Raw genomic sequence first — 57,671 nt, forward strand, 5'->3', positions numbered from 1 at the left:
GTATGATCCGCCGCCCGAGGACCGTCCGCAACGCCCCGACGGCCCGGTCGTTCCGTACGCCGAACTCCACTGTCATTCCAACTTCAGCTTCCTCGACGGTGCGAGCCATCCCGAGGAACTCGTCGAGACCGCCGTCGCGCTGGGCCTCCAGGCGCTCGCACTCACCGACCACGACGGTCTTTACGGTGTCGTACGCATGGCCGAGGCCGCCGAGCTCGCAGGCTACGACCTCGCCACCGTCTTCGGCGCCGAGCTCTCCCTCGAGCTTTCCCAACCGCAGAACGGCATTGCAGACCCGGAGGGCAGCCACCTCCTGGTGCTGGCGCGCGGCGAGGAGGGTTATCACCGGTTGGCCGGCGCCATCACCGAGGCGCAGCTGCGCGGTGGAGAGAAGGGACGCCCCACCTACGACCTCGAGGACCTCGCGGCGCGCGCGGACGGCGAGTGGGTGATCCTCACCGGCTGCCGCAAGGGCCTGGTCCCACGCGCCCTCGAGCACGGCCCCGCCTCCCTCAGCAACACCCGCACCCTCAGCAACACCGGCACCCTCGGCACCCTCAGCGTCCATGCCGGCAGAAGCCGAGGCCACGCCGACGGCATGACCGCCGCCGACCGCGAACTCGACCGGCTCATCACGTTGTTCGGCCGCGACAACGTAGTCGTCGAACTCATCGACCACGGCTATCCGCTCGACACCGACCGCAACGACGCCTTGACGGAGCTGGCGAAGGCCCGGCGGCTTCCCGTCATCGCCACCAACAACGTGCACTTCGCCACTCCCGACCGGCGTCCACTCGCGACCGCCCTCGCCGCCGTACGCGCCCGCCGCAGCCTCGACGAGATCGACGGCTGGCTGCCCGCCGCCGGCACCGCGTTCCTGCGGTCGGGTGCGGAGATGGCCGAGCGGTTCGCCCGCTATCCCGGCGCGGTTGCCCGCACGGTCGACTACGCCAACCAGCTGGCATTCCCACTGCGCAGGGCGAAACCGAGACTCCCCAAACAGAACGTCCCTGACGGCCACACACCGATGAGCTGGCTCCGCAAGCTCGTCTTCGACGGCGCCGACGAAATGTATGGTTCGTACGTCGGTAAAGCCCGCGACGACGCCTACGCCCGGTTGGAAAAAGAGCTCCAGGTCATCGCCGAGAAGGATTTCCCCGGCTACTTTCTCATCGTCCACGACATCGTGACCTTCGCCCGAGAGCGCGGAATTCTCTGCCAGGGCAGGGGATCCGCCGCCAACTCCGCCGTGTGTTACGTGCTCGGCATCACCGCGGTCGACGCGATCTTCTACAACCTTCCGTTCGAACGGTTCCTCTCCGCCACCCGCGAGGAAGAGCCTGACATCGACGTCGACTTCGACTCCGACCGGCGCGAGGAGGTCATCCAACACGTCTACGAAAAGTACGGCAGGCGCAACGCGGCACAGGTCGCCAACGTCATCACCTACCGGCCGAAGATGGCGGTCCGCGACATGGCCAAGGCGTTGGGCCACAGCACCGGACAGCAGGACGCCTGGTCCAAACAGGTCGACGCCTGGGGCAGCGGTGTGGCGACGGTCGAGACCGACGTACCGCCCGCCGTGGTGCAACTCGCCGAACCCCTGCTGAGATTTCCGCGACACCTCGGCATCCACTCCGGCGGCATGGTGCTCACCGAACGCCCGGTCGGCGAAGTCTGCCCGATCGAGCACGGACGCATGAAGGATCGCACGGTTCTGCAATGGGACAAGGACGACTGCGCATGGATGGGCCTTGTCAAGTTCGACCTGCTCGGCCTCGGCATGCTCGCCGTCCTGAAATACACGATGGACGACATCGAGGCACACCTGGGCGAACACTGGGAGCTCGCGACGATTCCCAAGGAGGAGCCGAGCGTCTACGACATGCTGTGCCGCGCCGATTCGGTCGGGGTGTTCCAGGTGGAGAGCCGGGCGCAGATGGCCACCCTGCCCCGGCTACGGCCGCGACGGTTCTACGACCTCGTCATCGAGATCGCGCTGATCCGGCCCGGGCCGATCCAGGGCGGCGCGGTCCATCCGTACATCCGGCGCAAGCTCGGTCAGGAGCCACCCACCCCACCCCATCCGAGCCTGGCGCCGGCGCTCGAACGTACCCTCGGCGTTCCGCTCTTCCAGGAGCAACTCATGCAGATCGCCATGGAAGTGGGCGGCTGCAGCGGCGACGACGCCGACCTGTTGCGCCGGGCGATGGGATCCAAACGTGGGTTGGAAAAGATCTCCTCACTCAAGGAGAAGCTCTACAACGGGATGGCCGTGCGGGGAATCACCGGCGAAACCGCCGACATGCTGTACGAAAAGATCGAGGCGTTCGCGAACTTCGGATTCGCTGAAAGTCATTCGATCAGTTTCGCGTTGCTCGTCTATGCGAGTGCGTGGTTCAAGCTGCATTATCCGGCGATCTTCCTGGCGGCGTTGTTGCGGGCGCAGCCGATGGGTTTCTATTCGCCGCAGAGCCTCGTGACCGATGCCCGCCGGCACGGTGTGGAGGTGCGCCACCCCGATCTGCACGCCTCCGGCGTCCATCCCGTGATGGAGCGGCTCGGCGAGCGAGTGAGCAGAATGGTCCGCGAGGAACGAGCGGCCCACGGAGCGAACGAGGAGCCGAACGCGACCATAAGCATGGAGCGGCTCGGCGAGCGCATCGCGACCGGTGACCCGGCATGTCTGTCCGACCACCAGCCGCCCACCGGGCCCTTCGATCCTGACGCTCCCGCCGACGACGCCAAGCATCGCCGCGACGGGAGGTTCGCCGTACGCCTGGGTCTCGCGGGGGTGAAATCGATCGGCGAGGATCTCGCCACGCGCATCGTCACCGAACGCGACGCCCACGGGCCCTACGCCGACCAGGCCGACCTCGCTCGCCGGGTGGGGCTCACCTCCGCCCAGATGGAGGCGTTGTCCACCGCGGGGGCGTTCGGATGCTTCCAGCTCAGCCGCCGGCAGGCGCTGTGGATCGCGGGCAGTGCCGCGCAGGAACGCCCCGACCATCTGGCTGCCGACTCCGCGTCGATCCCGGAGCAGGTGCCGCTCCTGCCGGACATGAATCCCGCCGAACGCGTGATGGCCGACCTGTGGGCGACCGGGATCTCCCCCGACGACTACCCGACCCGGCATGTACGCGACAAGCTGGAGGCGCTGGGAGTCGTCCCCGCTGACCGGCTCGCCACCTACGACAACGGGCGCCGGATCCTGGTCGGTGGCGTCGTCATCCACCGACAACGTCCTGCCACAGCCGGGGGCGTGACGTTCCTCAACCTCGAGGACGAGACCGGGATGGTCAACGTCATCTGCCCCAAGGTGGTGTGGGACCGCTTCCGCCGGATCGCCCGCGACTCACCCGCCCTGCTCATCAGGGGCCGACTCGAACGCGCCCAGGGCGTCACCAACATCGTTGCCGAGAAGTTCGCCCCGCTACCGCTCACGATTCGTACCATGTCCCGCGACTTCCACTGAGGGGCGCCTTGTGGGTTTGTTCCGGTCGGCGTCGCCGACCTCCCCCGGTGTACCGGTACGCCGACCCCGGCGAGGTGGACGAGACCGTGCAGCGCAGCGTCGACCATGGCCTACTGAGCCGGGCCCCGGCCGGCGAGATCACCGCGACCGAGCGGGGACAGGCGTTTCTGCGCGACCTGTTCGCCCTGCACGCACGGGTGCTGACCGAGCGGTGGGGGCAGGAGCAGAACGGTCCGGTCGAACGGCTCAACACCCTGGTGGCCCGAATCCTCGCCCAGGCGACTGCGACCAGCGGCGACGCCTGGGCGGTGCACGCGCCGCCCTTCGAACCGAGGGACACGCCGTCACCCGTGCTGCTGCTCAACCGGCTGTCGATGTTGCGGATCCACCGCGCCGACGCACACGCAGCCGCCTGGCAGCGATCAGGGCTCTCGGCCGCGGAGATGGTCGCGATGCCGTGGGGCAGCACGTGGAGCCCGCAGCGACAGGCGGTTGAGGACGAGACCAACCGGCGCGCCGCATCGCCGTACGCCGTCCTCACCCCGGACGAACGCCTGACCATGCTGGCGGACCTGGCCATGCTCCCGTGACGCGGGCAATCTCAGTCACCGCTACCACTGCTGGCCCGGGCACCCAACGCGCCGGCCACGGCGTCGCGGATCGCCGCGTCGGACGGCATCGGGACCCCCGTGCGCTCGGCCAGGCGCCGCAGCGACGTCATCGTCACGTCCTGCAGCCCACACACCGTGAACTGGTCGAACACCCGCATGTCCGGGTCGACGTTCAGCGCGAATCCATGGCTCGTGACGCCGCCCCGGATCCGCATGCCGATCGACGCGACCTTGTGGTGTTCTGGCGTCCAGACGCCGACGAGGCTCGCTGCCCCGGGCGGGGTGTCGCGCCGCATCGTCGCGAACCCGAGCTCGCCGAGCGCCGCCACGAGTCCGTTCTCCAGCCAGCGGACGATGTCGACCGGGCCGCGTTCTCGCAGGTTCACCACCACGTAGCCGATCAGCTGGCCGGGCCCGTGGTAGGTCGCGTACCCACCCCGGTCCACCTGCACCGTCGGCACGCCGGCCGCAGCGGGCGGCAGGTCCTCGAGTGGCGTCCGCGGACCGTACGTGATCACCGGCGGATGGCTCAGCAGAAAGAGTCGGTCACCGACCACGCCGCGCTGGCGTTCGTCGACCCAGCCGGCCATCTGGCGGACGGCCTCCGGATAAGGAACCTCGCCCAGGTCGACCCGTTGCAGCAGCGACATCCTTCATCCTTCGCGCGTGAGAGGCTCCTTCGCACGAGGGACGGGCTCGAGCGGACCTTCTCGGTAAACACGTGTCGCCGTGAGGCTACCCGTCGAGAGACGCGCCTCTCCCCAGGTCAGCCCTCCAGGATTTCCGGGCCATCCAGGGTCAGCGACGGTGGTGAGCCAGGGTTGAGCCGCACACGTACGCGTCGCAACACGTCGGCGAGCCGGCGGACCTCCAGTTCCCGGGGCGGTCCGCCGGCCGCGGCGCCTGCCGTGACTCGCTCGGTCGAGGTGAACGCCATCAACAGCGAGCGTCCCTCGGAATCGGTCACGATCGGGATCTGGCCACGGGCTCCGCGAAGGGCGGGGATCACGAGGGTGGCCTGGCGTAGGGCAACCAGCAGGTCGGACGTCGGCCCGTACTCGGCGACGGCCAACTCGAGAGCGCGTTCGACCTGGTTGACCGGCACCGGAAAGCCACGCCGGCGAGGCCCGGGTCGGTACTTGCCGTTCGGACGGTATCCGTCGCGGAGAATCTGACCCGCTCGGTTGGTGGGAAACGCACCCTCGATGCCCCACGCCGGTACAGCGCCGTCTGGGTCGAAATCCGGGTCGATCACGTACACCCACTGGCCCGGGTTCGCCCACGCAACCTCGCGCATGCCCTCGGTGATCCGCGGGACTTCCCTGCGAGCGTCGTCCATCGCTTGTTTCTCCAGACGGCCAATGAGCCTGGTCCTCCGTGCGGGCCTTCACAGTGCCTGCGGCCCGGGACGCATCCCCTACGGCTCAATCCTCGGCGCGATCTGACGGGCGTTCGGTCGAGGTCGAAATCCTCACGGCCTTCCTCACATCGCTTGAGCATTGCCGACATAACGGACATGCGATATCGACGCAGAACACTACCTTCCACCGGGTCGACCTTCCACACCGTCGTCCATCGAGGGCGAGCCGCTCGCGCGCCCACAGCGGCCGACTTCCCACTCGCCGCGGGCCGCTCGGCACGTTCGCACGCCGACCTCCTCTGCACCGGTGGGGCCGGCACTCGCACGACGGGACCTGGCAGGATCGGCGCCATGCCTTCGGTCCCGTTCGACGCGGTGCTGTGCGATCTCGACGGTGTGGTCCGGCTTTGGGACCCCGATGCGATGAACCGGATCGACCGTACGCACGGACTACCGCCGGGCACCCTCGCCGCCACCGCCTTCGCGCCCGCACGCCTGCAACCAGCGGTGACCGGTCAGGTGACCGACACCGAGTGGCGGGCCGCGATCGTCGCCGACCTCGCTTCGGCGTACGGGTCACCGCAAGAGGCGCAGGCCATGGTGGACGCCTGGTCCGCGCTCATCGGCGCTGTCGACCGGGACATGCTCGAACTCCTGGCCACGGTCCGCCAGCACGTGCCGGTGGTCCTGGTGTCCAACGCGACGACCCGCCTGGAGGACGACCTTGACCGGCTCGGCATCGCCGACGCCGTCGATGCGGTCGTCAACACCTCACGCATCGGCGTCGCCAAGCCCGCCGCCGAGGTCTACCGCCACGCCGCCGGCCTGGTGGGCGCCGATATGTCGCGCTGCCTGTTCGTCGACGACACGCCAGGCCACGTGGACGGTGCCCGAGCGGCAGGAATGGTGGGCGTCCACTTCGACGGCCTCGACGCCCTCCGAAGTGTCCTCTCGCCACTGTGGTCCGCCGCGGCCTCCGGCTAGTCCGGCGCACTCCGACGTGGTTGCCGGCGTACGCGGACCACATGGGCGTCGAGGTCGACGTCGAACGGCGGGTCGCCACTCGGGCGTACGACCTTGCGCACGGTCTCCTGCTCCATCTCCCGCTTCACCAACCGGGCGGTCGGATCGAACAGCTGGGAGATCTCGAGGCTCATCCCCCCGCTGCTCTTCGTCCGGCGGTAGTAGATCCATCGCCGGCGTTCCATCCAGAGCAGGCCACGATCGAGGACGAACAGCGCAACGGCAACCGCCCCGGCGATGAGGGCGACCTTCACACCAGCGCTTCCCACGACCTCCCCAACGAACGGTGGACGAGCCTGGTTTCGCAACCCCAGCGGCTGCCGGTCAACCGGCGTGGCGTGGCGTGGCGCGCGCCGAACAGGCCCGGCGGCTGCTTGGCTCCTACCCCGCGAGCGCCGCGAGCAGATCGGCGGGAGCGGTGAGAGCCGGAAAGCCCTGCGTACGCGCGACCGCCTGCCGGCGTACCTCCGTCGGCCAACGGTTGACGTGCCATCGCGCCGCGAACGCCCGCATGCCGACCGCCGCAGCGCCCGCCAGCTCGTCGCTCCCACCGTCACCGACGAAGACGCACGCTTCCGCGGGTACGCCGAGACGCTTGCACGCCACCAGGTAGATGGCAGGGTCGGGTTTCGCCACGCCCACGTCGTAGGAGAACACGACGGAGTCGATGCGGCGGGCGAGCGGACTCGACGGCCAGCCCTCGACCTCTTCCACCGAGCAGTTGCTGACCAGTCCGAGCCGAAAGCCGGCCCTCGCGAGCTGGTCGAGGGTGTGCAGCACTGCCGGATCGACGCGACGGAGGACCGAGGTTTTCGCGGCTGTGCGTTCGGCGGCGAGCTCCTCGATCCGCGCCCGCACCTCGGCGTCGGGCCGACACCCGCTGCGTACGCATGCCTCCGCGAGCACGTCCTCGAACGCGAGGCGCCGGGTCATCCGCTCGTGCTTGCGTGCCCGCCACAGGGAGTCGAACAGGCCCCGATCGATGCCGAGCCGGTCCGCGGGCAAGCGACCGGACGCCGTTCCACCGACGACGAGATCGACCTCCGTGACCAGCGTTTCGTACAGGTCGAAGACCACCGCCGCGCCGTGGACCCGGCGAGCGTTCATGGGCGCAGAGACGCGAGTTCGGCGAACGTCGACGCGCACGTGTGTGTGCCCGGCTCGACCTCGGTGTAGCCGGCGTCGGTGACCAGCGCCGCCTCGACCTCTCCCCCGACGACGCCGCGCCACGTCTCTCGTGACGCCTCGACGATCCGCAGCGGGAAGCCGGCGTCGACCCAGCCGAACACCCGCTCCGCGCCGAGCTCGAGTAGGCCGAGCTGCGCCGCATGTCCCACCTGCGCGCACGCCTTGCCGGTCGACATCGCCAGCCGGGGCGCCAACACGATCGTCAACGTCGGACCGCCGGCCGCCTCCGCCTCCGCCCCTACGTCCTCGAGCGGGAAGCGGCCGGGAGACCGGTCAGGATCGACGTCCAGGTCGAGCCCCTCCACCTGGAGTTTTCCCACCGGCGGCGGGACCTCCGACACCGGATGCGGCAGCAGCGCGCGGACCTCGGCGTCGTCCACCGTCGCCGTGACGCCCGGCAGCGCGGCGACGTCGAGCCATCGCGAACCCCGCGCGCGGCGTACGACCTTGCGGATCCGGCCGTCCGCCCAGCGTTCGAGTGGCTCGTGCCACGGGCAGTCCGGCGCGGCGGCGGGATCGGCCAGGAGCCGGACGACCGCCAGTGCAGAGGCGTACATCGCCTGCTGGTGCGAGGGCGTCCGGTCCCGCTCGACCCGGACGACAATCGGCAGCGACCACGGCTCGGCGTCGTCGCGCGCGGCTCGCGCGCGCCACGCCTGCGTCCGCCAGTGGGTACGCCAGAACCGGACGGCGGCCCGCTGCTCCTCGGTCATGGCGTACCTCTTCGGTGAGGGGACCCTCATTCACTAGGTTCATGCGATGGGAGCCCTCCGAGGGCAGTCCCGACAGGTGCTAGCCAACCACGTGTGCCGACCACCGCCCCCACCGAGAGGGAACGCAGATGAACGACCGACCGGGCGAGCTCGTTCCGCTTCCGGACGACTGGCAGCGCTGCCTCGCGATCGTCGCCCACCCCGACGACCTCGAGTACGGGACGGCCAGCGCCATCGCCGGCTGGACCGCCGCCGGCCGCGATGTTGCGTACGTCCTGGTCACCAGAGGTGAGGCCGGGATCGACGGGCTCCCACCGCAGCAGGCCGCCGCGCTCCGCGAACGCGAGCAGCGCGCCAGCGCGGCCGCCGTCGGAGTCTCGGAGGTGGAGTTCCTCGACCACCAAGACGGCGTCATCACCGAGGGCCTCAGGCTGCGTCGCGACCTGACGAGGGCGATCCGCCGGCACAAGCCCGAGCTGGTCGTGACGCTCAACCACCGCGACACGTGGGCACCCGGCGCATGGAACACCCCCGACCACCGTGCGGTCGGCCGGTCGGTCCTCGACGCCACCGGTGACGCCGGCAACCGCTGGATCTTTCCCGAGCTGGTCGAGGAGGGGTACGAACCATGGGGCGGGGTGCGCTGGGTGGCGGTGTTCGCCTCGCCCGAGCCCTCCCACGCCGTCGACGTGACGGACACACTCGAGGCCGGGGTGCGTTCCCTGGCCGAACACCGTGCCTACATCGAGGCGCTCACGTCCCAGGACCCGACGGACTACGCCCGGGAGATGCTGACCAGGAACGCCCGTGCGGCGGGCGAGCGGTTCAGTGGGCGGTTGGCGGCGGCGTTCGAGCTGTTTCCACGCTGACACTGCGCAGGGCGGCGACGGCGGCAGCCAGCCGTGCGTCCCGCGTCGGGCTGCCCGGGCGCGCTTCGGCGACGAACTCGACCAGGTGCCGGCGCGGCCCCGAGTCGAGGTCCGCCGGATCGAGCCCCGCCGCCAGCAACGCACGGGTGAGGTCGGCCGGCATGGACCGGCCGCGGGTACTCGCGGGAAGGACGAGGGTTCCACGCCAGTGATCGGGAAGCTCCGGCTGGCCGGGCAGCGGGTTCACGATGGTGACGTCGTCGAGGGTCAGGACGCGGACCTGCACCGACACCCGGCTCCGGGCGTACTCGACACCCGGCTCCCATGCCCCGGCCAGCACCAGCTTGGCGGCCCGGTAGCTGTCGTACCCGCTGATCCGCTCGTCGAGGACGTAGCTGCGGAGGCCGTCGTGGTCCTCCCGATGTCCTCGGACCGCCATCGTCCTCGGCGTACGCGCAGCCACCCGCGTCATCGGCTCGGCCCCGTGAGCGGCAGCCCGGCGTACGTCGTGTACCAGAGCGGCCGGTAGCAGCGCCACCGCTCCGGTACGAGTCCGCGGACGCTGCAGCGGTCCTCGACTTCCCGCCGGATCCGGAGGTAGTACGACAGGTCCGTCGCGTCCGGCGACCGCAGGACGTCCATCAGCGGGGTGTGCGACTGGTAGACCTGGATCGATGGGAAGACGGTCACCTGTGGGAGCAGCAGTAGCAGGAATTCGCGCATCTCGACGTACGGATCAAGTCCCACCACGTAGGTGAACGACGTGTCGAGCCCGGCGGCGCGCGCCCTCGCGAGCAGCGCCGGCATCTCCTCCGGGCGAAGGCTGGCCTTGCTCTCCTTGAGCAGGATGTCGCGCCGGGAGGTGCACTCCGCGGTGAGGTAGAGCAGGAACGGCCCCACCTCGCGGGCGATCGCGTCGAACGCCTCCTGGCTGCGCAGCACCGAGCTGAGCAGCCCGATCCGGGGCTGGATGCCGTGGTCGGAGAGAACCCGCCGGACGGTACGCAGATGATCGAGCGCGGCGGCCTCGGTGTGGAAGCAACCGGTGGAGATCGTGACCTCGGTCAGGTCCGCGAGCGACCCGCCGGGCGGCAGTTCGGCCGCGAGACCGGCGAGGAGGGCCGCGATCTCGTCGTCGAGCCGCAGGCGCGGGTCAACCGCGTCCTCGAGCGTCGTCGGGCAGAACGCGCATCCGGTGCAGCGGCTGCGGGAGTTGGGGTTCAGGGTCGCGGCCCGCCACCGTTCACCGTCCCAACAGCGTAGGTAGCCGGGCACCGCGTCGTCGGCGACCACCCGTTCGGCGGCGGCCACCGTCCGCCCCTCGACCACGAGCGCGTCGCCGACGAGCTCGAAGGGGGATTCCGGGCGCCCGGACGGTACGACGATGAGACGCGGTTCCGGCTCGGTCGGCAGGCGAAGGTCAATCCGGACGCGGGAGCCCGCGGGTGTGCGGATCCCGTGCACGTTGAGGGCGATGAGCAGCAGGTCGGTCCAGGCGACGTCGTAGTCCGAGGCGAGAGATTCCCAGCGGGCGAGTGCGGTGGAGTCCACCGTGGCGGTCATCGCTCCTGCTCCCTTTCCGGCCGAGTCAACGGCTCTCTAGGTCAATCGCGCGTTTCCCGCATCCCGATGCCCGCCCCGAGGAACGCTGTTGTCCAAACAGTCCCATAGACGTCGCCAAGCATCCATTTCGTTCCATAGATGACGGAAATCCAGACATTCCCACCATGCGACGAAAGGCGTGGCAGGGTGGGTGGTTTTCTGTCGTACGCAGTGCGGTGGTGCGCTGGCCCGCGGATGGACCGGATCACGCGTCCGAGGGGCCCGTTCGCCGGGACGCTCGGAGCCCGCCGGGGGGGCCGTCCCTGGGGGGAAGTGCGCAGGCCGGCGTACCGCCCGGCAGTCGGTACCGGTTCACGGCGATGACGCGGTAGACCAGCTGGGCGAGCCAGCGGAACGGCGGAATCCGGATCACGGCACCGGGTACCAGCCACATGCCACCCGCATCGAGCAGGAGACTGGCGATCGCCTGGGCGCCCCCGTCGATCCGGCCGTCAGGACCGATCCACACCACTTCGTGCTCGGTCTGCGTACGCGTGACGCCCAGAGCGGCGAGGTCGACGCGCTGCCAGGGCACGACGTCGGCATTGGTGGGGATCCACCGCTCGATCAGCTGCGCGCTGCGGGTGCAGAACCCGCAGTCACCGTCGAAGAGAAAGGTCGGCAACGGGTCGGCACCGCGATCGCGAGGTCCCACGTCTCCATGCTCCCTGATCGCCACAAATCTGGCACACCCGGAGCGACAGGCGGGACGGCAACGACGCGTCAGCGCACCACTCGCGTCACCGCGCGCGTGCCTCTGCGGTGTCGAGGGAGAGAACCGCGAAGACGGTGGTCGTGTCCGGCTCTCGGCGTACGCCCCAGTTCTCGGCCAGTTGGTCGACGATGGCAAGGCCCCGGCCGCCGAGGGCCGAGGCGGGAAGGTCCAGGTTGCGCGGGTACGTCGCACCACCTCCGTCGGTGACGGCCACCTCCAGTTCAGCTGACCGCCGCGTCCAGCGGACCCGTAGCGTCCCCGCGGGCAGCGGGCGGGCATGCCGAAGGGCATTGCCGACGAGTTCGCTCAGGACGATGAGTGCGTCATGGGCATCCTCGGGGGAGACGCCAGCGAGCCTCAGGTCTGCACCAAGCCTGCGCCGGGCCCTCCGCGCACTCGCCACCTCGAAGGGCAGCATCAACGCCGTGGAAGTCGCCGAACTCTCGACGGGAGCCACAGTCACGCCTTCTCCTTCGACCTCCGCTCGCGACACCCTGACAACGCACGAACCTGCGCAGGCATGACGCTTTGCTTCCCTTCCTGGCGCGTTGGGAAACACTTCGACCATGGCCGGGGCCGTCCAGCGCCCGACAGGGCCCGAGGTCCCCTTGTCGGTCCCACCATGTCGAACCTTCGCCCGCCGACCTGGTTTCCCGCGCGGCCGGAACTGGACGCTTCACCACTGGCTACCGCCGATCCGGCGCATCCACCCAATCCGGGTACTCTCGCCCACTGTGAGGTGCGCGAGAAAGCAATCGACCCGAGCGGCCGGCTTCCTCCTGGCGCTTGTAGCCGTCGCCGCGCTGCCCGCCGCTCCCGCCCTGGCAGGGCCCGCCCAGGCCACCTCAACGGTGGCGCGGGCGCCGGGCGCCCTCGAGGCCGGCGCCGGATTGCCCCGTGCCCCCATCCGCCGCGGTCAGCTCGCCGAACTCTGTCAACAGCAGCCGCGCCCGAGCAACTCGATCGCGGAGACGCCCTGGGCGCAGGCGCGGCTGCAGTTCGACCGCGTGCACACCTTCGCGACCGGTCGCGAGGTCACCGTCGCCGTGGTCGACACCGGCGTGTGGGCGTCCCATCCCCAACTCAACGGCCCTGAGCTCGACGGTGGCGTGGTCGACCAGGACAACGGAGGGAGCCTTGTCGGGGACGGCGTGTCGGCCACGGTGGACTGCGACGGACACGGCACCCTCATCGCCGGCATCATCGCGGCCCGCCCAGCCGACGACACGAACTTTCAGGGCATCGCACCCTTCGCCAAGATCCTGCCGGTCCGGGTGACGAACTCGCTCGACGAGGGATCGGCGGGCACGCTGGCCGACGGGATCAACTACGCCGTCGACCAGGGTGTCGACATCATCAACGTCTCCGTCCTCGCCGACAACGAGTTCCCCGCGTTGGTCGATGCCATCAAGCGGGCCCTGGACAACAACATCGTCGTGGTCACGGCGGCCGGCAACACCGGCGCCGAAGACAACGCCAAGAGGTGGCCCGCCGAGCTCGCCCGCAAGCCGGGCTTCGAAGGCCTCATCGTCGTGGGTGCGACGAACCAGGACGGCACGCTGGCACCGTTCACCACCACCTCGGTCCCGGCGTTTGTGGCCGCGCCGGGCGTGGGGGTCACGGGACCCGCTCCGATCCAGGGTCATACCCGCAACGACAACGACGGGACCAGCTTCGCCGCACCGTTCGTGTCAGGGACGGCGGCGCTGGTGCTGGAGGCGTACGACAAGCAGCTCACGCCGCTCCAGGTGAAGCGCCGGCTGCAACTCACGGCCGACCACCCCGGAGCCGACCTGCCGGCCGAAGGCCTCGGATATGGCGTCGTCAACCCCTACGAAGCCGTCACCGCCATCCTGCCGGAGTCGAGCTCGGCCCCCGCGACGCCTGAGGCCGGGATCAAGCCGCTCGCCGCAGACACGGGTCCGGACACCACGGCCCGCGACGTCGCCCTCATCGTGAGCGGAACCGCCGTCGGCCTTGCCCTCATCACGCTCGGCGCGGTCGCGACCTACCGGCGCGGCCGCGACCGCAGCTGGCAGCCGAGCCAGGAACGACCGCAGACCCAGACCTGACGCGAAACCGCACCCGCCGAGCCCGAGCCCCCGACCGACACCCCGCGTGAAAGCCGTGGCGGGGCGGCGACAGGCGACGCCGCTCCAGCCGACGCGCACGCCCTCCGTGGTCCGCCCCGGGGCGCGCTCAGCGCTCCTTCGCGATGTAGGCCGTCTGGATCAGCTTGGTGCCGAAGCGGCGGCTGACCAGCGTGCCTCGTCCGGGCGGGAGCGGTGCGCCCCGGACACCGCCCCACAGCTGACCTTCCTCCCGGTTACCGGACATGATCAGGCCCGGGTTGCCCATGTCGCGGATCCGCTGCACGACCGGGTCGTACATCGACCGGCCGGCACCGCCGAACCCACGCGCGATGATCACATGCAGACCGATGTCGCTCGCCTGGCTCACGAGGTCGGCGATCGGGGCGAGCGGGTTGCCGGACGACGTGGCGACCAGTTCGTAGTCGTCGACGATGATGTAGAGGTCCGCGCCCGTCCACCACGACCGGTTACGCAGCTGGTCGGGCGTCACGTCCGGCCCGGGCAGCCGCTTGCGCAGGGCCGTACCGACATCCTTCAGCAGAGAGGTCGCCGCATCGGACGACGCGGCGTACCCGATCAGGTGGTCACCGCTCACCGAGTCCAGCAACGAACGCCGGTAGTCGACGATGATGAGCCGCGCCTGCTGGGGGGTGTTCCGCGCCACGACACCACGGGCGATGACATCGAGCAGGTTGGACTTGCCGCACTCCGTCGCGCCGAACACGACGAGGTTCGGCTCGTCGGCCGGGTCGAGATAGACGGGAGCGAGCTCGTCCTCGTCGATGCCGATGGGTACGCCGGGACGCACGTCGGCACCCACCGTCGGCAACGTCTCGAACGGCAGCTCCTCGGGCAGCAGCCGGACCGGAGGTGCAGGCGGACCCTGCCACGCCTGGGAAACCGCGTCACACATCGCCTTGACCCCGTCGGCAAGGAGCTCCGGGTTGGCCTCACCGTCGATCCGTGGCAGTGCGGACAGGAAGTGCAGCTTCTCCGGCGACAACCCGCGCCCCGGCCGGTTGGCTGGGACGTTGACGGCCGCCTTGCGGTCGATCTCGGAGTCGTACGGGTCACCGACCTTGAGCTCCAGCCGGGTCTGGATGAGGTCCTTGATCGCCATCCGGAACTCCGACCACTTGTTCGCCGTGGCGATGAGGTGGATGCCGAAACCGAGACCACGCGCGGCGATCTGGGTCAACGTCGCCTCGATCGCCTCGTGCTCACCTCGCACCGTGCCCCAGCCGTCGACGACGAGGAAGACGTCGGAGGCGAACCGGTCCGGTGCGATCCGACCCTCGCGGCGCAACCGCCGGTAGGTGGCGATGGAGTCGACACCAGCGTCGGTGAACGCCCGCTCACGCTGCTCCAGCAGCGTCGTCATCTCGCCGACCGTACGCCGGATGGCATCGGCGTCGAGCCGGGTCGCGACGCCACCCATGTGCGGCAGGCCCAGCATCGACGGCAGCGTGCCACCACCGAAGTCGAGGCAGTAGAACTGCACCTCGTCGGGCCGGTGGGTCAGGGCGTACGACGCGATCAGGCTCCGCAGCAGCGTGCTCTTGCCGCTCTGCGGACCTCCCGCGATGCCGACGTGCCCGCCCGCGCCCGACAGGTCCAGCCACATCGGGTCACGCCGCTGGTAGTAGGGCTTGTCGACCAGCGCCACCGGCGCGGCCATCGTGCCGCGCCCCTCCCACTTCACGGTGAGGCCGTGCTCCTCGGTGACCTCGAGCGGCCCGGGAAGAAGCTGGTCGAGCGTCGCGGACTCGTTGAGCGGTGGGAGCCACACCTGGTGGGCGGAGCGACCCATGCGTTGGAGCTGTTCGACCACGAGGTCGACGAGGACCTTCGGCTCGTGCATCACCTGCGTCTGGGCGATGATCTGGGTCTGCGTCTCGTCGAGCTCGGGTTCGGCCGGGACCTCGACGATGTTGGGCTCGACGTAGTCGGTGGTGTAGGCCGTGATCTGCGGCATCCAGCGCCGCTCGCCCGGCTTGGCCGGCTTCTTCTGGGCGGCCGCTGCCAGGCTGGGAGGTTGGTAGATGCCACCGACGTAACAGGCCTTGAACCGGACGAGCCCCTCCGTACCGACCTTGAGGTAGCCGCCACCGGGCTCACGCGGAAGTTCGTACGCGTCGGGCACACCCAGCACGACCCGGCTCTCACCGGCGGAGAAGGTCCGCAGACCGACCCGGTAGGACAGGTGGGTGTCGAGGCCGCGCAGCTTGCCCTCCTCCAGTCGCTGCGAGGCCAGCAGCAGGTGGACGCCGAGGCTTCGACCCAGCCGGCCGATCATCACGAACAGCTCGATGAACTCCGGCTTCGCCGAGAGCAGCTCGCTGAACTCGTCGACCACGATCCACAGCGTCGGCATCGGGTCCAGCGGCTTGCCCTTGGCGCGGTCCTCTTCGTAGTCGCGCAGCGAACCGTAGTTACCGGCGTCGCGGAGCAGTTCCTGCCGGCGGTTCATCTCACCGGCGAGGGCGTCCTGCATCCGGTCGACCAGGATGAGCTCGTCCTCGAGGTTGGTGATGACCGCCGACACGTGGGGCAGGCTGTCGAGTCCGAGGAACGTCGCACCACCCTTGAAGTCGACCAGCACGAGGTTGAGGTAGTCGGGCGAGTGGGTGACCGCGAGACCGAGGACGAAGGTACGCAGCACCTCGGACTTCCCGGATCCGGTGGCGCCGATGACCAGGCCGTGTGGGCCCATACCGCCCTGTGCCGACTCCTTGATGTCGAGCTCGACGGGCTGGCCTTCTGGGGTGAGGCCGAACGGCACCCGCAGCCGCTCGTGCCGGGGGCGCGGCTTCCACACGACCTCGGGATCGAGCTGGTACGCGTCGGGGATGTTCAGCAGGCTCATCAGCTCGAGCTCGTGCTGGGCCTGCTCCTCCTCGACCTCTTCCTCCTCCTCGACCGCCACCGAGCCGCCGGCCTGGACCGACCTGAGGGGTGCCAGCTGCCGCGCGAAGGACTCGGTTTGCGCGATCGTGAACTCGTCCGGACGCCCGAGCTGACTCTCGTGCTGCGTACCGTCGGGGTCGGTGGTGACGTGGAAGAGCTCGTCGGCGGTCACGCGCAGCTGCATGACGCCGTCGCCGAACCGGCGTACGGCGTTGCCGGAGACGTCGATCACGGTCACGCCCTGCAGCGGGGCACTGAGGAACTTCGAGTCATGGCTGGCGTGTCCGCCGTCGATCACCACGATGATGTGCGGCTGGTCGGCCAGCGGCTTGGCGTTGGCGGAGAAGAGCGGGCGGTTGCCGATCTGGTCGAACAGCAGGCGTTCGAGCTCGGACAGCGAGGCCGCGACGAACCGGACCTGTCCGGCCCCGTCGGTGTTCTCCGGGTGGAGGGCGTGCGGGAGCCACTTCACCCAGTCCCACTCGGCGCGGCGGTCCGGCGCGAGGCACGTACCGATGACCATTTCGTGGGGCGCGTGCAGGCCCGCCAGGTGCACCAGCATGGCCCGGGTCAGGCCGCGGACAGGCTCGGGCTCACCGTCGATGCGGAGATGGGCGAACGCACGAAGGTTGACGGCGACGGGCACGTCCGGAACGGTGCGGTAGGTCTGGATGAACCGGCGAAGCGCCCCCGCCGCGACAGGTTCGAGGTCCTCGACCGGCTTGGTCTCCGGGCTGATGAGTCGCAGGACGAACCGCTGGGCGCCCCGTGCGACGCGGACGTGGGCGAAGTCGTTGTCGGTCGCCCTGCGCTCCCACAGCCGACGGTTGAGGGGAAGGGTCCACAGGCTGTCAGGGTCGGGGTACCGCCACTCCAGCGCCTCCCGCTGCCGGTTGGCGGCGGTACGGACCCGGCGGCGGAGCTGGGTGAGATAGCGAAGGTAGTCGCGGCGGCTCCCGTTGATCTGGTGCTTGCGTTCGGCACCCTTGCCACCGCCGCCGAGCTGGCCGATGTACATGCCGACCATGGAGACGGCCATGACGCCGCTCATCATGATCCGCATGCTGTTGCCGCCGCCACCGACGTTGCTGGTCATCATGAACGCCATGACGGCGCCGCCGCCGAGCATCGGCAGGATGCCGAACATCTTCTGCATGGCGCCGCCGGGCGTGACCTCCGGCAGCTCTGGCGGTGACTCGAAGAGCACCTCGCCCTTGGGCATCGCCGGCGGCGGCTTGCGCCCGGTGCGGCGGTGGAGCACTGTGCTCATTGCGCGACCTCGCTTCGGCCCTGTCGGTGATCCGACGTGCCGGTGCGCTCGGCCGAGGTGAGTCCGGCCGGCTACCGGCGATACGGCTTGCCATCTGTCGGGTTGTCAGGCACGCCCTGACGTACCTGTGAGTTCGCGCGGGAGGGGCGGTCGCCCGGCCAGACCGACCGGCGTCCCCGCTCCGCACCGTCTCTTGGAGAATGCTAACGATGCACCAGACGCGCCCGCTTCACCCCGATGTGGGTAATCTCGCGGATCGTCTGTTCCAGAGTGCTCGACACGGGTGAGGAGATCAACAGTGGAGGCGAACAGCGGCGTCGAACTCTGCCGGGTCACCGTCGTCGCACCGCGAACGCGGATGGACCTCGCACTGCCGACCGACACCCCGCTCTCGGATCTGCTGCCGACCCTGCTGAAGTACGCCGGCGAGAACCCGGACGATCCGGCGTTCCTGCGCGGCGGATGGGTGCTGCAGCGGCTCGGTGAGTCGGCGTTCGATCCGTCGCTACGGCTGTCCGGCCTCGGTGTGCGCGACGGTGACGTGCTGCACCTGCGGCACCGCGAGATGGCCATCCCCGAGTTCGCCTTCGACGATGTGGCCGACGCCATCGCCGTGGCCACCCGCGAGCGGCGGGCGGCGTGGCAGCCGTCCGACGCCCGGTCCTCCGCGCTCGCGGTGGCCGCCGCGTTCTTCCTCCTCGGCGCCGTCGTGGTGCTGCAGAGCGGCCCACCCTGGATCCTGCCCAGCATCGTCACCCTCGTCGCTTCGGTGATCATGGTGGGCACCGGCGCGGCAATGTCCCGGGCGTTCGGACAGGCCACCGTCGGCGCACTGGTCGGTGCGTTCGGCGTCGGCTACGCCGGTGTCGGCGGCTTCGTCGCACTCGGCGGACAGGTCGGCATCGATGCGTTCGGCGCGGCGCAGATGCTGCTCGCCTCGGGACTCGTCCTGCTCATGTCCACCATCGCCGGGATCGGCATCGTCGCCAGCTGGGACGGTTTCTTCGGGGCCGCCACCGTGGCCCTCGTCGGCGTACTCACCAGTGCGGCGGTCCTCATCTCCGACGCCGCGGCGGTCCCCGCCGCGGGCATCGCCGTGACGTTCGCGCTTGGCGCAGTCCCCTTCCTGCCCACCCTGTGTGCGCGGCTGGCCCAGCTGCCGCTGCCCCAGCTCCCGACGAGCGCGGAGGAGCTCCGGCGGCAGACCGATGTCCTTCCCGGACCGACCGTCCTCCAGCAGGCCATCACCGCCGACAAGCTGGTCGCCGCCATGGTGGCGGCGTCCACGTTCATCTGCGTCGCGGGCGGTGTCTTCCTCAGCCAGGCCGAAGGGGTGTTCGGTCCCGCCCTCACCGGAGTGGCCGGCCTCGCGATGTTCCTGAGGTCGCGACACTTCCGCGGCCGTACGCACCGCCGGTGGCTCCTGGCCGGCGGCGTCCTGTGTGCGGCGCTGGTGGCCTTCCGGCTGGCGTCCGACGGCGACGCCCTGCTGGTGCTTCTCGCCGGCGGACTGCCCGGCCTGCTGCTCGCGGGCGGGCTCGGTGCGTGGGCGGTGAGCGTCCCGGGCCGGCGGCTGTCGCCGTACTGGGCGCGGGCCGCCGACCTGTTCGAGGTCGTCGTCTTGTTGACGGTCGTTCCGCTGGCGATGGGCGCGGTCGGGGTCTACTCCGGCATTCTCAGCCTCTTCGGCTGAGCCTCGCCCGGATCTCGGCCTGTCTGGCTCAGGAGACGAAGAGTCGCTGCTCCATGGTGCTGAGGCTCAACTGGCCGAAGGACAGCTGGCCCGCCGCGGCCACGGCCACCACACCTGGTGGCATCTGGGTGAGCCAGCTCGCCCGGTCCTTGGCGAGGCCGAATCCTCGCCTGGCCAGCTCGGCCGCGGCGGGTTCGAGTCGCTGGCTGATGAGCAGGTCGTAGGACCGCAACCGGGCCTCGTCAGAGACCTCGAGATTGGCCTGGACCGACACGAACGTCTGCCAGTCGCCCTGCTCCCATCGCGGCAACGCCTGATGGTCGCGGGTCGCGTCGACGACGAGCGACGGCCGGGCGAGACTTCCCGACGCCGTCACCCGGGCACCGGTGGGCAGGACCGTCAGCCAGGACGGTCCGCGCGGCACGGCCGACACGAGGCGTCCCCAGGCCGCCACCGCGTCGGTGACGACGGTGACGTGTGCCCCGACGGCGAGGGCGCGGTAGGCGATCAGCTGGGCCAGCTGGCCGACCGAGACGACGCAGATGCGGACAGGGTCGCTACGGAACAGGCGGACGACGAGGGACCCGGCGTTGCCGGACCCGAGCACCAGACCTGCCGGGGGAAGCGTGAGGGTGAGGTCACCGAGCGCGTCGATACTCGTCTCGTGCGCCTGCACCGAAGGCGTGAGGGTCACCGGGCACCGCCTCCCATCGGGATGGTCGCGAGAAGTCCGGGCACTTGTTCGCCGTCGAGGCGTGTGACGGAGATCTTCGACTGCCCTGCCGACCTCGACAGCTGCCGGAACGCCGTCCGCGCGGCCTTGGCGTCGGTGGAACACACCCGGACGAACGAAGAGCACCGGACGCTGTGGTCCGACGGCCACGTGAAGGACAACGAAGCGGTGGCCGACAGGACGGGAAGCCCGGCCATGGCGGCCAGGACGCTCGCGAGCGTAGGCGGCCCGGACCGCGGCCAGTGGCGCAGCCAGCCCGTCACGTGGGATACACCATCACAGGTCCAGCCGCGCCAGGTCTCCTTCGTACGCCGGTCGCGGCGTGCGCTCGGCACATGGTGCGGGTCGACGCTCATCGAGAGCGTCAGCACCTCCCGCACCTCGCTCTCCTCCAGCGGCCGGCACGGCAGACCGGACGACGACAGCACCTTGGTCGCCCAGCCGACGCTGGCGCGGAGAGCCCGGCGAACAGCGTCGTGGTCGGTGCCGTCCAGGGTCGCCGACGTGCCGCCGGTGGCGGGTTCCAGCCGCAGCGCCACCCACCACGACATCACCGACGGGGTGTCGCCGGGGCTGATCTCGGCGTACGAGGCGCCCAGCTGGGCGCCGTAGGGCCCGAGTGTCGGGGCCGGCGCCGGCAGCGTACGGATGACGAGCTGCGCCGAGGCCAACCGGATCCCCTCCGCCTCGCCGAGGTTGGCGAGCGCGCGGAGCGGGATGTTGACGGGGTCGGCGGACGCGATGAGGTCCTCGCGGTCCGGCCCGAGCAGCACGACATAGCCCGAACCGTCATGGGCCACGCCAACGGAACGACCACCGCGCCGGCCAGCGACAGAGGCGAGTTCGAACCTGGGCAGCCACTCGCGCAGCGGTGCCATCGCGGGGTCGCTCGGCGGACCGGCTTCGGCCCGGAAGTTCCTGCGGCGGTACGCGGCCCAGACACGGATCCACCGCCACAGCGGCCTGCCGTTCCACCACACGACGGTGAACACGGCGACCACGAGGACGGCGATCGCACCGGCGAGGATCCAGGGCCCGCCCGCGGCGAACGCGGTCAGCCCGACGCCGATGGCGACCTGCCAGGCAATGACGGGGGCGAGCGGCAGAGGGCCGATGTGGCGGCCGGGGTAGGTCCGGTTCATGTGGACGACGGAACGCCGCGGTGGGCGCTCGGGGGGACGTGGACGCGCGGGGGCCGAGTTTCTCGGCCCGGTTGTTGGCTGCTCACGCACGGCGGACACGTGGCCCTCCTCCCGTCGACGTCCCGCGGTTCCGAATCGTGCCCCGCGGCGGCGCGGCACACCCAGGCGGGTGTCGTGGTCATCGTCCCCGACAGCCGGCGGCGCTCGCTGCACCCGGCACCGGCTCGCCGGCATATCGTAGTGTCGCTCTCGCACGCCACGGAAACGCTCCCGGTCGCTGCGGCACCTCGCACCGGGGTTTCGTTGGGTGCACGGCAGTCCGGCACTCACCGGCACCGGCAGTAGTCGTCGCGTACGTGCCGGTGACGGCATCATCGCTTCCAGATCGCGATCACGAGGGACCACGATGCAGACCCGACGGGACCAGCTGCAGGCGTATCGCTACCTTCTTCGGCGGGTTCTGGCCGCCATGCTCGGCAGCGAGCCAGAAGCCCTCGAGCAGCCCATGCGGCGGGTCTCGACATCAACGTTCGCGGGCATCATGATCGGCGTCCTCGCCTGTGCCGGTGTCGCTCTTTACGGCTGGATCGCCGACACCCGCACCGACCAGTGGAAGCAGGAGGCCGCCGACACCCTCATCGTGGACAAGGACACCAACAGCATCTACCTCTACCTCCACAAGGACGCGCTCGCCTCCGGCGGCCAGCAAACGGGACAGCAGGGTGGTGAACAGCAGGCGCCGGATCCGGCCAACCCGACCGGCGAGATCGACGAGAAGGACATGGTGCTCGTGGAGGTGCTCAACCACACGTCCGCGCGGCTGATCCTGGGCAAGGAACCCAAAGTGGTCCGAGTGGCGAGCGCATCGCTCGACGACGTCCCCCGCGGACCCCGGATCGGGATCCCGCTGGCGCCCAACTCCGTTCCCCGCAAGGACAATGTCACCTCGAAGCCACTCACGACCTGTTCCACCGCGCGGACGGTGAACGACGCGCAACAGCTCGAGGTCGACATGCTGATCGGCGCGACCGAGAGCGACCTCGGCGCCCGGCCCATCGGTGACCAGGCTCTGGTGGTGCGATCGCCTGACGGATCGCTCTTCCTCATCTACCGCGGCAAGCGACTCGCCACCGACGACGACGCCCTGCGGAGCCTGGACCTGAACCAGGGCACCCCCCTCACCGTCGGTGCGGCCTGGCTCGACGCCCTCGAGGAGGGCCAGCCACTCGCGGCCCCGGTCGTACCCGGTCGCCGCGAGCAGAGCACCGTTCTCGTCAATGGTGAGACCACCTGGATCGGCCAGGTCTTCCACTCGGACAGCCCCGACACCTACTACGTGATGCTCGCGGACGGCCTGACCGAGATCACCGCGGTGCAGGCCGACCTGTTGTTCGGGGAAGGCGCGGCGGAGATCAACGGCGTGGACCAGGACGAGGCCACCGATGTCACCATCAGTGAGGTCAACAACGCCGCCTCAGAGACACCGAGCATCGCGGTGCCCGACCTTCCGGCAACGACACCACGACTCGCCGAGGTCGGCACGGCCACGGACGAACCGGTGTGCCTGTGGTACGGCGGTTCGCGGGAAGGCGTTCACATCACCATGGGAGGCGAACTGCCTGCCGCACCGGTCGAAGGTGAGGGCGAGGGCTCGCAGGGCAACTCCATCGACCGGGTTGTCGTACCGCCCGGCCGCGTGGCGATCGTCGGCCTTCAGCCAGGACCTGACGTCGAGCCGGAGAGCTTCTTCCTCATCACCGACGAGGGCGTGAAGTTCCCGGTGCCAGACCAGGCTTCGCTGGACGCGCTCGGCTTCGACGGGATCGAACCCGAGAAGGTGCCGTCGTCGCTGCTCCGACTGGTCCCGGAGGGGCCCGCGCTCTCGCAGCAGGCCGCATTCCGGGTGGCGTCGTTCGACCCGTCAGCCAACCAGAACGACGCCGGAACCGCGGGTGGCGCAGGCGGGTGAAGGACCAAGCCGTGAGCTGGTCCGAGTGGGTGAGCCAGCGCTGGTTGGTGAGCCCGCGGGCGTGGCGACAGTGGCTCGGTGGGCGCAGCTCGCGATGCTTCCCGGAGCCCCTGGACGATCTTCACGAGAGTTATCCACAACCTCGGAGGTACCTGCTGACGCAAAGACCCCATTTCGCGTTAGCGTTGTCCAGCGTTGGGTGCCAAACCCGCACAACGACCTCCAACCGTGGTTCCGCACGGGGGGATCCGGGTCGGCGGAACCCCGGCACCCTCAGCAGCGATGCGAGTGCTCCGCGCTCGACGACAGCGCCCGGCACCGTCGGGCTAACCGGAGGAGGTAGGTGTGGGAGGTCAGCAAGACAGAGCCGAGATGGCCGAAGCCGCCCAGCGTGTGGGCGATTCGTTCGACGTCATCATCGGCATCAAGGGCAAGCTGCAGGAGTACAAGGCGGAGGCAGCCGGCACGTGGGAGGGCAACGCCTCGAGGGCGTTCGGCCGCGTGATGGACACCTTCGACCAGAAGCTCCAAGTCGTCGGCGACGCACTCAACGACCTGCGCGAGAAGATGGGCGCCGCGCGGATGAGCTACGAGGCGACGGAAGAGCAGCAGCAGGAAGGCGTCAACAAGATCGAAGAGCTGCTCGGCGGCACCACCTGACCCCTTGAGCACGTGTCCTGCACACCCAAACTTGCACGGAAGGTTTCACCCTCATGAGTGACTTCACCAGATTCGATCCAGCGGCGCTGGACCAGCTGCAGGCCAACCTGCGCCTGGCCTACCGCGGGATCCAGGACGAGACCAACGACCTCGAGAAGGCGCTGGAAGCCAAGCTGGCCAACTGGCACGGCGGCGCCAGGGACGCATACACCGACGCCAAGGCCCAGTGGGAAAAGGCGATCAGCGAACTCAACGATGTGCTTGGTCAGCTCGGCGCCGCCGTCGAGAACATCAAGGTGAACTACAGCGAGACCGAGCGGTCCAACCAGACCATCTTCCAGTAGGCCGATCTACGACAGGTCACGTGCCTCGGTCGAGCTACAGCATCACCAGAGATCCCGGTTACCTCGGTGGCCGGGATCTCTTGCTGTCCGGGTTGGCGGTGCGGGCGGTCACGTCGCCTCGGTGGAGCGGGTGGGCGACTTCGCGGACTTCGCCGAAGGAAGGTCCAGGCCCCACCACTGGCCGACGAGATCCTTGCCGAAACTGTGGTGGGCCTCAGCCTTCTCCAGCCGGAACCCGACCCGCTCATAGATCCGCCGCGCCTGGGTGAGCACGTCGTTGGTCCACAACACCAACCGTCGATAGCCGACCCGTCCCGCGAAACCCACGCACTCCTCGACCAGCCGTCCGCCGACTCCGAGTCCCCTGGCCGCCGGCTCGACCAGCAGCAGCCGGAGCTGTGCGGTCTCGTCGTCCTTGCGTACGCAGAACACCGCTCCGACCGGGTTGCCGTCCATCTCCGCGATCCATCCGGTCTCGCGGGCCGGATCGTGATGGTCGATGTAGTCGGCGACGATGCGGGCGACCAAGGCCTCGTAGGTGGCGTCCCATCCGTACTCCTCGGCGTAGAGCACCGCGTTGCGATGCACCACCCATCCGAGGTCACCGGGACGCAGCGAACGAAGGACGTACGCCGGCGGCCGTGGCGCATGACCGAGCACCTCCCGGATGACGCCCATGGCCGTGGCCAGTCGCGCCTGGTCACCTTCGGCGAGGCCGGACAGCAGCCGTTGTACGTCGTCGGCGGCGCGGGCGTCGAGTGACGCGAACTCGGCCCGTCCCTTGGCTGTGAGTGCGACGACCTGGCGTCTGGCGTCGGCTTCGGAGCGGTCGCGGCGCACCAGGCCGTCGGCTTCGAACCTCGCCAGGATCCGGCTGAGGTAGCTCGCGTCCAGGTCGAGGTCGCGCCGAAGGGTGAGCACGTCAGTGGTGCCGGCGGCGTCAGTGGTGCCGGCGGCGTCAGTGGTGCCAGCGGCGTCAGTGGTGCCAGCTGCGTCAGGGGTGCCAGCTGCGTCAGGGGTGCCAGCTGCGTCAGGGGTCGCGGTACCGGCGGTGGTGGTGAGACCGCCACGGGCGAGTTCGTAGAGGATCCGGACCTCGGTCAGCGAGTACGGCGAATGAAGGTGGCGTCCCCCGAGCGCACCGATCAGACCGGTGTAGAAGCGGTTGAACGCCCGGACAGCATTGGTCCGTTCGGTAGGGACTGCCGCTGCCTGGGTCGTTGACTGCGGTTCCGTGGACGTGGAGGAAGCGGACACCTGAGGCCTCCGTAGCCCCGAGTTGTTGGACTGAGTCCAACATATTCGCACGCGAGATCTCGCCACGCCAGCACCCATGGGATGGGGCGCCTCACACCAGCCACCCATGGGATGGGGAAACCGTTCATCCAACAAAGCTGTGTAGGTGTGGCGGCAAGAGGCGAAGGGGGCAGCCCTCCTGGCGAGACCCGCCCCTAGGAGGGCGAGGGCGAGGATGTCGTCGAGGACGCGGCGGCATCGGCCGCCGCCTGTGCGGCCTGCCGCCCTGCCTTGCGTACGACGGGCATGGCCCAGACGGAGGCGCCCGCGATCAGCAGCGCACCGATGCCCATGAACCCGTACCCGACCGCGATCGGGCCGGGGTCGGAGTTCGCATGGAGCGCGAGCGCTACCACCACCGCCGCGAAACCGAGCGCGGTGACCGCCCACCACGCCGGGCTGAACGACGCCGACGGCGCTTCTGTCGTACGTCGTGACCGGAGCAGCCACGCCACCATCAGCCCGATCACGACGAGGGCACCGATGCCGGCGAGCAGGAACAGGACGAGGTTGATGCTGTCGCTCTGTGTGGCCGCATCCCGTGTCACCTCGGCTGGATCGTCCGCCAACTGGGCAAAGATTCCCCGCCTCGGCGCGAGCGCGAAGATGCCGTAGACCGCCGCAAGCACCGCCTCGACAGGGAGCGCCACGATGAGGATGCGCCACAGCGCCCAGGGATAGCGCGACGCGGGTCGGGGCGGTTCGGCCGGCGCCGCCGATGGCTGCTGATCCGGGCCAGGCCGCGGCGTCGTCCATCGCTGTGAGGCGGCGTGCTGGGGTGGCGTCTGCCAGGGGGCGGCGTCAGCTGACTCCGACCAGGGTGGCGACTCGTTCGGTTGGGCGGGAGGCCGGGTCCAGGACGGTCCGACAGAACGGGGCTGCTCCCCGGGCTGCCGTTCGTTCGGCTGGCCACCATCCTTCTGGGGATGGCCGCGCGGGTCGCCACCGGCTTGCGCCGACGCGGGCGGCACCCACGCACCCTGACCGCCCTGCGCCGGGCCGGCTTGCCCTGGCATCCCTGCCTGCCCAAAGTTTCCGGGCTGCCCACCGCTCTGCTGGTGAGGCGTCAACGTCATGCCGCAGCGAGAACAGGTGCGAGGGCCGTCCGAGTTGTCAGAGCCACAACGTGGACAGCGCATGTACCTGGGCCTCGCCATCGGTGCGAATGATCGGGGACGTGCGCGAGCCTACCTGGCGTCCGCAGGCACCCATGGCGGGATCGCCGAACGACGGACAGTCGAGGCGTACGACAGAAGGGCTACGCGTGTTGCGAACGCAGGAAGGCGCCGAAGTGAGGGACGGTGAAGGCGACCGTTCCGCGTTCGGCGGCGTAGACGAGGCCCTTCTTGATCAGGGAGTCCCGCGCGGGCGACAGGCTCTGCGGCTTGCGGCCGAGCATGCTGGCGACGTCGCCGGTCGGCACCGGATGGTCCGCGACCTCGGCGCCCAGCTCGGCCATCGCCCGCATGTACTCCCGCTCGGCGGGTGTCGCACGTTCGTACCGGGATCCGAAGAACCCGACCGCCAGCTCCGCCTCCGCCTCCGGTGCGGCGACCTTCACGTCGTCGACGCTGATCGGGCTTCTCGGCGCGACATCCCAGGTGGCCTTGCCGAACGCCTGGACGAAGTACGGATAGCCGTCGGTGACGTCGTGCAGGGCGTTCAGCGCCTCCGGTTCGTACTCCACATCCTCCGTCGCCGCCGGAACGGTCAACGCGCGGTCGGCCGCGGTCCGCTCGAGCCGGTCGACCGAGACGTAGCGGAAGAGGCGTTCGGCGTAGGACTTGCTCGCCGACAGCGCTGCCGGGAGGTGCGGCAGGCCGGCACCCACGACGATGAACGACGCCGCGCGTTGACTGATCTCGTGGCAGGCACCACACAAGGCCGACAGCTCGTCCGGCGCGATGTCCTGCATCTCGTCGATGAAGACGGCGGCACCCACGCCGAGGTCACGGGCGAGTTCGCCGGCAGCGGTGAAGAGTTCGGTCAGGTCCAGTTCGAGGTCGCCGGAGTCGGCGCGGCCACGGAGGGCCGGCACCTCATAGGGCGGTCGCCACCGCACCCCCTTGCGGTCCTTCGCCGTCGTCTCGAGCGCGAACGCCTTGAGGACGCCGAGGAACTCGTCGACACGTTCGGGGTCGCGGTGCCGGGGCGCGAGCTCGCGGCTGGCGGCGTGGAGTGCCTGCGCGATCGGCAACCGGATGGACCGGTCGGGGCGGGCCTCGACCTTGCCGGTGCCCCAGGCGCGGGACAGCGCGAGGGAACGCAGTGCGTTGAGGAGCACCGTCTTGCCGACGCCGCGCAGGCCCGAGAGCACCATGCTGCGTTCGGGGCGGCCGGCGGCGACGCGTTCGAGGACGACCTCGAACTGGCGTACCTCCCGGTCGCGGCCGGCAAGCTCCGGCGGGCGCTGGCCCGCACCCGGCGCGTAGGGGTTCCGTACGGGATCCACGATCGGACTGTATGTCCACATCTAGCAAAACCCGTAGATTTCCTTAGATGCGGCTAGCGCGTGTCGCGGTCGCGTTCCCGGATGGGACGGGGTGCCCGGCGTTCTCGCCGGCCACCGAACGGGGCGGCGCGCCACCGCACGAGAATGTCAAAGTCGTATCGGTGGACGGACGATCTTGACACCGGACCCGCCTGGCCAGGTATTTTGCTCGCCGTTGCCACGGGCAGGGCCGTGATCGGGGGACACGTCATGGGTGCGGACCGGAGCGACCATGGCGCTGCCGGGTCGCAGCCGTCGGCTTCGGCCGTCACGGCGTTCGGTGAGCAGCTCCGTGCCCTCGAAACTCACCTTGCCGCGCGGGTGTTCACCGCGGAGGGTAGCCGGGGCGCCGTCCGCGTCGCAGTCGACGGCCACGCCCGGATCCACGCCATCACGCTCGACCCGAACTGGACCCGGGCGATCCAGGCGCGGGCCCTCGACACCGAGGTCGCGCGGCTCTACCGGAGCGCGAGCCGGGACGCCGTCGCCGCTGCCGAGTCCCTGTACACCCCTCGAGCGGGTTCACTGGACCCGTCTGCGCAGTCGACAACTGCCGGGGCCGACGTGCCGGTCGCTCCTGGCGTACCCGATGCAGGTCCGAGCGATGCGGCCGCGAGGGATGCGAGTGGGAGGGATGCGAGTGCGGCGGCCGATGCCCGCCTCATGGATCTCGGCGAGGATCCTTACGGCGAAGAGCCAGATCTGCCCGACCTCGGCATGGACCTCACCGACCAGGACTTCCTCGACCTGGCGACCGCTGGCCTGGGGTACGCCGACCGGTACCTCGCCGACCCGACCGACGAGGCCCCGTACGACACCGGATCGCACGACGCCAACCCGGGAGACGCCGATCTGCACGACGCCGGCATGCACGCCGCCGCCATGGGTGGACTACCCGCTGCTTCCGAGATCGGCAGGCTCGTCGACTTTCCGTGGGTCGCCGAGGCGGTGCCCGCGTTGCGGCACGTAATGGCGAAGCTCGCGGCCGAAACCGTCCGCACCGGTGACGTCCGTACCGGTGTCGCCGTCGAGTTCACCTGCGAGGGGGAGCTGATCGACATCGAGATGCGCTCGCGCCATGCCACTGAGACCGCCGAGGGGCAGCTCGCCCAGGAGCTCGTCGCGGCGCTCCGCGAGGGCGAGGAGGCCGCGGCCCGGCGGCGCGGCGAACTCGCCGCGGAAATCACCGGGGACCGGCCGATCGAGGAGGTGGCGCAGGAACAGCTCGCGCAGTTGCGGCACCGCATGGACGAACTCCGCAAGCGGCTGCCCTAGCTGACCAATTCCAAGGGGGCGCCGTCTAGCGAGCGGCTTGTCCGCGCCCGGCTCCTGTGGATGACCACCCCGCGGTGATCGTCGAATCGCCTAACCTACTTCGGAAAGCTCGGAGGTGAACCGGTGGCCAAGACCTCGGTCGACCTGGCCGCGTTCAAGCGTGCCGCGTCGACGTTTGCCGACGTTGGCGGCACGGTGGGACGCTTCGCCGTGTCCCTGGACGAGGCACCGCTGCACCTTCCCGTCGAGGCGTGGGGACACCCCGACGATGGCGAGGACGACCTCGCCCACGCCTATGACGCGCTTCGGCGTTCGGCGTCGGACCTGCTGCGTGACGGTGGCGTCGTACTCGATGACATCGGGGCGACGATTCATGTCGCGGCCCGGCGCTGGCAGGACCAGGAAGACCAGGCAAGCGACGAACTGCACACCATCGGCCGCCAGCTCGACGATTAGGGGAGGGGTGTTGAGCGAGCAAGGCGCGATGCCGGCAGCCGGCCGCGGGCGTGGCGAGGCGATCGACCCGCACGGCGACCCCGTGCGATTCATGGCGTGGATGGTCGACCGGCACCTCGAGCTGCTGCCACATCCCGTCCAGGCCGCGTGGCCGAAGACCCGGGACATGGTGGTAACGCCTGGGGACGCTCGGCTCCTGCGCGCGGCGGCACAGGACTGGGACGGTGGTTCCGGAGCCTCCGATGCTCCTTCGTACGAAGGAGCCGCGCGCGCATCGCTCGGCACCCGGGTGACGACAGGCCGGACGGAGATCGCGGGAGCGGTGACGAGGCTTCTCGACTCCTGGGAGGGTCCAGCCGCCGACGCGCTGCAGACCTATCACCAGGACGTGTTGAGCACCTGTTTCGAGTCTCTACGGGAGACCTGCCACCAGATCGCCGGCCACCTGCGTACGTCGGCGGACGCCATCGAGTCGTTCAGGACCGGCCTCCGGCAGGCGGCTGTCTCTGCGGTGGCCGCGATCCTCGCGGCGACGGTGTCCGCTGGCCCGGGCCAGGTCTCCCGTGCTGCCCTGCTGGGAACGGCGCCGACGCGGGCCGTTCTCACCGCGGTGCGGACGTTCGCCGAGTTCGCGATGGAGGCGACTGGGACGTACGTCGAGTTCCGGCGGGACTCCCGGGCGAGCTTGCGACGCCTGCACACGCGCCTGCTGACGTTCGATGGTGCGGCAGGTGTGGTCGACGGCACCTGGCCGCGCCCCGGTGGCCGACTGGCCGCACCACGCTGAGCATGCCCGCGGCGGTTGAATGACCACGCTGAGCATGCCCGTGTTCGCCAAAGAGGCGTCGACACCCGTTCCGCGTGCGGTACGCCTGCTCAGCGTGGTCATTTACCGACCAGCACGGGAGGTCAGGACTGGGCCAGGCGCGGGTCAGCCGTGGAGAGCGTCTCCCCGGTCTCGTACCACCCGGTCGGGCGCCGCGACACGCTCGGCGTCCGGCGCTCCGGCTCCGTCGGCGCGGCACACGCCACAGCGTTGGCGATCACCTTGAGGACGTCCGGGTGGTGGTAGACGGGGTACTCCTCGTCGCCCGGACTGAAGTAGAACACTCGCCCGTGTCCCCGGGCGATAGGCACAGACACTACGGAAGACCTCGCCGGGTGCGGCGACCTTCGGTGGGTTCGGCGAGCTGCGGGGATGAGTCGTATCCGGCCCCCGTCCCGCGGGTGTGTCGGGCCGGGGCAGCCCGGACTCAACCCTGCGGGCTCTCGCGCGATCTACGTTCGTCTAGCGTAGACGGTAGATTCCTTTAGATCCGCCTAGGTTTCAGGGTTTCCCGCCATTTTGGCGAGGTCACGCGAAGCGAGCGAACCAGCACCCGCCACGTCCTCGTCTGCCGTCCGGTCGAGCCAGGGCAGAGCGCAACCGCCGAGCAGCATCACCAGCGCGCTCGCCGTCAGCGTCACCGTGAACAGGTTGTTCGCCATCCCCTGCAACAGGAAGGCCAGCATCGCCACACCGATGGCCAACGGTTCGGTGCGGAGGGAGTTGGCCGACCGGCTCATCGCCCGCGCCCGCCGGATGACCGCGACCGCGACCGCGACGAGGGCGAGGTTGAGCACCAGCGCCCCGAGGAGTCCGAGGACGCCGTTCTCGGCGGCGGCGAGCAGCACCGTGTTGTGGGCGTTGTTGCCTGCCACGCCGTACGGTGTCGCACGGTAGAGCTCCGGTGCCGCCGCCGTGAACCGAGCCTGCTCGCCTGGGCCGACACCAGCGATCGGATAGTCCAGGAACACCCGGACGGCCGAGGTGTACAACGCCAGCCGATCCGTTCGGTCGTGGATGATCCGGTCGAACGCGGGTGTCAGGAAGAGCAGTGCGACGAGGGCCACCGCACCGACCGCCAGCCACCGTAGCCGCCCCCGGAGAGCGACCAGGACCGCGCAGGCGAGGAGTGTCACGGCGAGCGAGCTGCGGGTGTAGGTGAGCACGAGCGCCCAGGTCTGGACGACGACTGCGAGCGCCCACCCCAGCTGCCCCCAGCCCCCGGCCCCGGTGTTGACCGTCGTGGCAGTGCGACCAAGCAACCGGCTGAGCAGGGATCGGACGTACGTATGCCACCGCGTCGCGGCGTCCAGCGCGATCCCGAGCGTGACCGGGATCGAGAGGACCAGCAGGGCGCCGAGGAAGTTCGGGGAGAGGCCGAGGGTGCCGGTGACCCGGCCGGGGATCTCCCCGACCAGACTGGTGTTCCCCTGCGCCGCCTGCAGACCGAATCCGCCCGGCAGTCCGATCGTATACGCCAGCACACCGAACGCCGCCTCGAACGTTCCGACTGCGGCGAGGCCGCGGGCCACCACGGTCCGGGTCCGCTCCCGCGGCAGCTGCGCCACGATGACCACGACCATCACGACGTACAGCAGCAGTCGGATCGGGCCGCGCAGCAGCAACGCGGCCGTGTCAGGGAGCCCGTCGGCATTGACGAACGCGGAGATCGTCGTGCCTGCAACGAGCAGTCCGGCGCCGATGGCGAGCGGCCAGACGTACGGAAGCCGCCCTGCCGCCGACCCGACCCCGACGCGGGAGCGCAGGGCGTACGGCAGCAGCATGCCGAGGCCCAGCACGAACAGGGCATCGTCGGCGCCGACTCCGAGGACGATGGTCTGGTGCGGTGGTACGACCGTGAAGGTGGCGATGAGCAGGCCGAGCGCCGGTGGCCAGGAACGCAGCCAGGGAACCCGCCACCACACGACGAGCGCGACGGCCACCGCGGCGACACCGAAACCGACCGAGGTCACTGCTTGTCTCCGCCGTGTTCCAGGAGCCCCGGCACGTCCGTCTCCAGGTCCAGGTGATCGGAACGCCCATCGGACGGCTGGCCAGAAGGCTGGTCGGAACGCAGGCCAGAGGACTGGTCGGAACGCAGGCCAGGGGGCTGGTCGGAACGCCGAACGGACGGCTGGCCAGAAGGCTGGTCGGAACGCAGGCCAGAGGGCTCGTCGGAGCGCAGGCCAGAAGGCTGGTCGGAACGCAGGCCAGAAGGCTGGTCGGAAGGCTGGCCAGAGCGCTGATCGGCATCGAGGACGTTCTCACGGACGATGTGCTCGATCCGGATGTCAGCCGCACCGGGTTCGATGCGTACCGCGTGAATGGCGCCGACGACCATCAGGTCCTTGATGCGCACGTGGCGGGACTTCCCCGACAGGCAGAGCGCGTCGCCGTCCTTCACGATCACGGGGTACCGGTTCGGGTCGGCCCGACTGGTGCGGGCGTAGACCTCCCCACCCTCCCACCACGCCGCTTCGTCGACCGATGCCGGCGGCCTGCGCGGATAACCCGTGAGGGCGATGCCGCCGATCTTGACGAACCCGACGTCGGGGTCACCCGTCAGCCGGATCTTGCGCGGCCACGGCCTTGACCAGGTGCGTGAGCCGCCCTCGCTTCCGTGGCGACGCTTCCACCCGCCGTGCACCAGGTGGTCGGTCGTCAACACCGCCGGAGAGAGGGTGTTGGTGTAGACGTTGCGGCGGATCACGATCGGCCGGTCGGGCTTGCCTGCGAGGGTGACGCAGCGCGTCCCGGTGCCGGTGTAGGTCAACCGGTCGCCGTAGCCGGTCAGCAGGATCTCGGCACCGGGTTCGGCACGACGGACCGCTTCCCCGAAAGTCGCGAGCGGCTCCTCCGGCGTCCGCCCGACCGCCGCGTCGTTGCCGATCCGGGCATCGACATAGAACGTGAGCGGCATCCGGGCGCTGGCCGGCGGGAGGAGAGCATCGGCCACGAAGCTGGCCGCGAGGACGGCAGCCGCACCGACCGCGCCGACCGCGAGAGCGAGCCGCCGTCCCCGGGTCCGCAGCGGCGTACGCATGGCGGTCCGCGTGCGCGCACGGAGGCCCGTCAGCATGGGCGGACTGACGATCGACGCGCGGTACGACCGAGGCCGGCGTAGTGCTCGATCGTGCGTACGGCGGCGGCGTCGACGTCGTGCCGCCGGGCGAGCGTGTCGCCGGCCTCCCGCAGCGCCGCCCTGCGGGCCGGATCGCGAACGGCGGCGACCGCCTTGACCAGGGTGGTGGCGAGCGCTCCCGGGTCCTCGGGCGGGCAGGTGAACCCGGTGACCCCGTCGGTCACCGACTCGGTGAGGCCACCGACGGCAGCCACGACGGCTACGCACCCGGCGGCCATCGCCTCCAGCGGCGCGAGCCCGAGCGCCTCCTCGCGGGAGGGTACGACCAGCAGGTCGGCCGAGGCCATCTCCGCGATCACGGCGTCGTGCGGCAGCTCACCGGCGAAGTAGACCGGAAGTCCCGCCTGCTGCGCGCGTTGGGTCAGCGCGGGTCGTTCCGGACCGTCGCCGACGACCCGGAGGGCGGGTACGTCGTCACCACGCTTGGTCAGTTCCGCCAGGGCGTCGAGCAGGATGTCGAGGCCCTTGCGGTGGATGAGGTTGGCGACGAACAACAGCTCGTGGGGTCTTCGGCCGTCACCCTGCCGGCCCGCGGCCGCCGCTGCTAACACCGGTGCGGGAGTCGCTGGACCTGCGGCAGGCGTGCGGGTCGCGAGTCCTGCAGCGGGCACGGTGTTCGCCGAGCCTTGCGAAGCTGCCGCGGCGGCCAGGTCGGCGTACCGGATGCCGGGTGACACGCAGACGATCCGCTCCGGGTCCACACCCAGACGCGCCTCGACCTCGCCGGCGAGATACGTACTGTTGGCGACCACCAGTGCCGCCCGGCGGAACACCGCCCGGCACAGCGCCCGGTCGAGACCCGACCTGCCCGGCAGCCGTAACACGTCACTGCCGTGGGCGAACAACACGAGTGGCACCCCCAGCCGAGCGGCGAGCGGCCAGGCGAACAGACCCGTCGGATACGCGATGTGGGCCTCCACGACGGTCTCCACCACGCCCTCACCCGGCTGTGCCACCTGGGTTCGCCATGGGCCTCGGGCTCGCCGTCGCTCCACCGCTCGCCGTGGGCGGCCCGGTGCTCGCCGTGGGCCCCGCATCTCGCGCAGGACCGCGGTGAGCAGGCTCGCGTAGCGGCGTACGGAAGAAGGATGGTCACGCACCGCGACGAGATCGACCTGGTGCCCCAGCCGCCTCAGCGCCTCGACCCGGCTGGCGACGAACGAACCCCAGGCCGGACGCAGTTCGCTCGGCCACAGGTTGGTGACGACGACGACGCGCAGCCGAGTCTCCTACGGAGCTGTTCGGAAATCGGAACTGTTCGGAAATCCTGGGTGTCCTGAGTCCGGGGGTGTCGCGGCCGGTTGAGTACCGTGAGCGCGAAACTTCACCCTCTGGGGACGTAACCGTGCCGAACGATACCCTGCCCGGCTCAACCGACGCCTCGGCCGACACCCCGGGCGACACCACGACTGGCGCGGCGACGCTGGCTTCGGCACGGCGCCGGCTGGCCGCCCGGCTGGTACGCGGCATGCTCTGGTCGATGCTCGGAATCGCCGCGCTGGGTCTCACGCGGCTGGTCTATACCGCCCTCCTCGGTCGTACCGGCGATCCTGCCCGGCTCGCCGAGATCAACGCGCAGGTGTCGCTCGCGTTCTTCGCGACGTTCGCGACGGCCGCCGCGACCGGTGCCGGCGCGGCGAAGTTCCTCCCGGTCGCGACGGCCCGATGGGGTCCGGCCGCGGCGGTGGGCGTACGCCGGAAGCTCAGCCTCTGGACCCTCGCCGGCACGGGCCTTGTCGTCGGGTTGCTCGGCGTCGCCGGGCGCTGGGTCCTTCCCGGCGCCGGGTGGCTCGATGTGGCGACGGCGTGTGCGCTCACCGCGGCCTACTCGGCGTACACGTTCGCCAAATCGGTTCTCTACGGCCACGACCTTGCGAGGAGGTACGCGGTCCTCGAGGTGGGCGCGGACCTCGCGATCCTCGCCCTCACGGTGGCGGCGGTCGCCTGGGCGCCGCCGCAGTGGCGCGCTCTGCTGGTGCTCCCCCTGGTCATCGGGTACGCCGGGTTCGCGCTCGCCGCGGCCGCCTCCACACCACGCTGGCCAGGCGAGTCGAGCGAAGGGCGGCCCTCGCGTCAACAACTACGGCAACAACGCCAGTCAGACCAACCACGCGAGCCAGGTCGGCAACCACGGCAGTCCCGACCGCAACGCGAACCGATGCCGCCGCTCGGCACCGAGCTCGGCGGATTCGTCGCGTTCACCGCGCTCGGCATCGCCGCCGGCCAGGGCTTCTTCCAGGTGTCGATGGTCGTGGCGGGCCACACGACCGCAGGGGCCGAAGCCGGTGTCTACGCCGCCGCGATGGCCCTGGTGGGTCCCGCCTTCTTCCTGCCGCGCGCGCTGGCACTCGCGTTCTTTCCCGCGGCCGCGGAGGCCGTCGGCCGTGGCGACGGCGCGGCACTCGCCCGGCACACGGCCACGGTGACCCGGGTACTGGCCGTCAGCATGCTGCCGGCGTTCACGCTCGCCGCCATGCTGGGTGGACCCGCGCTCGGGCTGGTCTTCGGCCCGTCGTACGCCGGCGGCGGCGCCGTCTTCGCGATCCTGGTCCTGGCGGTCCTGCTCTACGTGATCGCCGTACCGTCGGTCAACGTCCTGTCGGCGTACGACCTCTCGCTCGCGCGGATTCCGCCGCTGGCCTCCACGGTCGGCGTGGTCCTGGGCGCGTTGACCTGGCTCGTGGTGACGCCCCGCCTCGGCGCGGTCGGCATCGCGGTCGGTTACCTCGCCGCCATGGTCGTCCAGGCCGGCATCCCGGTGGTGGTCGCGTTCCGGCGGCTCGGCCTTGTCCGCGTTCGCAGGATCGCGCGGTACGCAGCCACCGGCGCCGCCGGGATCGCGCTCGCCGGGTTGGCCGTCGCCGTTCCACGCATCGGCGTGACGACAGGATGCGTTGTCGCGTTCGGCGCGGTGTTCGCGGTGCTGCAGGGACGCGAGGTCGCGGGCACGGTGCGCGCGGTCCGCCGGCTCGCGGTCACGCCCACCGTCACAAGCAACAACGAAGACTCCGTACCGACACAGACCACGGACACCGCGTAGCGATCGGGCAACGGCTGATGATCCTCGGTCGCCCCCTCGTTCCTGCACTGGCATGCTGGACAGGCACCCTCGGTCGGAGCACGCGACGACGTGAAGATGTGCGGCCGAGTCGTTGTGGTCAGGCCGGCGCAGCGACGTTCGAGGTTCGTCATTTGGCTGTATAACCCTGCACTGTGCGATGTGACTCTGACCCGGGCCGTCGTTCGCGTGATCCGGGCTTCGCGGGAGGGAACGTGACGGCACCGCGGAGGGCGGACGCCGACGACGACGGCATCGCGACCGACGCCCCCTCGTCCAGGCGTACCCACATCTGCGGCGTCCCGGTCGACGCGCTCACGATGGAAGAGTCGGTCAAGGCCGCCTGCGCGCTCATCCGTACCGGACAACCTCACCAGCACGTCGCCATCAACGCCGCCAAGGTGATCGCCGCACGGCACGATCCCCACCTGCGGCAGGTCCTCGAGTCATGCGCCATTGCCAATGCTGACGGCCAGTCGGTCGTGTGGGCGAGCCGACTTCTCGGTTCCCCAGTGCCTGAACGCGTGACGGGTATCGACTTCATGCTCCGGATGTGGGAGGTCGCCGCAGAGCGCGGATTCCGGGTCTACCTGCTCGGCTCGAAGCCTGAGACCGTACGCAGGACAGCGGACGTCGCGCGGGCGCAGGGCGTGGACATCGTCGGTGCCCGAGACGGCTTCTGGACACCGGAGGGGGAGGCCTCGGTCGTCGCCGAGGTGGCCGCGGCCCGCCCTGACCTGCTCTTCGTCGGCCTGCCCACGCCACGCAAGGAGGAGTTCCTCCACCGGCATCTCGGCGAGCTTCGAGTCGGGCTGGCCGTGGGAGTAGGCGGGTCGTTCGACGTCGTGGCCGGGGTGGTGAGCCGAGCGCCGCTGTGGATGCAGAAGTCCGGTCTCGAGTGGCTGCACCGGATGGTGCAGGAGCCGCGTCGGCTGCTGGGACGCTACGTCCTCGGAAACGTCGAGTTCGTCTTCCTGGTCGCTCGCGAGGCGGTGACGTCTCGCCGTCCGCCGACCGAGTAGGTGCGTTGAACGCGCTGCGTGCGCGGCACGGCATTCACACTCGCCCGCACGTCGGCAGCGGCCACCCGCCGCCCGCAGCCGACCTTCGCCTCGGCGTACGTCGAGATGGCGTCTCACCTGGGCGTCCTCGTCGCGTTGGGTGCACGACTGCGGGCTCGTGACCCTCGCGGCCCGCCGGGTTCCGTTCGTACGACGGCTGGTGTGAGGTTTGGCCGCGCTGCGGAGTTGCGGTTACGTCGCGTACGGTATTCGAGACACAGTGGTTGCCGACATGCCCGCGGCGCAGCGCCCCGGGCCTGCCCGTCGGGGGAGCGACCGATGGACAACCGGAGCGTCCGGATCACCGCGGTGACGGTGGCAGTTGCCGCCGTCGTTGCCGTCGTTGCGCTCCTCGTCACCACCTACCGCGATGCGGCCGGCTCGCAGACCTCCGCGACGGAGGAGACGCCACCACCCGCGGGTGGTACGCCGGCACCGGCCGGTCCGGTCAGCCCGGACCCGACGACGAGCCGAGGCACCGGACACGACGACGACCGGGCATACGTTCCCGACGCCAAGACCAAGGCGGCCCTCGCGGACGTCACCGAGCGGTTCCTCGCCGAGTGGAAACGTCCCGGCACCCCGACCGAGCGCACCGAGCGGATCCGGCCGTACGCCACCGAATGGCTCACCAGCCGCCTCGCCGACGTCGACCCGGCCGAGCTACCAACGTCCCGCGTCGACGGAAGGCCGCGAGTCGTCGCGGCCACGCCCTACTCCGCCGGCACCACGACGACGTTCAGCGACGGCCTCGAGGTGCGCTGCAACCTCGTCCTCGACACGACCGGCTGGCGGGTCGCCGAGGTCCTGCCCGACACCGACACGCCGCAACCGACACCGAAGCCTGACGCCGGGGCGGCCTGATGGCGGCGCCGATCCTCGCGGCCGCCAAGGTCGTCGGACAGCGCCTCGCCAAGGCAGCCGCCCGCCGGGCCGGTCGCCGCGCCGTCGACACCGCCGTACGCCGAGGCACCGGCGGGCGCGTCCGCCACGCCCCTCACCGGCGGACGCTGTTCATCGCGCTGGGTGTCGCGGTGACCGTGATCCCGCTCATGATGGTGGCGCTCATCGGGTCGATGTCGATGGCGTTGTTCGCGCCACTCGGCTCCGATGGTGCGAGCACCGCGGCCCAGTGCGGTCCGATGGCGATCACGGCCAGCAACTCGGCCGAGACTAACCAGCTTGACGCCGAACAGGCCCGCAACGCCCAGACCATCATCGACATGGGCCGCCGCGCCAACATCCCCGAGTACGGCTGGGTCGTCGCGCTCGCCACCGCCATGCAGGAGTCGACGCTGCACAACATCCCCTACGGTGACCGCGACTCCGTGGGCCTCTTCCAGCAGCGGGCCGGTTGGGGATCGCTGACCGAACGCATGGATCCCGAGATCTCGGCCACGATGTTCTACACCGGCGGGCGTGGTGGCCAGCCCGGGCTCGCCGACATCGGCGGCTGGGAATCCATGACGGTCACCGACGCCGCCCAGGCTGTCCAGCGGTCGGCCTATCCCAATGCGTACGCCGACGACGAACCCCTTGCCCGGGCGATCGTCGCCGAAGCCACCGGATCCGCGGGCGAAGCCGAGGACTGTGGCTTCCCGCCCGGCCTGCAGTGCCCGCCGACCCCGTGGCCACAGGTCGAGGAAGGGCTGACGCCTGACGCCGGCTCGGTCCTGCGGTGTACGCACGAGCGATTCCCGGAGATCGAGCAGTACTTCGGCGTCGGCGACCGCCCCGCCGGCGGTGACGGCGACCACGCCGGTGGGCGGGCGGTCGATGCGATGTTGCCGTTCGACGACTATCGGAGCGCCGATGCCAAGGCGTACGGCTGGAAGGTCGCCCGCTGGGTCGTCGCCAACCGTTCGGCCCTCGGCGTGAAGTACATCATCTTCGACAAGAAGATCTGGTCGGTCGCGCGGCAGAGCGAAGGCTGGCGCGACTACCGGCACTACCAGGGCTGCACGAGCGACACCTGCCTGCACTACGACCACGTCCATGTGTCGGTCTACGGCAACGCCGGCCGGCTCCCGGACACCGGCGACTGGGTCACCCCGGTGGCGCCCGGCAGCTACCACCTGACCGCGCGGTTCGGCGACTGCAGCAGCCGCTGGGAGGCGTGCCACACGGGGCTGGACTTCGCCGCCAGCCAGGGAACGCCCGCGCGGGCAGCGGCGGCGGGGACCGTGGTCTTCGCGGGGTGGGCAGGCGCCTACGGCAACATGGTCACTGTCGACCACGGCAACGGCGTCATGACCTCGTACGCCCATCTGCGGACCTTCGCACCGGGCGTCAAGGGAGCGTCGGTGATACCCGGCGAGATGATCGGGGAGGTGGGGACGACCGGCAACTCCACCGGTCCTCACCTGCACTTCGAGGTACGCGTCGCGGGACGGCCCGAGGACCCGGAGCTGTGGCTGTCCGGTCATGGCGTCGAACCGTGAGGCCGGCACGGCGGCGTATGAGCGCGGCGAGCGCGGTGGGCATGCGTGCCGCAGGCACGAGCACGAGCGGGCGGGCACGGGGGCACGAGCGCGGCCAGCACGGCATGAGCGCGGCCGGTTGCACATCCCGGCCGAGCAACTACTGTTCGCGATGAGGTGGTGGCCGCGTTTGCGGTTGCCTCTCGTACGACCGTCAACGGTGTCGGAAGGGGCGAGGCGACGTGACGACGAACCCGGACTCCGGGTCCTCTGCCGTCGGCATGCCCGCTGGTCAGCCTGCTGGTCGGTCAACCGCCAACCCACCGCCGGGCATCGCCGGACTGCCACCGGAGCGGCCTGCGCCTGCTGACGACACCGACGTACGAACGGTCCAGGACGACGCCACGCAGGACGAACCGGGAGCGGACCTGCCCTGGGACGAAGCGACGGCGTACGGCGTCGAAGGTTTTGACCCAGACGATCCGTGGAACGCGGTGCTCTGTGTCGAGAGCGACCGATCCGTGACGCTGCTGCCCCTGACGCCGAAGAGCCTCGACCATCTCGTGGGAAGTCTCGGGGAGGTACGTGAGGCGCAGCGCCTCGCGCTGGGTATGTCTGCCTCGGGCGACGAGGGTGACGTGGTTCAACAAGCACGGCCTGGAGCGTTCCGGCAGGTCGCTCACGCCGCCCAACTCGCCACCGGAAGCGCGCCAGTGTCGCAACTCTGGCAGACGTCGACGAGAGGCCGGTTGATCATCATCGGAGGTGCCGGATTGTTTGTCGCCCTCGGGATCATCGCCTCCCTGTTCGCTCGGTAACGTTCGAACCCCACGGCCAGGGAGTGAGTTGTGAGTGACCAGGAACCCCACGAGACCGAGCGCTCGGACGATGCCGCGTCGGGCGCGTCACAGCGGTCCCGTGAGCACGAACGTGGGCCGGAGGGGGAACAGGACCGCAAGCAGCCGGACCGCGAACAGCCGGACCAGGAGGGGTCGGACCAGGATCGGCCGGGCCGTGAACGAGGGCCGGACGGCGAACAGGAGCAGCACCCGGAACGGGAAGCGGACCGGGAACGAGAGAGCGTCGTGACGTCGGTCCGGAGCACGGACGCTTCCGGCGTTGCCAGCACGTCGGACGCATCAGGAGCCGCGGGTGCCTCGGGACCAACGGGGGTCTCGGGACCGACGGATGCGACGTCGAGGTCGGGGGCGCCGGGGAGATCGGGAGCCGGCTCGCGCAGCGGCGGTCGCTCCTACGAGGTCCACGTCGGCGTCGGCCGGCCCTATCCACATTCGCAGCTACCCGGAGCGTCCTGGCCAGGCGAGTCCAAGCCCGCGCCGCCGGGCATCTTCGGTACCGGTACCTCCGACGCCTCCGCCCCGCCAGGACGAAGTGACGCGCCGTCTCGCCCGGAGGCCGGTTCTGTTGGTTCTGGTCCTGGTGTTGGTGACAGCGAAGCCGATCCGTCCGCGCGTCACGACCCGGTCGCCGTGCCGGGCGACTCTGACACCCCGTACCCCGAGGACACCGCACACCCCGAGCCCACCGCACACCCCGAGCCCACCGCACACCCCGAGCCCACCGCACACCCCGAGGCGCCACCGGCCAGGGAGGACAAGGGGTTCGACTCGGTTACACCGTCGGAGTCAACGCCGGAAGCACCGACCCCGACGACGCCAGACCCGGGAACGTCGGAATCAGCAACGCCCGGCCCGACCGTTCCCGGATCAGCCTCTGCTGGCTCCACGGCCTCCGGGGCCACCGCGCCCGGATCGGCCTCATCAACGGCGGCAGCCCCTGCTGCTCCTACGCCGGCCTCCGGCGCCGCCTCCTCAGGTAGCCCGCAGCACGCTGCCGGGGACCACGCCGCTGAACCGGATGCACCGGAGACAGCACGCCCATCTGCTCCCGCCGCATCCGGAACGTCGGGTACGACGGGAGAGGGGTTCGAGGCTCCGCCGTACTGGACGCCCCGCCCGAGCACCGAGGACGCCGACGCGCCCACCCCCTCGCTGACGAGACGGGGATTCGAGGACTCCTCGACGTACCGCACCGGGGTTGGGGTCGGAAGGCCGTCTCCTCGTCATGCGGGTTCCAGGCCGGGCACCCCGAACCGGCCGAGCTCGACAGGGCAGCCAACGTCGGCAGGGCAACCGGGCATGCCGCGGCCCCCACGCACGCCGCCCGCCTCCACCACACCACCGGCCTCCACCACACCACCGGAGCCAAGCACACCAGCCTCCTCGGGCACGGCCTCCGGCGCGCCGAACCAGCCGAGCTCACCACCTCGCGCGGGCAGCACTGCACAGTCGTACTCCCACACGCCTCCAGCGCGCGAAATCCCCGCTGCCCAGTCCCAGCCTCCGCCACCCGCTCAGCCGGCGCAGCCTCAGCCGCACCCGGAAGCGGGACGCTCGACATCGACGTACGGCCAAACGTCGCCGCCGGAGCGCCAGCGACCACAGGCACGCCCGCCAGCCACTGGCATCGAGGCTTCTGGTTCCGGGTATGCGGGGGGTTCGGCGTCGGCCGGATCACCGGGTGGATGGCGGCCCGCCGAGTCGGGCCCGCCGGCGAACGACGTCGAGGAGGACTCGTTCGTCGACGAACTCACCACGCAACGGCGCCGGCCGATTCCGCGTCATGGCTGGCAGGGTGCGCTCTACCGACTCAGCCGGCTCAATGTCGGCATGAGCAAGCGCGACCGTGACGAGTGGGACGTCCGGCAGCGCCTGAACCGCCAGCTTCGGCGTACTCGCGGCTACTGCGGCTACGTCGGCATCGCCTCGGAGAAGGGCGGGGTGGGCAAGACGACGTTGGCGGCACTGCTCGCGGCCGAACTCGCCGAAGGCCGTCGGGAGTCTGTCGGTGTGGCTGACCTCAACCCTGACCTCGGAACCCTGCCGGACCGGTTTGGCGTACGCCCCCACCATTCGATTCGTGACCTTCTCGCACATGTCGAGGAAGTCCCGTGGCGTTATCACGTCCACGACTTCATGGAGAAGGTGCCCGAGATGAATGTCCGGGTGCTCGCGGCATCGACGGACCGGAAGATCCGGCACCAGCTCAACGTGTCCGATGTCGAACTGTTGGCCGAGCTCTTCGCACCGTTCTTCTCGTTCGCGATCCTCGACAACGGCACCCACATCACGCACGAAGCGATGCTCGGCACGCTGCGCGTCGCGCACGGCATGGTGCTCGTCACCGACAACACCAAAGATGGCGCCAATCTTGCGCGGAAGACGCTGCAGTTCCTGACCGACAACGGTTACCCGGAGATACGCCGCCGCGTGGTGCTGGCCGTCGTGGCGAAGGAGACCGCTAGTCCGGTCAAGGTCCGCGCGATCGAACGCGCCTTCTCCGATCACGTACGCGATCTCGTCGTGGTCCCCTACGATCCGGCCCTCGACGGCGGCGGCAAGATTCCGTTCCGCGACCCGAATGCGATCAACAAGCTGTTACGTCCGCAGACCCGCGACGCGGTGCGCCGACTGGCAGCCATCATGATCGACGACCTGGTTTCCTAGCGGTGCCGACGGCGATCCGGTGTCTCGTCGAGTTGTTGAAGGCATGCCCGGCTAGAAGCGGGAAACCTCCCACCACTCAACGCCTCGTCCTATCGGCTCCGGCTGAGCGCTGGGTCGTTCTCGAGAACGGTCAGCGGTGTCGACGGGCCCTGTTGTCGACGGTGCGAGCCAGACGACGACCGCCACCACGAACGCGTACAGCCAGAACACCAGCCCTGCTTGCAAAGGCGACACCAGCGGCGTCTGGTCACCGGCCCACGCAGTCGTCATCGACGACCTGCATAACGGGTCATGCGCACCGAGATGTGTTCTGCCGAGTTGTTGGAGGCTTGTCGGGGTAGAAGTCGACCAACCTCCAACGACTCGAACGCGTCGCGGCGGACGTAGGCTCACCGGGCGCCGTGGTGTAGCCGGTACAGAACAAATCTTCTCCGCTGGAGAGGTCAACGGCTGAGGACGTCGCGCTTGGACAGGACGGTCACGGGTGTGGACGCCTCGCCTGGCTGGGTGTAGGTGCCCGGGAGGTCGACTCGATTCCCGCCGAACTCGTACCAACCGCTGTAGGTGACGTCGACCCGGACCTCGTAGTCGCCCGTACTGCTGTAGGTATGGGTGACGTCCATGTTGGGGTATGGCCCGCCGGGTTGGCTCGTGACGTCGGAGGTGCCGTCACCCCAGTACCAGCGGTAGGACACCGGATTGGCGTGCACCGTGACGATGCCGCCGGGGCCGACCTGCACGGTCTGCTCGCCGGAGAGCTCGGTGTAGAAGACATTGTCGAAGTCGACGAGAGTACGACCGTTGCCGGGGTTGACCTCCGCGCTCGCCGAAGGCAGGCCGTACTCCTCCAGCCAACCCATCACCAGCTCCGGCGTGACCTGTGGTCCCTCCTCCTCGTCGGATCCACGGCATTCCGAACCCTGGAACTCCCATGAGCCCTCGGGTACCCACGCCGATCCGTTCCAGCGTTCGGTCCGGGTGTAGACAAAGAAGCGAAGCTCGCCCTCCGCTTGACACGACTGGGTAGCCGCGCCGCACAAGGCGCCGCCGTCGCCCGGAGGAGGCCCGTTGCTGGAGCAGGCGGGAGTGAGGTATTCGTCGGTGCGAGGATCGCCGGGCTGCGGCCAGTCCGGCGCAGGGTTGTCCGGGCCCGGGTCATCTGGCTCCGGATTCTCGGGACCGCCTTCGCATGAGCCCCACTGACATCCTGGGCCACCGTGGGAGTCGGCGTGCGCGTTGGGCGCCAACGGGTTGGGGATCGCGCCGACGAAGAGGACACCGGCCGCCACGAGGGCCGCGACCGTAGAGCGCGCCAGTGCGCTGATCAGTCCTCGTTGTCGAACTTCGTGACCAGCCATCGGCCATCCCTTTCCTCGACCGTTACGCCCCACGTGGTTTGCTGAAACTGCTGTGGTGTTGGCTTCGCGCCGGCTTCGGGGACCAACTCGTAGGACTGCTTGTCCAAGAAGACGACGACGGCCGGCGGATCCGATGCGGGAACGCGCAGCACCCTGTTGATCCGAACCTTGTAGTCACCCTGGTAGCGGCCACCGCGCTTGTAGATTCCACCGATGTAGTCGGCGACCCCCTTGCAGCCCTCGCATTCCGGTGCGCTCGCCTGGAGCACTGCCGATACGTCGCCGGTCTCCTGCGCCTCGTTGATCAGATCGAAGTACTGCCGGGCCGCGGCCTCTGGATCTGATGCGTCCAACCCGGTCGGACTGGGCTTGGCGGTCGTCGTGGGACTGTCCGTCGCAGGCCGCGATGACGTCTTCAGCGGCGTTGGTTCCGGTGCTCCGGACGGGCATCCGGAGACCAGAAGGCCACAGCTGGCGAGGAGTGCGGCTGCCCCGATGGCGCGACGATGTTGCCCCATAACCCCCAGACCCTCCCAGATGCGGAGAGCAAGACTAGCAGCCGAATCCCGCCCGATCGGACGAGCGAAGCTGGCTGGCGTCACTGCGGCAGCATGCTGTCGGCGGGTGCTCCACAGGCTGGTGGTCGGCACTTACACACAGTCTGGAGGTCGTTACCGTCCGGCAGGCGACCACTTGGTGTTTGCGTGTCGGAGCGGATGTTCACCACTGCTATGGCACTGGCGGGAGATTGGTCTCTACGTCGTTTGCCAGTCTGGTGAGGTTTCGCTTGCGCATGCGCATGGGTTGTTGGCGAAGCCAGTGGTCCAACTGGTCGCCGTTCAGCAGAACAAGTTCGGCGTGAGAATTCTCGGCGAGCACCGTGAGCTCTACCGCACCCTCTGGCAGGAAGGTGCCGTCCCAGAAGACGACGAGACCGTACGCATGAACCGGATCGATGCCGAGCAGGTCGGCCAGCTGGCGAACGTTCCGCGCCACCGGAGCGAGGCGTGCCGCCAGCTCCGTGGTGTCGCCGTCGAGGGCGTACGCCTGAGTCGCCACCTGAACGCCAGCCTCGTCGCCAGGAGCGTCTACCAGCGCCACGTCGCCTTGCCAACTTCGGGTTTCGACGACGTAGACACCTGGCGGACCGACCAGCACCTGTTCCACCGGTCGGGGTCCGGCACCGTTGTCAGGCAATACCCGGGACCCGAGCACCTGCCAGCCCGATGAGCAGGCAGCCGCCAACACCTCGGCTGTCCTGCCCGCTCCGCGCAACTCCGCCGCACGGCCGACGTGTCTCTGGGTGTGCGGCGCAGACGTGGACGGTTGCGTACGTACGGATCCGCGGCAACGCCAAGCCACCACCGCCATTGCCGCGCACAGGCCCGCGATCGGCGCGGCCGAAGGCGCCAGCACCACGAACGGGCTTGCCGCCAAGAGCACCGCGTGCGCCATCGCAGTTGTCAACGCCCGGTTGTGCAGGTCAGGCTGCGGCACAAGCCAGACGACGACCGCCACCACGAAAGCGAACAGCCAGAACACCAGCCCCGCTTGCAAAGGCGACACCAGCGGCGTCTGGTCACCGGCCCACGCGGTCGTCATCGACGTACCCAGCAATGTCACCGCCAGCGACAGCACCGAGCCTGCCGCGGAAGGACTCCGGCGCCACCACGCGACGAGCGCGACGGCGGCAAGGACGCCGACCACCAGCGTCGTGGCGGCATCGCCTTGCAGTGCAGCGACAAGGACGACGAAGACGACGAGCGCACCGAGCGCGACAACCTTGATGCCCCGCATCACGTTCGTCACTCAGAACGTGGGCCCGAGCGGACGCCGCCGGAGGCACCCGAACCGGATCCCGAGGAACCCGACGAACCCGAACCAGGCGGCCGCGAACCGCGGGCTGCGCGCATCGCTTCACCACGCGAGCGGCGGGCCTCCTCCACGACCTTCCCGTGACGCTCGTCGGACGACTCGGACCCGTCCGAACGCCGGCGTTCGTCGGCCTCGGAGATCCGCTGCCGAGCCGCACTCCGGTAGGTCTCCCCGGCCGCACGGGCGCCGGCATGTTCCTCGGCGTGGACGAGTTCGCGCCCGCCGGGGGTGGTCATCCTGCCTCCGGTGACCGCGCCCTGCAGCCGGCCGCGGCGTACTTCCGCGCGCCACTCCCGCGAGCCGCGCGCATAGCCGAGTCCGTCCGCCGCGGCACCGGCCGAGCGACCGCCCGCACGCGCGCCTGCACGCATATTGCGCTGGAAGCGGTAGGCACCACCGGTCGCCTGTCCAGCCCGGCCGAGCAGTGCTCCGTCGGACGGCATCATGCCGCTCTGCCCTGCCTCCTGGACGATCTGCGGGGCGATCGCGCCGGTGCGCAAGGCACTCAACAACTTCCAGATGGCCGCGGTCGCGACGAGCATGAGGAAGATCTTGATGACCGTACCTCCGCTCGCGACCTGCAGAATGTTCAACACGGCAAGGAGAAGCGCGAGCACGAGCCCGAAGACGCAGCGCAGGAACACGGCCTGCACCATGATGCCCGCGACCGTACGCACGATGCGACGTGCCGGCGGGAACGCCGCGATCGCGCCGATGAGTGGCAGGAATATCCACGCCATCAGGAACACCGCGTGCCAGAAGATCGTCAGCACGGCCAGCAGCCCGACGAAGATGAACGCGATCAGGTTGACGAAGAGCGCCGCGATCGCCGTTGCCATCCGCCCGGTCGGCTGGGTGCCACGCCAGAATTCGTAGTTCGGTTCGTACTCCTGCGCGACCTTGTACTGCACACCCTTCCACAGCGACAGGTGCTGGTCGGTGTCGACCACCCGGCCGTCGCTCTCGTCGATGGTCTCGTTGCGACTCATCGCCTGGGCGATCACCTGCTGGACGGCGAGGTTGATCCGGCCCTGCTGCTGGCCCGGGTTCCTCGGCCTGGTCGCGCACCGGTACTCGATGCTCTCGACGTTTCCGGGCCGTTCGTACGCCGGCGGCTGGCCGTCAGGACAGTGGTCCTTGCCGTCGAAGACAAGATCGTCGGCCTTGAGTTGGCGCTCGGTACCGAACTGGCCGTTGACCCACGGCTGGAAGAGCAGCACTTCGTAGAGCATGCACGACGACACGCGCTTGCCGAGATTGTAGGTCAGCGAACCCTGCGGGTTGTCGGGCACCGGCCGCGCCTGGTTACCGGCCGATCGGGTGGAGGAGCTCGGAAGATAACACGCGCTCGATGCGTCCTTGTTCTTGTTGATGATGGCGAGATCCATCACCGCGGAGTTGAATTCGGACGTATAGGTGTCGACAGCTCTGGTGATGTGGACATAGTTGTTCCCGGCCAGGATGGCCGCCACGATCACGACGATGACTCCCGACGCGATCACACCGCTGTAGGTTTCCCGCGCATCCGAACGGCGTTGCATGCGGGTCAGCACCCAGAACCCGGTCACCGCGACGGCGAGGGCGACAGCGGGCACACCGATCTTGTCGTTCAGGTTGTTCAGCAGGCTTTCCTGCGCGGTGTAGAACGACTCGAACGGTGCTTCGTTGCTGGCCAGCTGTTTCACACCGATGGTGAGGCCGCCGAAGAAGCCGCCGACGGAGAACATCATCTGCGCCAGGCCCGTCGCTGACGCGTCCATGATCGAGCACTTCGTCTCGAAGTTGTCTTCCGGGTCACCGGTGTCGAACTCGTCGAGGTCCTCTTTCACCCGTTGCGGCGTGTACGACCACAACAGCCCCCGCGGGCCTGCGACCTCCAGCAGAGTGTGGTCGGACGGGTTGGCCTGCCGGCCCCGCTTGGCCCGGTCGGGATCAGCGGCCGGTGGCACGTCCTCCTTGGCGATCACCGGGATCCAGGCGGTCATACCTGCGCCGCCGTGCTCCGGTCCGGCGTTCGAGATCTCGCCGCTGCCGAACGCGCAGTCCCACGGCGCGGCCTGGGCCGGCTGCATGGCGAGCGCGACTCCAGCCAGCGTCCCGGCCACAACGCCGAACGCCGCGCACACTCGCACCACCCGTCGCCCCAGCGACCCGAACCCGCACCGCAACCCGCGAGGAAACCCGCGCCGGAGCCCGCGCCATCCCCGACGCTCGGGGATGGCGCGGGCCGGCACCGCGAGCGGCAAATGACCACGCTGAGCATGCCTACGGTCGCCGGGCCGGGCGTCGATGCCTTGCCCCGGTTCGGCACGCATGCTCAGCGTGGTCATTTGCGGGCGGCGCGGGAGCAGGGGGCGCCTCACACGGAGATCCCTTCGTCCGCGCGGACCGGTCGGCTCTCGCCGTCACCACCGTTGTCGTCGTACGCAGCAGGACCGTCGATGTCCGGCCCGGCGGCGACCGGCGGCGCGCCGCCTCCCGCCGCGCCCAGACCTCCGACGCCGATGAGCTGCGCCGCTTCCTCGACCACCCGCCAGTCGTCGACATCCGGCGACGGGTCCACGGCCTTGAACCGCGACTCGAGGTGCGGGTTGGACTGGATCGCCGCCGCGAACTCGAAGAACGCCCGGTCGACCTCGACACTCGCGAGTTCGGAGTCGACGTCGCGCATCACGCATTCGCCGTCCCGCAGGGATTTCAGCGTCTCGATCATCGGCCGGTCGTTGGTCGCCCGGTTCAACAGCGGCAGTGTCTGGGCGGCGTCGGCGTCGGAGTGGTGCCGGAACGCGAACACCGTGTGGATCTGGTTGGTGCCGGCCGCCTTCGCGTCGACGTCCTCGGACTCGATCCGCGCCAGGTCGCCAGCCTGCTGGGTGATGAGGACGACGCCGATGTTGAAGGCCCTGCCCTGCTTGAGCACGAAGCTGATCAGGTCCCGTCCTTCGCCGGTGCTCGCCACGCTGTAGGCCTCGTCGACGAACAGCATCTGCGGCCGCCACCCCTTGACCGGATCGCGTTCGGTGGTCTCCTCCAGCATCTGGAAACCGAGCCTGGTGACGAGGTAGATGATGCCGCGCGCGATGTTGGCCGACGAGCTGGTGCCGTGCGCGCGTGGAAGGCCGCGCAGCGTGATGATCGTGCGTCGCTTGCCGCTGTCGTCGACGGCGACCGTGGGCTCACGCGCGAACGCCACCCGGGCGTACGGATTCTTCCGCAGGTCCTCCAGCACGGCCGCCGCGAAGCGCAGGTCCCGCACCTCGGTGTCGGCGACGCCGGCGCCCTTCACCCGTTCGAACTCGTCCACCACGAGCTGCAACGTGTGCCACGTGGTCGGCCGCGCGACCGCCCGCTCGACGTCGTCGCGAGTGGCGTCCGGATGGGCGGTACGAAAGGCCGCCACCTGCCGGTCGTACTCGTTCACGACATGGGAGAACGCCTCCACGACGTAGCCGCTGATCCGGTTCCACGCCTGGTCGCCGAGGAAGATCTCCAGCATCGCCTGCGCGTGCATGCGTCCCTCGGTCACGGTGGCCGAGGTGAGCAGTGGGTCGAGGTTGCCGGCCCGCCCACGCAGCGGGTCGATGATCTCCGTGTCTCGCCAGTACGACGGATTGACCGGCTGGAACGGACAACCGCCCTCGCCGAGGCACCCTTCCGCCGCGTGCCGCATGAACTCCGCGTCGAGCACCTGCGACCCGAAGGCGAGGTAGTACGCCATCCGGGCCGCGTCGATCTTCGGGTCGATGAACACGCACCGGACGCCGGCCTCGGACTCGTAGTGGAACACCTTGAGCGCAAGCGTTGTCTTGCCGCCGCCCGACGCGCCCACGACGACCACCCCGGCGCCGTTCTCGCGGGCGATCGCCGAATGCGCGGAGTAGTGGACGGGGTAGTGGCCGTCGCGCGTACGACCGACCAGCATCCCCTGCCAGCCCTTGGCGATCCCGTCCCGCCCGACCACCGCGCGGTCGCCCACCTGCGTCGCCGTCGTCAGCAACGCCACACCCAGCTGGTCCAACTCCTGCAGCCGCCGGAACGGCGCGATCCGCCCGATCGGCGACTTGTCCCCGTCACCGGGAAGCACGTTGTACAGCAGCCGGTACTGCAACCGTTTCGGCCTGAGCACCGTGGCGTCCAGCGTCTTCGCGAAGAGGCGCTCGAGCCGCTTGCGGCGGTTCTCCAGCTCCTCCGGTGTCGGTGCCGACAGCGTGAGCAGCAGCTGGGACTCCATGCCGGGGAACGGCTTGCTGTCCTGCTCGTCGACCAGTGTGTTGGCGCGCTCGACCTGGTCGACGAGGAGCGAGTCGATCCGCGCGCTCGCCCGGTCCATGTCGCGGGCTTCGTCCTCGAGGTTGTCGCGGATCTTCTTGCCGCGTCCCCGGAACTCCTCCGGCGGCAGCAACAAACCGCGCCACGACACGACGACCGGAAACTCCAGCCGCTTGAGGATCCGCCCCCACGCCCGCGTCTTCGCGAACCGGATCGCGTCCGGCCACCCGGTCGCCACCAGCGTGGTCAGATAGGTGGTCTGGTCCTCGCCGGTGTCGTCGTCGATGACGCTGACCTCGAGCCGGCTCTTGTGGTTGGGCGCCCGGAAGTCAGCGGCCAGCTCGAACTCGTGGGCGCCCCACGGCCGCCGGTCGACCGCGGTGCCGTCGTCCGGAAGGGCGAGATGCCCGAACAGGCAGGTACGAATGACCCGGACAAGATCGCGCCGAAGCATCGGCTGGACCTCGACGCCGGAGTCGACGGCGACGGCGTACACCTCGTCAGCACGTTCATGCCATTCGGCGACCACGGCCGGATCGAGGTACTCGTCGTGCACGCCGGTCGCCTGGTCCGCGATCGCGGTCACCGCTGCCGAACCGGGGCCGCGGCTGTCGCCGAGCTGACCGACCCGCATCAGGAAGAGGACGTCGTACTGCGCGCCGATCCGGCCCTGGGTCAACGCCCGCTCGGCCTCACGGTCGATGAGCTTCACGTAGTTGTGTGTGGGATGCCACGCGCGCTCGCTCACGTCGGCGACCCAGCCGGTGAGATCCGGGTGGCGCGGCACCAGCATGACCTGGAACTGCGGTCGGTGGAACTCACGGGCGATCTGGTGCAGCAGGTTGGGCAGCTTCAGCGCCTCGGGCACCAACTCGTCGGTGGTGATGTGCTCGTCCGTCGTCGTCGTGACGAAGAAGCCGGTCCAGACCGATCTGCCCCAGCAGAAGATGACGTCGTCGCCGTACCGGTATGGCAGGCGTTCACGCTCGGTTCGGGGCTCGCGGGCCTTCTGCTGCTTCGCGGGCTTGTCGTCGCTGCCGCCGACGTTGAAGACGAAGATGAGGACCGCGCCGATGCCGATGACGACGAGCGCGAGCAGGGGAAGAAGGTAGAGGGGGTTCATGCGAGCGTCCTCCCGTCGGTACGGTCGGCCGCAGACCCATGGCCGCCAGCCGCGGTGCGGGAGCCAGCGGCCGCAAGGTCGCCGGCAGAGGCGTACGGACGAATCAGCCGGGACCACCGCGCGCGTCGCGCTTCTGCCAGCTTCCCGTACCAACGTGGGTGGAGCGGATGCCAGAGGATCACCCGCCAGTGCACCACGTCCGGCTCCACGTCCTCGGCGAGCCCGTGGATCCGCCGTGGCTGCAGGAACAGGTAGTCGGCCGCCACCAGGAGGTTCTGCTCGGTCGTCAGGCCGTTGCGCCAGCGTCGCGGCCACAGGACGTAGACGAGTGCCGCGATCGAGAGGCTGCCGAGAATCGACCAGACGTCGAACGCAAGAACCGGGACGACGGGCGCCAGTGCCATCACACCGCCGAGAAGCGCGAGGAACAGCACGCCGGCGACGACGAGCGCACGCAGGTCGATGCCGCCGATCAGCGTGAGAGGTACGCCGTCAGCAAGGTTCCACAGCTTCTTGCGCCGGCGTTCGAGGTCGGTGTGGTCGAACGCGACGTACTGCCCGGGGGACTCGGCCACCTTGCTACCGCCCCCTCACGTGCCCCGTTGGGCCGGACTTCGGCCGGTGGACGACTTGTTGGAGGTTCGTCGGTCTAGAAGGCGACGAACCTCCCACAGGTCGACGGTCGGCCGCGCCGGACCGGAACTGCTCGGCCTCGAGCACGGATCCGTACAGCTCGTACCGGTACAGCGTCTCAACCGCCGATCTGCCTGCCGACGGCATTGAGCAGCGCGGCGATCCCCGACGCACCCCCGATGAGGAGTGCGGCGAATGCCACGACACCCATGTTCTGGATCGCCATCCGTACATTGTCGCCGTTGCGGATCGCGAACATGATCTTGAATCCGATGATGATGATCGCCACCGTGAGCGCGCCCACGGCAACGCCGGCAAGCAGGCCCTCGATCCGCTGGAAGAGCGCGTCGAGTTGCGACCCGCCCGATGCGACGATCTGTTGCTCGCCCGTCACGGTCTACCTCCCCTGTTCCTTGGGACCCTGCTTCGTGCAACTCGGTGTTCTCCACGCCCGCTTCTCCACGCTGGTCCGCCGGAGGTGCCGCCAGCACGGAGCGCCTGCACTGTAGTGAAACCGGCCGCCGGTTCGTGGCTGAAACCGATGTCCCGCGCGGGTCGCTCCTGACGGCCAGCGGCGGCACGGGACAGTCGCCGCGCGTACGAATGTGGTGTCGGCACAGGTCAGCCGCCCTTCACGTCCGGAACGCCGCCGCGGATGTCCCGCACGGCCCATTCCTGGCTCGGGCTCGTCGCCTGGGTGGTCTTGACGAGCTGGAGACGGTACGCACGGGTCTCGAGGGCGCTCTCTCCGGCGCCGGGAGTACGCCAGCTGACCCAGATCCAGGCCTCGGCGACTTCGCCGGTCTTCCAGGCGTACGTCCCGTCGGACTGGTCGGCGCCCTCGGGCAGGAAGACGCGCGCCTCCTGGATCGACGGTTGGGTCGAGGTGCCCCCGAGGCCGCTGGAGGTCCGGCTGGTGGCGTCCGGTGTCATGAACCGCTGCAGCGCCGGGCCGTTGGAGTCGCCCCACGCGGCGAAGAACTGCTGGAAGAACTCGCCCTGCACCAGGGCGTCGCCGAGGCCGGCGTCGACGTCGGCGGGTTCGTCGGGCTCGGGTGCGTCGGCCAGCGTCGGCTGCGGCATCTCGCCGACGTCGCCGACGATGCGCATCCCGTCACCGGACTGGAGGTCCGCGACGTAGACCGGCACCGTGACGACCCGGCTGCCGGTGGTGGTGAGGACCCTGACCGTCATCATGCGTGCCTTGCCGGCGTACCCCCCGATGTCGATGGGCTCGGACTCACCGGTCCAGCTGGCGTCGGAGACGGTCTGGGTGCCTTCGCCGTTCCAGCCGCACGTCGGGTCGGTGCCGGCCGACACGTAGCGGGCGAGCTGTGCCTCGCGCTGGTCCGCTGCGCCGGGGGTCGCGTCGTGGGTGAGGCAGATGCGGGCGTAGTCGGCGGCGAAGCGGCCGGCCTGCTCGAGCGGGAAGTCGGTCAGCCGGTAGCGGGCGATGTCGGCCTCGCTGAGCCGGTAGGTGTTCGCCCGCATGGTGGAAACGCCCAGAGAGAACGCCATGTAGCCGACGATGCCGGTCGCGACCAGGCAGGCGCACAGGATGACCGTCACCTTGACAGCGGAGTGCGCGCCACGACCGCCGGAGAACCGACCACCCGGAGGCGGGACGTCGAACCCGCCGCGCGCTCTGCCGGCACTGCCGCCACCCGCGCGCCCGGTGCGCGTCCGCGTCGTTGCGCTGGTGGCGGCCCGGGTCGGCGGCCTGGTGGTCTCCGACCGGCTGGTCGCGCTCGTGGTCTGCGTCTGGGTCTGCGTCTGGGTCCGCGCCTGGGTCCGCGTCTGCCGTCGGGTCCGCGTGGAGGATGTGGACGTCGCCGTCGCACTCGGAACGGCCCCCTGGACCATCGGTGGCGGGGTGAATGCGGGCCGGGGCCCGGGCGTGGTCTGGGGTGCTGGCGGGATCGTCGACGGCTGACCGCCGGTTCCCGGAGCTGGATGTGAGGATGGCGGAATCCTGGTGGCCGGTGCCGGTGCCGGTGCCGGTGCCGGGGACGACGGAGCAGCGGATCCGGATGCGGGTGGAGCGGGGTCGTCTTCCCAGTACGCAGGAACGTCGCCGGGAGGGTGCTCCTGCCCTTCGTACTGCGCCCCCTCGTCGTACCGTGGCCCGTCGTCGTCCTGCGCGTCGTCGTCCTGACCTGCGAGGGAGCCGGGAACGGGCGGCGCGGTCGACCGCTCGTCCGAGTCGCTCGGACGCCCGGAACCTCGCTGCCAGGAGAAGCGCATCCGGGTCAGCGGTGTGGGAGGTTCGTTCGGCTCTGTCATGACCCTACTGTTCTCGGCTGCTTGCCCGTTGTAGTCACGATAAGCGCGAACGCAACCTGTGTGCGCCGAAGGTCCACGGATGTGGTGGCCCGTCGGCCTCCGCGTGGTCCGCGCCGGTGCAGAGCGTACGGGGACAAGGTGGACGAACCGCCCCAGCCCTACGACGAGCGGTCAGCCGGCGCGTGCGCGGGCAGGTGTCGGTTACGCCGTCATCGCCGCGGACCATGGATGCTTTCGACACCTGCCCGCCGTGCCGCGCCACATCTATCTCTCCCGGAAGTGGCGGGCGATCGCGTCGGATGGTCGGGTCGCGGTGGTACGAAGGGCTGCTATGTGGTCGAGGTAGAGCCGGTCAGGACTGTCCTCGAGTGCCTTGCGTACGGACGTCACCAGGGCGGCCTGGTCGATCGGGCCTGGCAGGGTGGCCGCGACGGGTTGACCCACCTGGGCGGCGAACGCGGTGACCTTCGGGTCGTACGACAACGCGACGAACGGACGGCCCGCGGCCGCGGCGACGAGTAATGCGTGCAGCCGCATCCCGAGGACGGCACGCGCACCCGCGACCGCCTCCACGGCGGCCCGGTGACCCTGGTCAGGTTCGACCACTCGCAGGCCACCGAGGTCGGCGGAGAGCTCGCGGGCCAGCACCACATCCTGACGCGCGTGATACGGCACCAGGGCGACGTGGACGTCGCGGGCCAGCGTGGCCAGGGCCGACCGGATGACCGGTAGCCAGGTCGCGGACCCTCTCCACGGGCGGAGCGAAACCGCGAGACCGGACGGGTCAGCGCCGGGTGCGGAATGGTCCAGGCCGAGGACGGGGTCGGCGGCGGGCTCGGCTCCGCGTACGCCCAACCGTTCGGCAAGGATCAGGGAGTCGTGGTCGCGCAGTGCCACATAGGTCGCGGACTTCAACGCCGCCGCTGTCAAGAGCCGGTTGACAGGAAGGTGGAGCGGTCCCAGCCCCTGTGCGTACACGAAGACCGGTTTGCGCAGCGCCCGCGCCATCAGCATCAGGCCGGCGTAGAACGGTACCGGGCGAGCGCTCGTGACGTCCTGCAGGAGACTGCCACCACCGGCTACGAGGGCATCGCAGGTGCGCAGGGCGCGGACCACGCCGGTGGCATCCGTCCGGGAGATCGCCGGCAACCCGTGGGTGGAGACGGTGTACGCCGGATCGCCCGACACGACGACGAACTCCGTGTCGGCGCCGAGCGTGTCCCGCAAAGCCGCCACCTCGGCCTCCAGGATGGCCTCGTCGCCAGCGTTGCCGAAACCGAAGTACCCGAGGAGCAGCAGTCTCATCGCAGCTTCTCCCTCACCGGCGACCGACGCGTCACGCGACGTACCAGCCAGGTGGCCACGAGTCCGAGGGCGAGGCCGATCACGAGGGAGTACGCGGAGCGCAGGAGCGACAACGCCAGCGGCGTGTGGAAGTGGGCGAACGTGTCGACCATCGACGCCGTACCGATCCCGGCGACGACCGACCAGCACACGACCCAGCCGGTACGCCTGCCGCCGAGGCCGCCGCACGACCAGGCGACTGCGAGCACCATCGCCGGGAAGCCGAGCAGAGCTTCCTTGAAACGGGGTCGTACGTACAACGTCTCGTCCAGGGCGTCCCGAAGCCACAGTTCCGCCGCCGACGCGAGCCCGGAGTTGCCGGAACGGACGAGGTAGTAGGCCACACCGACGAGGACCACCGCGCCGCCGACGAGCTGCAGCGGCCGCACCCCACCCACCCACCGCCTCCACCCAAGGCTTCCCGGAGTCCAGGTCGATACGAGGGTGACCAGCCCGACGACGACGGGCGGGGCGATCAGCAGAGCCTTGACACCCAGGAAGGGGACGAGGCCGGTCAGGAACTCCGTGCGGCTCCCGAGCGCGGCCACGACCAGACCGGTCGCGAGTGCGATCCCCAGCCCGAGCAGGTACGACCGGACGATCAGGCCGCTCGATGATTCCCGCGCGGGTTCCGCGACCGGCGATCCCACAAGCTCCGCGACCGGCGATCCCACGACAACGAGGACCGCGAGCGATGCTCCGGCGATTGCTACCGCCAGCGTCACCAGCTGCCACAGCGGCAGGGAGTCCACGATCAACGCCGCCACTCCCACCCCGCCGGCCAGGCCGACTCCGACGGCGGTGACCGGCCAGCCTCCCTCCACGCCGCGCCGCACCCGCTGCCCGAGACGCCCCGCCGGCAAACGC

Annotated in this window: 50 protein-coding genes (2 of these 50 running past the window's edge); 19 read left to right on the forward strand and 31 right to left on the reverse strand. The window is 69.8% G+C overall.

What is annotated here, in order from left to right; genetic code table 11:
- Both ABNF93_RS13765 and ABNF93_RS13770 read left to right on the forward strand, forming a co-directional pair.
- Positions 1–3,475, forward strand: the 3' portion of a protein-coding gene (locus ABNF93_RS13765) for an error-prone DNA polymerase (protein ID WP_349328374.1). Its footprint begins 131 nt before the window's first position; only the last 3,475 of its 3,606 coding nucleotides appear in the window; the start codon falls outside the window, past its left edge; it ends in the stop codon at positions 3,473–3,475.
- Positions 3,476–3,522: 47 nt separating this feature from the next.
- The gene (locus ABNF93_RS13770) at positions 3,523–4,065 is read left to right on the forward strand and encodes a hypothetical protein (protein ID WP_349328375.1); all 543 of its coding nucleotides are present in this window, start codon (positions 3,523–3,525) and stop codon (positions 4,063–4,065) included.
- Between the two features lie 11 nt (positions 4,066–4,076).
- On the opposite strand, the gene lipB is transcribed toward ABNF93_RS13770, so the two are convergent.
- Positions 4,077–4,736 (reverse strand): lipoyl(octanoyl) transferase LipB, encoded by a 660-nt coding sequence (lipB, locus tag ABNF93_RS13775; protein ID WP_349328376.1) that lies wholly within the window; start codon positions 4,734–4,736, stop codon positions 4,077–4,079.
- Between the two features lie 116 nt (positions 4,737–4,852).
- Positions 4,853–5,425, reverse strand: a complete 573-nt coding sequence (locus ABNF93_RS13780; RefSeq protein WP_349328377.1) for a type VII secretion system-associated protein — start codon at positions 5,423–5,425, stop codon at positions 4,853–4,855.
- Between the two features lie 372 nt (positions 5,426–5,797).
- On the opposite strand from ABNF93_RS13780, the gene ABNF93_RS13785 reads away from it, so the two are divergent.
- Positions 5,798–6,430 (forward strand): HAD family hydrolase, encoded by a 633-nt coding sequence (locus tag ABNF93_RS13785; protein WP_349328378.1) that lies wholly within the window; start codon positions 5,798–5,800, stop codon positions 6,428–6,430.
- Here ABNF93_RS13785 and ABNF93_RS13790 read toward each other — a convergent pair.
- From ABNF93_RS13790 to ABNF93_RS13800, 3 genes are all read right to left on the reverse strand, one after another.
- The gene (locus ABNF93_RS13790; RefSeq protein WP_349328379.1) at positions 6,427–6,738 is read right to left on the reverse strand and encodes a hypothetical protein; all 312 of its coding nucleotides are present in this window, start codon (positions 6,736–6,738) and stop codon (positions 6,427–6,429) included. The two genes, ABNF93_RS13785 and ABNF93_RS13790, sit on opposite strands and share 4 nt — an antisense overlap.
- Positions 6,739–6,850: 112 nt before the next feature.
- Positions 6,851–7,576 (reverse strand): HAD family hydrolase, encoded by a 726-nt coding sequence (locus tag ABNF93_RS13795; RefSeq protein ID WP_349328380.1) that lies wholly within the window; start codon positions 7,574–7,576, stop codon positions 6,851–6,853.
- Positions 7,573–8,370: a peptidyl-tRNA hydrolase gene (locus tag ABNF93_RS13800; RefSeq protein WP_349328381.1), complete on the reverse strand. Its 798-nt coding sequence runs from the start codon at positions 8,368–8,370 to the stop codon at positions 7,573–7,575. Before ABNF93_RS13800 ends, ABNF93_RS13795 begins: the two co-directional genes overlap by 4 nt.
- Positions 8,371–8,498: 128 nt before the next feature.
- Here ABNF93_RS13800 and ABNF93_RS13805 point away from each other — a divergent pair, with 128 nt between their 5' ends.
- On the forward strand, positions 8,499–9,239 hold the full coding sequence (locus ABNF93_RS13805) for a PIG-L deacetylase family protein (RefSeq protein WP_349328382.1): 741 nt from the start codon (positions 8,499–8,501) through the stop codon (positions 9,237–9,239).
- Here ABNF93_RS13805 and ABNF93_RS13810 read toward each other — a convergent pair.
- From ABNF93_RS13810 to ABNF93_RS13825, 4 genes are all read right to left on the reverse strand, one after another.
- Positions 9,196–9,678: a hypothetical protein gene (locus ABNF93_RS13810; RefSeq protein ID WP_349328383.1), complete on the reverse strand. Its 483-nt coding sequence runs from the start codon at positions 9,676–9,678 to the stop codon at positions 9,196–9,198. The two genes, ABNF93_RS13805 and ABNF93_RS13810, sit on opposite strands and share 44 nt — an antisense overlap.
- Positions 9,679–9,707: 29 nt before the next feature.
- Positions 9,708–10,802: a hypothetical protein gene (locus ABNF93_RS13815; RefSeq protein ID WP_349328384.1), complete on the reverse strand. Its 1,095-nt coding sequence runs from the start codon at positions 10,800–10,802 to the stop codon at positions 9,708–9,710.
- Positions 10,803–11,046: 244 nt separating this feature from the next.
- A complete protein-coding gene (locus tag ABNF93_RS13820; protein WP_349328385.1) occupies positions 11,047–11,496 on the reverse strand; it encodes a thiol-disulfide oxidoreductase DCC family protein in 450 nt (149 codons plus the stop codon).
- An 85-nt stretch (positions 11,497–11,581) separates the two neighbouring features.
- Entirely contained in the window at positions 11,582–12,019 is a 438-nt protein-coding gene (locus ABNF93_RS13825) for an ATP-binding protein (RefSeq protein ID WP_349328386.1), read from the reverse strand.
- A 271-nt stretch (positions 12,020–12,290) separates the two neighbouring features.
- On the opposite strand from ABNF93_RS13825, the gene ABNF93_RS13830 reads away from it, so the two are divergent.
- Positions 12,291–13,628 carry a S8 family serine peptidase gene (locus ABNF93_RS13830; protein ID WP_349328387.1) on the forward strand — a complete coding sequence of 446 codons (1,338 nt, stop codon included), beginning with the start codon at positions 12,291–12,293 and terminating at the stop codon, positions 13,626–13,628.
- 127 nt (positions 13,629–13,755) lie between these two features.
- Here the strand turns inward: ABNF93_RS13830 and eccCa are convergent, their stop codons facing one another.
- A complete protein-coding gene (gene eccCa / locus ABNF93_RS13835) occupies positions 13,756–17,826 on the reverse strand; it encodes a type VII secretion protein EccCa (protein WP_349328388.1) in 4,071 nt (1,356 codons plus the stop codon).
- A gap of 298 nt (positions 17,827–18,124) precedes the next feature.
- Here eccCa and eccD point away from each other — a divergent pair, with 298 nt between their 5' ends.
- The gene (gene eccD / locus ABNF93_RS13840) at positions 18,125–19,519 is read left to right on the forward strand and encodes a type VII secretion integral membrane protein EccD (protein ID WP_349328389.1); all 1,395 of its coding nucleotides are present in this window, start codon (positions 18,125–18,127) and stop codon (positions 19,517–19,519) included.
- A 28-nt stretch (positions 19,520–19,547) separates the two neighbouring features.
- On the opposite strand, the gene ABNF93_RS13845 is transcribed toward eccD, so the two are convergent.
- Positions 19,548–20,213 (reverse strand): hypothetical protein, encoded by a 666-nt coding sequence (locus ABNF93_RS13845; RefSeq protein ID WP_349328391.1) that lies wholly within the window; start codon positions 20,211–20,213, stop codon positions 19,548–19,550.
- Entirely contained in the window at positions 20,210–21,394 is a 1,185-nt protein-coding gene (eccE, locus tag ABNF93_RS13850; protein WP_349328392.1) for a type VII secretion protein EccE, read from the reverse strand. The genes ABNF93_RS13845 and eccE overlap by 4 nt, the downstream gene beginning before the upstream one ends.
- Positions 21,395–21,800: 406 nt before the next feature.
- On the opposite strand from eccE, the gene eccB reads away from it, so the two are divergent.
- The 3 genes from eccB (at position 21,801) to ABNF93_RS13865 (ending at position 24,367) form a co-directional block, all read left to right on the forward strand.
- Positions 21,801–23,363, forward strand: a complete 1,563-nt coding sequence (gene eccB / locus ABNF93_RS13855; RefSeq protein WP_349328393.1) for a type VII secretion protein EccB — start codon at positions 21,801–21,803, stop codon at positions 23,361–23,363.
- A gap of 372 nt (positions 23,364–23,735) precedes the next feature.
- Positions 23,736–24,023, forward strand: a complete 288-nt coding sequence (locus tag ABNF93_RS13860) for a WXG100 family type VII secretion target (RefSeq protein WP_349328394.1) — start codon at positions 23,736–23,738, stop codon at positions 24,021–24,023.
- A 53-nt stretch (positions 24,024–24,076) separates the two neighbouring features.
- A complete protein-coding gene (locus ABNF93_RS13865) occupies positions 24,077–24,367 on the forward strand; it encodes a WXG100 family type VII secretion target (RefSeq protein WP_349328395.1) in 291 nt (96 codons plus the stop codon).
- 108 nt (positions 24,368–24,475) lie between these two features.
- Here the strand turns inward: ABNF93_RS13865 and ABNF93_RS13870 are convergent, their stop codons facing one another.
- The 3 genes from ABNF93_RS13870 to ABNF93_RS13880 all read right to left on the reverse strand — a co-directional run bounded on the left by ABNF93_RS13870 (position 24,476) and on the right by ABNF93_RS13880 (position 28,115).
- The gene (locus tag ABNF93_RS13870) at positions 24,476–25,624 is read right to left on the reverse strand and encodes a bifunctional helix-turn-helix transcriptional regulator/GNAT family N-acetyltransferase (protein ID WP_349328396.1); all 1,149 of its coding nucleotides are present in this window, start codon (positions 25,622–25,624) and stop codon (positions 24,476–24,478) included.
- A gap of 194 nt (positions 25,625–25,818) precedes the next feature.
- On the reverse strand, positions 25,819–26,313 hold the full coding sequence (locus ABNF93_RS13875; protein ID WP_349328397.1) for an Asp23/Gls24 family envelope stress response protein: 495 nt from the start codon (positions 26,311–26,313) through the stop codon (positions 25,819–25,821).
- Positions 26,314–26,921: 608 nt separating this feature from the next.
- Entirely contained in the window at positions 26,922–28,115 is a 1,194-nt protein-coding gene (locus ABNF93_RS13880) for a DUF8462 domain-containing protein (protein WP_349328398.1), read from the reverse strand.
- Positions 28,116–28,364: 249 nt separating this feature from the next.
- Here ABNF93_RS13880 and ABNF93_RS13885 point away from each other — a divergent pair, with 249 nt between their 5' ends.
- The 3 genes from ABNF93_RS13885 to ABNF93_RS13895 all read left to right on the forward strand — a co-directional run bounded on the left by ABNF93_RS13885 (position 28,365) and on the right by ABNF93_RS13895 (position 30,672).
- Entirely contained in the window at positions 28,365–29,429 is a 1,065-nt protein-coding gene (locus tag ABNF93_RS13885; RefSeq protein ID WP_349328399.1) for a YbaB/EbfC family nucleoid-associated protein, read from the forward strand.
- 123 nt (positions 29,430–29,552) lie between these two features.
- Positions 29,553–29,885, forward strand: a complete 333-nt coding sequence (locus ABNF93_RS13890; RefSeq protein WP_349328400.1) for a hypothetical protein — start codon at positions 29,553–29,555, stop codon at positions 29,883–29,885.
- 10 nt (positions 29,886–29,895) lie between these two features.
- The gene (locus tag ABNF93_RS13895; RefSeq protein ID WP_349328401.1) at positions 29,896–30,672 is read left to right on the forward strand and encodes a hypothetical protein; all 777 of its coding nucleotides are present in this window, start codon (positions 29,896–29,898) and stop codon (positions 30,670–30,672) included.
- A gap of 122 nt (positions 30,673–30,794) precedes the next feature.
- On the opposite strand, the gene ABNF93_RS13900 is transcribed toward ABNF93_RS13895, so the two are convergent.
- The 4 genes from ABNF93_RS13900 to ABNF93_RS13915 form a co-directional block, all read right to left on the reverse strand.
- The gene (locus tag ABNF93_RS13900; RefSeq protein WP_349328402.1) at positions 30,795–31,022 is read right to left on the reverse strand and encodes a hypothetical protein; all 228 of its coding nucleotides are present in this window, start codon (positions 31,020–31,022) and stop codon (positions 30,795–30,797) included.
- Positions 31,023–31,205: 183 nt separating this feature from the next.
- Positions 31,206–32,684, reverse strand: a complete 1,479-nt coding sequence (locus tag ABNF93_RS13905) for an O-antigen ligase family protein (RefSeq protein ID WP_349328403.1) — start codon at positions 32,682–32,684, stop codon at positions 31,206–31,208.
- Positions 32,681–33,790 carry a hypothetical protein gene (locus tag ABNF93_RS13910; protein ID WP_349328404.1) on the reverse strand — a complete coding sequence of 370 codons (1,110 nt, stop codon included), beginning with the start codon at positions 33,788–33,790 and terminating at the stop codon, positions 32,681–32,683. Before ABNF93_RS13910 ends, ABNF93_RS13905 begins: the two co-directional genes overlap by 4 nt.
- Positions 33,784–35,073 (reverse strand): glycosyltransferase, encoded by a 1,290-nt coding sequence (locus tag ABNF93_RS13915; protein WP_349328483.1) that lies wholly within the window; start codon positions 35,071–35,073, stop codon positions 33,784–33,786. Before ABNF93_RS13915 ends, ABNF93_RS13910 begins: the two co-directional genes overlap by 7 nt.
- 125 nt (positions 35,074–35,198) lie before the next feature.
- Here ABNF93_RS13915 and ABNF93_RS13920 point away from each other — a divergent pair, with 125 nt between their 5' ends.
- From ABNF93_RS13920 to ABNF93_RS13940, 5 genes are all read left to right on the forward strand, one after another.
- Positions 35,199–36,893, forward strand: a complete 1,695-nt coding sequence (locus ABNF93_RS13920) for a lipopolysaccharide biosynthesis protein (protein ID WP_349328405.1) — start codon at positions 35,199–35,201, stop codon at positions 36,891–36,893.
- A gap of 233 nt (positions 36,894–37,126) precedes the next feature.
- Complete coding sequence (locus ABNF93_RS13925) at positions 37,127–37,933, forward strand: WecB/TagA/CpsF family glycosyltransferase (protein ID WP_349328406.1); 807 nt, start codon at positions 37,127–37,129, stop codon at positions 37,931–37,933.
- Positions 37,934–38,251: 318 nt separating this feature from the next.
- Positions 38,252–38,836, forward strand: a complete 585-nt coding sequence (locus ABNF93_RS13930) for a hypothetical protein (protein WP_349328407.1) — start codon at positions 38,252–38,254, stop codon at positions 38,834–38,836.
- Positions 38,836–40,413, forward strand: coding sequence for a M23 family metallopeptidase (locus tag ABNF93_RS13935; RefSeq protein WP_349328408.1), 1,578 nt, complete (start codon positions 38,836–38,838; stop codon positions 40,411–40,413). Before ABNF93_RS13930 ends, ABNF93_RS13935 begins: the two co-directional genes overlap by 1 nt.
- A 221-nt stretch (positions 40,414–40,634) precedes the next feature.
- Complete coding sequence (locus ABNF93_RS13940) at positions 40,635–41,210, forward strand: hypothetical protein (protein WP_349328409.1); 576 nt, start codon at positions 40,635–40,637, stop codon at positions 41,208–41,210.
- An 87-nt stretch (positions 41,211–41,297) separates the two neighbouring features.
- Here the strand turns inward: ABNF93_RS13940 and ABNF93_RS13945 are convergent, their stop codons facing one another.
- Positions 41,298–41,441 carry a hypothetical protein gene (locus ABNF93_RS13945; protein ID WP_349328410.1) on the reverse strand — a complete coding sequence of 48 codons (144 nt, stop codon included), beginning with the start codon at positions 41,439–41,441 and terminating at the stop codon, positions 41,298–41,300.
- A gap of 1,034 nt (positions 41,442–42,475) precedes the next feature.
- Positions 42,476–42,694 (reverse strand): hypothetical protein, encoded by a 219-nt coding sequence (locus ABNF93_RS13950; RefSeq protein WP_349328411.1) that lies wholly within the window; start codon positions 42,692–42,694, stop codon positions 42,476–42,478.
- A 388-nt stretch (positions 42,695–43,082) separates the two neighbouring features.
- Between ABNF93_RS13950 and ABNF93_RS13955 the strand changes: the two genes are divergently transcribed.
- Positions 43,083–43,919 carry a MinD/ParA family ATP-binding protein gene (locus ABNF93_RS13955; protein WP_349328412.1) on the forward strand — a complete coding sequence of 279 codons (837 nt, stop codon included), beginning with the start codon at positions 43,083–43,085 and terminating at the stop codon, positions 43,917–43,919.
- Positions 43,920–44,362: 443 nt separating this feature from the next.
- Here the strand turns inward: ABNF93_RS13955 and ABNF93_RS13960 are convergent, their stop codons facing one another.
- The 8 genes from ABNF93_RS13960 to ABNF93_RS13995 all read right to left on the reverse strand — a co-directional run bounded on the left by ABNF93_RS13960 (position 44,363) and on the right by ABNF93_RS13995 (position 54,746).
- Positions 44,363–45,277, reverse strand: a complete 915-nt coding sequence (locus ABNF93_RS13960) for a PKD domain-containing protein (protein ID WP_349328413.1) — start codon at positions 45,275–45,277, stop codon at positions 44,363–44,365.
- On the reverse strand, positions 45,244–45,630 hold the full coding sequence (locus ABNF93_RS13965; protein WP_349328414.1) for a DUF6318 family protein: 387 nt from the start codon (positions 45,628–45,630) through the stop codon (positions 45,244–45,246). The genes ABNF93_RS13960 and ABNF93_RS13965 overlap by 34 nt, the downstream gene beginning before the upstream one ends.
- Before the next feature lie 376 nt (positions 45,631–46,006).
- Complete coding sequence (locus ABNF93_RS13970; protein WP_349328415.1) at positions 46,007–47,074, reverse strand: nuclease-related domain-containing protein; 1,068 nt, start codon at positions 47,072–47,074, stop codon at positions 46,007–46,009.
- 8 nt (positions 47,075–47,082) lie between these two features.
- Positions 47,083–49,467, reverse strand: coding sequence for a hypothetical protein (locus ABNF93_RS13975; protein ID WP_349328416.1), 2,385 nt, complete (start codon positions 49,465–49,467; stop codon positions 47,083–47,085).
- Between the two features lie 44 nt (positions 49,468–49,511).
- Entirely contained in the window at positions 49,512–52,544 is a 3,033-nt protein-coding gene (locus tag ABNF93_RS13980; RefSeq protein ID WP_349328417.1) for an ATP-binding protein, read from the reverse strand.
- Entirely contained in the window at positions 52,541–53,119 is a 579-nt protein-coding gene (locus ABNF93_RS13985) for a hypothetical protein (protein WP_349328418.1), read from the reverse strand. The genes ABNF93_RS13980 and ABNF93_RS13985 overlap by 4 nt, the downstream gene beginning before the upstream one ends.
- A gap of 176 nt (positions 53,120–53,295) precedes the next feature.
- Positions 53,296–53,571, reverse strand: a complete 276-nt coding sequence (locus ABNF93_RS13990) for a TrbC/VirB2 family protein (protein ID WP_349328419.1) — start codon at positions 53,569–53,571, stop codon at positions 53,296–53,298.
- A 227-nt stretch (positions 53,572–53,798) separates the two neighbouring features.
- Positions 53,799–54,746, reverse strand: a complete 948-nt coding sequence (locus tag ABNF93_RS13995) for a conjugal transfer protein (protein ID WP_349328420.1) — start codon at positions 54,744–54,746, stop codon at positions 53,799–53,801.
- On the opposite strand from ABNF93_RS13995, the gene ABNF93_RS14000 reads away from it, so the two are divergent.
- A complete protein-coding gene (locus tag ABNF93_RS14000; RefSeq protein WP_349328421.1) occupies positions 54,736–55,110 on the forward strand; it encodes a hypothetical protein in 375 nt (124 codons plus the stop codon). The genes ABNF93_RS13995 and ABNF93_RS14000 overlap by 11 nt on opposite strands.
- Before the next feature lie 614 nt (positions 55,111–55,724).
- On the opposite strand, the gene csaB is transcribed toward ABNF93_RS14000, so the two are convergent.
- Positions 55,725–56,765 carry a polysaccharide pyruvyl transferase CsaB gene (gene csaB, locus ABNF93_RS14005; RefSeq protein ID WP_349328422.1) on the reverse strand — a complete coding sequence of 347 codons (1,041 nt, stop codon included), beginning with the start codon at positions 56,763–56,765 and terminating at the stop codon, positions 55,725–55,727.
- Positions 56,762–57,671 carry the 3' portion of a DUF5693 family protein gene (locus ABNF93_RS14010; RefSeq protein WP_349328423.1) on the reverse strand. 1,292 nt of this gene lie beyond the right edge of the window, so the window shows 910 of its 2,202 coding nt (coding positions 1,293–2,202); its start codon lies beyond the right edge, outside the window — the gene reads right to left on this strand; it ends in the stop codon at positions 56,762–56,764. The genes csaB and ABNF93_RS14010 overlap by 4 nt, the downstream gene beginning before the upstream one ends.

Origin of the sequence: Actinopolymorpha sp. B9G3 (assembly GCF_040120725.1) — a bacterium.
Classification (GTDB): Bacteria; Actinomycetota; Actinomycetes; order Propionibacteriales; family Actinopolymorphaceae; genus Thermasporomyces.

Excerpts from the sequence above, each read along its gene's own strand:
- ABNF93_RS13935 (WP_349328408.1), top strand. The coding sequence starts at position 38,836 with ATGGCGGCGCCGATCCTCGCGGCCGCCAAGGTCGTCGGACAGCGCCTC.
- lipB (WP_349328376.1), bottom strand. The coding sequence starts at position 4,736 with ATGTCGCTGCTGCAACGGGTCGACCTGGGCGAGGTTCCTTATCCGGAG.
- ABNF93_RS13865 (WP_349328395.1), top strand. The coding sequence starts at position 24,077 with ATGAGTGACTTCACCAGATTCGATCCAGCGGCGCTGGACCAGCTGCAG.
- eccE (WP_349328392.1), bottom strand. The coding sequence starts at position 21,394 with ATGAACCGGACCTACCCCGGCCGCCACATCGGCCCTCTGCCGCTCGCC.
- ABNF93_RS13800 (WP_349328381.1), bottom strand. The coding sequence starts at position 8,370 with ATGACCGAGGAGCAGCGGGCCGCCGTCCGGTTCTGGCGTACCCACTGG.
- ABNF93_RS13805 (WP_349328382.1), top strand. The coding sequence starts at position 8,499 with ATGAACGACCGACCGGGCGAGCTCGTTCCGCTTCCGGACGACTGGCAG.
- ABNF93_RS13930 (WP_349328407.1), top strand. The coding sequence starts at position 38,252 with ATGGACAACCGGAGCGTCCGGATCACCGCGGTGACGGTGGCAGTTGCC.
- ABNF93_RS13970 (WP_349328415.1), bottom strand. The coding sequence starts at position 47,074 with ATGCGGGGCATCAAGGTTGTCGCGCTCGGTGCGCTCGTCGTCTTCGTC.
- ABNF93_RS13810 (WP_349328383.1), bottom strand. The coding sequence starts at position 9,678 with ATGGCGGTCCGAGGACATCGGGAGGACCACGACGGCCTCCGCAGCTAC.
- ABNF93_RS13780 (WP_349328377.1), bottom strand. The coding sequence starts at position 5,425 with ATGGACGACGCTCGCAGGGAAGTCCCGCGGATCACCGAGGGCATGCGC.
- ABNF93_RS13860 (WP_349328394.1), top strand. The coding sequence starts at position 23,736 with ATGGCCGAAGCCGCCCAGCGTGTGGGCGATTCGTTCGACGTCATCATC.
- ABNF93_RS13910 (WP_349328404.1), bottom strand. The coding sequence starts at position 33,790 with ATGCTGACGGGCCTCCGTGCGCGCACGCGGACCGCCATGCGTACGCCG.
- ABNF93_RS13975 (WP_349328416.1), bottom strand. The coding sequence starts at position 49,467 with ATGCGTGCCGAACCGGGGCAAGGCATCGACGCCCGGCCCGGCGACCGT.
- ABNF93_RS13885 (WP_349328399.1), top strand. The coding sequence starts at position 28,365 with ATGGGTGCGGACCGGAGCGACCATGGCGCTGCCGGGTCGCAGCCGTCG.
- csaB (WP_349328422.1), bottom strand. The coding sequence starts at position 56,765 with ATGAGACTGCTGCTCCTCGGGTACTTCGGTTTCGGCAACGCTGGCGAC.
- ABNF93_RS13785 (WP_349328378.1), top strand. The coding sequence starts at position 5,798 with ATGCCTTCGGTCCCGTTCGACGCGGTGCTGTGCGATCTCGACGGTGTG.
- ABNF93_RS14000 (WP_349328421.1), top strand. The coding sequence starts at position 54,736 with ATGACCGTCACCTTGACAGCGGAGTGCGCGCCACGACCGCCGGAGAAC.
- ABNF93_RS13795 (WP_349328380.1), bottom strand. The coding sequence starts at position 7,576 with ATGAACGCTCGCCGGGTCCACGGCGCGGCGGTGGTCTTCGACCTGTAC.
- eccB (WP_349328393.1), top strand. The coding sequence starts at position 21,801 with ATGCAGACCCGACGGGACCAGCTGCAGGCGTATCGCTACCTTCTTCGG.
- ABNF93_RS13955 (WP_349328412.1), top strand. The coding sequence starts at position 43,083 with ATGAGCAAGCGCGACCGTGACGAGTGGGACGTCCGGCAGCGCCTGAAC.
- ABNF93_RS13980 (WP_349328417.1), bottom strand. The coding sequence starts at position 52,544 with ATGAACCCCCTCTACCTTCTTCCCCTGCTCGCGCTCGTCGTCATCGGC.
- eccCa (WP_349328388.1), bottom strand. The coding sequence starts at position 17,826 with ATGAGCACAGTGCTCCACCGCCGCACCGGGCGCAAGCCGCCGCCGGCG.
- ABNF93_RS13815 (WP_349328384.1), bottom strand. The coding sequence starts at position 10,802 with ATGACCGCCACGGTGGACTCCACCGCACTCGCCCGCTGGGAATCTCTC.
- ABNF93_RS13960 (WP_349328413.1), bottom strand. The coding sequence starts at position 45,277 with ATGGCTGGTCACGAAGTTCGACAACGAGGACTGATCAGCGCACTGGCG.